Annotated in this window: 55 protein-coding genes; 22 read left to right on the top strand and 33 right to left on the bottom strand. The window is 43.2% G+C overall.

Features of this window, described 5'->3' with window-relative positions:
* The first annotated feature begins 127 nt into the window (after positions 1-127).
* A complete protein-coding gene (gene rpsU, locus FTV13_RS11500) occupies positions 128-343 on the top strand; it encodes a 30S ribosomal protein S21 (protein WP_001136722.1) in 216 nt (71 codons plus the stop codon).
* Between the two features lie 33 nt (positions 344-376).
* Positions 377-823 (top strand): GatB/YqeY domain-containing protein, encoded by a 447-nt coding sequence (locus FTV13_RS11495; RefSeq protein ID WP_004782432.1) that lies wholly within the window; start codon positions 377-379, stop codon positions 821-823.
* Between the two features lie 80 nt (positions 824-903).
* Here the strand turns inward: FTV13_RS11495 and FTV13_RS11490 are convergent, their stop codons facing one another.
* The 13 genes from FTV13_RS11490 to FTV13_RS11430 form a co-directional block, all read right to left on the bottom strand.
* Entirely contained in the window at positions 904-1,263 is a 360-nt protein-coding gene (locus FTV13_RS11490; RefSeq protein WP_004782434.1) for a hypothetical protein, read from the bottom strand.
* Positions 1,264-1,364: 101 nt separating this feature from the next.
* On the bottom strand, positions 1,365-2,807 hold the full coding sequence (locus FTV13_RS11485; protein ID WP_171521883.1) for a M48 family metalloprotease: 1,443 nt from the start codon (positions 2,805-2,807) through the stop codon (positions 1,365-1,367).
* An 85-nt stretch (positions 2,808-2,892) separates the two neighbouring features.
* The gene (locus FTV13_RS11480) at positions 2,893-3,873 is read right to left on the bottom strand and encodes a D-glycerate dehydrogenase (protein ID WP_004782439.1); all 981 of its coding nucleotides are present in this window, start codon (positions 3,871-3,873) and stop codon (positions 2,893-2,895) included.
* Between the two features lie 22 nt (positions 3,874-3,895).
* Positions 3,896-4,543, bottom strand: coding sequence for a hypothetical protein (locus tag FTV13_RS11475; protein ID WP_179992287.1), 648 nt, complete (start codon positions 4,541-4,543; stop codon positions 3,896-3,898).
* Positions 4,544-4,751: 208 nt separating this feature from the next.
* Positions 4,752-6,641, bottom strand: coding sequence for a M48 family metalloprotease (locus tag FTV13_RS11470; RefSeq protein ID WP_171431267.1), 1,890 nt, complete (start codon positions 6,639-6,641; stop codon positions 4,752-4,754).
* 91 nt (positions 6,642-6,732) lie between these two features.
* Entirely contained in the window at positions 6,733-8,268 is a 1,536-nt protein-coding gene (gene purF / locus FTV13_RS11465) for an amidophosphoribosyltransferase (RefSeq protein WP_179992286.1), read from the bottom strand.
* 24 nt (positions 8,269-8,292) lie between these two features.
* Positions 8,293-8,874 (bottom strand): CvpA family protein, encoded by a 582-nt coding sequence (locus tag FTV13_RS11460; RefSeq protein ID WP_005235088.1) that lies wholly within the window; start codon positions 8,872-8,874, stop codon positions 8,293-8,295.
* 5 nt (positions 8,875-8,879) lie between these two features.
* The gene (locus FTV13_RS11455) at positions 8,880-9,881 is read right to left on the bottom strand and encodes a quinone-dependent dihydroorotate dehydrogenase (RefSeq protein WP_005235085.1); all 1,002 of its coding nucleotides are present in this window, start codon (positions 9,879-9,881) and stop codon (positions 8,880-8,882) included.
* Positions 9,882-9,971: 90 nt separating this feature from the next.
* Positions 9,972-10,451, bottom strand: a complete 480-nt coding sequence (gene gspM / locus FTV13_RS11450; protein ID WP_180012095.1) for a type II secretion system protein GspM — start codon at positions 10,449-10,451, stop codon at positions 9,972-9,974.
* Positions 10,451-11,593 carry a type II secretion system protein GspL gene (gspL, locus tag FTV13_RS11445; RefSeq protein ID WP_166138419.1) on the bottom strand — a complete coding sequence of 381 codons (1,143 nt, stop codon included), beginning with the start codon at positions 11,591-11,593 and terminating at the stop codon, positions 10,451-10,453. The genes gspM and gspL overlap by 1 nt, the downstream gene beginning before the upstream one ends.
* A gap of 29 nt (positions 11,594-11,622) precedes the next feature.
* Positions 11,623-12,078, bottom strand: coding sequence for a phosphohistidine phosphatase SixA (sixA, locus tag FTV13_RS11440; protein WP_180012093.1), 456 nt, complete (start codon positions 12,076-12,078; stop codon positions 11,623-11,625).
* Positions 12,079-12,151: 73 nt separating this feature from the next.
* Positions 12,152-13,225, bottom strand: coding sequence for an NAD(P)H-dependent glycerol-3-phosphate dehydrogenase (locus FTV13_RS11435; RefSeq protein WP_180012091.1), 1,074 nt, complete (start codon positions 13,223-13,225; stop codon positions 12,152-12,154).
* A gap of 33 nt (positions 13,226-13,258) precedes the next feature.
* Positions 13,259-13,837, bottom strand: a complete 579-nt coding sequence (locus FTV13_RS11430; RefSeq protein ID WP_180012089.1) for a nitroreductase family protein — start codon at positions 13,835-13,837, stop codon at positions 13,259-13,261.
* A gap of 265 nt (positions 13,838-14,102) precedes the next feature.
* On the opposite strand from FTV13_RS11430, the gene FTV13_RS11425 reads away from it, so the two are divergent.
* Positions 14,103-14,480 carry a hypothetical protein gene (locus FTV13_RS11425; protein WP_171505595.1) on the top strand — a complete coding sequence of 126 codons (378 nt, stop codon included), beginning with the start codon at positions 14,103-14,105 and terminating at the stop codon, positions 14,478-14,480.
* 60 nt (positions 14,481-14,540) lie between these two features.
* On the opposite strand, the gene rhlB is transcribed toward FTV13_RS11425, so the two are convergent.
* Complete coding sequence (gene rhlB / locus FTV13_RS11420; RefSeq protein ID WP_004782458.1) at positions 14,541-15,692, bottom strand: ATP-dependent RNA helicase RhlB; 1,152 nt, start codon at positions 15,690-15,692, stop codon at positions 14,541-14,543.
* Positions 15,693-15,788: 96 nt separating this feature from the next.
* Positions 15,789-16,004, bottom strand: coding sequence for a cold-shock protein (locus tag FTV13_RS11415; RefSeq protein ID WP_004782461.1), 216 nt, complete (start codon positions 16,002-16,004; stop codon positions 15,789-15,791).
* Between the two features lie 383 nt (positions 16,005-16,387).
* On the opposite strand from FTV13_RS11415, the gene FTV13_RS11410 reads away from it, so the two are divergent.
* From FTV13_RS11410 to FTV13_RS11385, 6 genes are all read left to right on the top strand, one after another.
* Positions 16,388-16,621: a sulfurtransferase TusA family protein gene (locus tag FTV13_RS11410; RefSeq protein WP_180012087.1), complete on the top strand. Its 234-nt coding sequence runs from the start codon at positions 16,388-16,390 to the stop codon at positions 16,619-16,621.
* A gap of 141 nt (positions 16,622-16,762) precedes the next feature.
* Positions 16,763-17,632, top strand: a complete 870-nt coding sequence (rpoH, locus tag FTV13_RS11405; RefSeq protein ID WP_004782464.1) for an RNA polymerase sigma factor RpoH — start codon at positions 16,763-16,765, stop codon at positions 17,630-17,632.
* A gap of 134 nt (positions 17,633-17,766) precedes the next feature.
* On the top strand, positions 17,767-18,132 hold the full coding sequence (locus FTV13_RS11400; RefSeq protein WP_180012085.1) for a DUF423 domain-containing protein: 366 nt from the start codon (positions 17,767-17,769) through the stop codon (positions 18,130-18,132).
* Positions 18,133-18,171: 39 nt separating this feature from the next.
* Positions 18,172-18,369, top strand: a complete 198-nt coding sequence (gene thiS, locus FTV13_RS11395; protein WP_005235073.1) for a sulfur carrier protein ThiS — start codon at positions 18,172-18,174, stop codon at positions 18,367-18,369.
* Between the two features lie 17 nt (positions 18,370-18,386).
* Positions 18,387-19,169: a thiazole synthase gene (locus FTV13_RS11390; RefSeq protein WP_034702140.1), complete on the top strand. Its 783-nt coding sequence runs from the start codon at positions 18,387-18,389 to the stop codon at positions 19,167-19,169.
* Positions 19,170-19,476: 307 nt separating this feature from the next.
* Positions 19,477-20,202 (top strand): hypothetical protein, encoded by a 726-nt coding sequence (locus FTV13_RS11385; RefSeq protein ID WP_180012083.1) that lies wholly within the window; start codon positions 19,477-19,479, stop codon positions 20,200-20,202.
* Between the two features lie 40 nt (positions 20,203-20,242).
* Here FTV13_RS11385 and FTV13_RS11380 read toward each other — a convergent pair whose 3' ends face one another.
* The 3 genes from FTV13_RS11380 to FTV13_RS11370 all read right to left on the bottom strand — a co-directional run bounded on the left by FTV13_RS11380 (position 20,243) and on the right by FTV13_RS11370 (position 21,920).
* Positions 20,243-20,554: a putative quinol monooxygenase gene (locus FTV13_RS11380; RefSeq protein WP_180012082.1), complete on the bottom strand. Its 312-nt coding sequence runs from the start codon at positions 20,552-20,554 to the stop codon at positions 20,243-20,245.
* A 15-nt stretch (positions 20,555-20,569) separates the two neighbouring features.
* Complete coding sequence (locus FTV13_RS11375) at positions 20,570-21,151, bottom strand: NAD(P)H-dependent oxidoreductase (RefSeq protein WP_179992280.1); 582 nt, start codon at positions 21,149-21,151, stop codon at positions 20,570-20,572.
* 157 nt (positions 21,152-21,308) lie between these two features.
* Complete coding sequence (locus FTV13_RS11370; protein WP_180012080.1) at positions 21,309-21,920, bottom strand: glutathione binding-like protein; 612 nt, start codon at positions 21,918-21,920, stop codon at positions 21,309-21,311.
* A 216-nt stretch (positions 21,921-22,136) separates the two neighbouring features.
* Here FTV13_RS11370 and FTV13_RS11365 point away from each other — a divergent pair, with 216 nt between their 5' ends.
* Positions 22,137-23,582 (top strand): SulP family inorganic anion transporter, encoded by a 1,446-nt coding sequence (locus tag FTV13_RS11365; protein ID WP_179992279.1) that lies wholly within the window; start codon positions 22,137-22,139, stop codon positions 23,580-23,582.
* Positions 23,583-23,732: 150 nt separating this feature from the next.
* Positions 23,733-24,449 (top strand): tRNA (guanosine(46)-N7)-methyltransferase TrmB, encoded by a 717-nt coding sequence (trmB, locus tag FTV13_RS11360; protein WP_004782474.1) that lies wholly within the window; start codon positions 23,733-23,735, stop codon positions 24,447-24,449.
* A gap of 43 nt (positions 24,450-24,492) precedes the next feature.
* Here the strand turns inward: trmB and FTV13_RS11355 are convergent, their stop codons facing one another.
* From FTV13_RS11355 to FTV13_RS11335, 5 genes are all read right to left on the bottom strand, one after another.
* Positions 24,493-25,269 carry a Rossmann-like and DUF2520 domain-containing protein gene (locus FTV13_RS11355; protein WP_179992278.1) on the bottom strand — a complete coding sequence of 259 codons (777 nt, stop codon included), beginning with the start codon at positions 25,267-25,269 and terminating at the stop codon, positions 24,493-24,495.
* 83 nt (positions 25,270-25,352) lie between these two features.
* The gene (locus FTV13_RS11350; protein ID WP_179992277.1) at positions 25,353-26,150 is read right to left on the bottom strand and encodes a thioesterase family protein; all 798 of its coding nucleotides are present in this window, start codon (positions 26,148-26,150) and stop codon (positions 25,353-25,355) included.
* A 62-nt stretch (positions 26,151-26,212) separates the two neighbouring features.
* Complete coding sequence (locus FTV13_RS11345) at positions 26,213-26,884, bottom strand: class I SAM-dependent methyltransferase (RefSeq protein ID WP_034702126.1); 672 nt, start codon at positions 26,882-26,884, stop codon at positions 26,213-26,215.
* A gap of 242 nt (positions 26,885-27,126) precedes the next feature.
* Positions 27,127-28,815, bottom strand: a complete 1,689-nt coding sequence (locus tag FTV13_RS11340) for an AMP-binding protein (protein WP_004782479.1) — start codon at positions 28,813-28,815, stop codon at positions 27,127-27,129.
* Positions 28,816-28,912: 97 nt separating this feature from the next.
* Positions 28,913-29,548, bottom strand: a complete 636-nt coding sequence (locus FTV13_RS11335; protein ID WP_004782481.1) for a TetR/AcrR family transcriptional regulator — start codon at positions 29,546-29,548, stop codon at positions 28,913-28,915.
* Between the two features lie 146 nt (positions 29,549-29,694).
* Between FTV13_RS11335 and FTV13_RS11330 the strand changes: the two genes are divergently transcribed.
* The 8 genes from FTV13_RS11330 to FTV13_RS11295 all read left to right on the top strand — a co-directional run bounded on the left by FTV13_RS11330 (position 29,695) and on the right by FTV13_RS11295 (position 39,180).
* Complete coding sequence (locus FTV13_RS11330) at positions 29,695-30,867, top strand: isovaleryl-CoA dehydrogenase (RefSeq protein WP_004782484.1); 1,173 nt, start codon at positions 29,695-29,697, stop codon at positions 30,865-30,867.
* Between the two features lie 35 nt (positions 30,868-30,902).
* On the top strand, positions 30,903-32,504 hold the full coding sequence (locus tag FTV13_RS11325) for a carboxyl transferase domain-containing protein (RefSeq protein ID WP_004782485.1): 1,602 nt from the start codon (positions 30,903-30,905) through the stop codon (positions 32,502-32,504).
* A 12-nt stretch (positions 32,505-32,516) separates the two neighbouring features.
* Positions 32,517-33,311 carry an enoyl-CoA hydratase/isomerase family protein gene (locus FTV13_RS11320; RefSeq protein WP_004782487.1) on the top strand — a complete coding sequence of 265 codons (795 nt, stop codon included), beginning with the start codon at positions 32,517-32,519 and terminating at the stop codon, positions 33,309-33,311.
* A gap of 19 nt (positions 33,312-33,330) precedes the next feature.
* A complete protein-coding gene (locus tag FTV13_RS11315; protein WP_179992276.1) occupies positions 33,331-35,325 on the top strand; it encodes an acetyl/propionyl/methylcrotonyl-CoA carboxylase subunit alpha in 1,995 nt (664 codons plus the stop codon).
* Positions 35,322-36,224, top strand: a complete 903-nt coding sequence (locus FTV13_RS11310) for a hydroxymethylglutaryl-CoA lyase (protein WP_004782490.1) — start codon at positions 35,322-35,324, stop codon at positions 36,222-36,224. Before FTV13_RS11315 ends, FTV13_RS11310 begins: the two co-directional genes overlap by 4 nt.
* Positions 36,225-36,324: 100 nt before the next feature.
* Positions 36,325-37,029, top strand: coding sequence for a CoA transferase subunit A (locus FTV13_RS11305; protein WP_159123878.1), 705 nt, complete (start codon positions 36,325-36,327; stop codon positions 37,027-37,029).
* Positions 37,030-37,031: 2 nt separating this feature from the next.
* On the top strand, positions 37,032-37,670 hold the full coding sequence (locus FTV13_RS11300) for a CoA transferase subunit B (protein ID WP_004782495.1): 639 nt from the start codon (positions 37,032-37,034) through the stop codon (positions 37,668-37,670).
* A gap of 97 nt (positions 37,671-37,767) precedes the next feature.
* The gene (locus FTV13_RS11295; RefSeq protein ID WP_004782496.1) at positions 37,768-39,180 is read left to right on the top strand and encodes a short-chain fatty acid transporter; all 1,413 of its coding nucleotides are present in this window, start codon (positions 37,768-37,770) and stop codon (positions 39,178-39,180) included.
* A 58-nt stretch (positions 39,181-39,238) separates the two neighbouring features.
* Here FTV13_RS11295 and FTV13_RS11290 read toward each other — a convergent pair whose 3' ends face one another.
* The 4 genes from FTV13_RS11290 to FTV13_RS11275 all read right to left on the bottom strand — a co-directional run bounded on the left by FTV13_RS11290 (position 39,239) and on the right by FTV13_RS11275 (position 43,747).
* On the bottom strand, positions 39,239-40,732 hold the full coding sequence (locus FTV13_RS11290) for an OmpA family protein (protein ID WP_257218512.1): 1,494 nt from the start codon (positions 40,730-40,732) through the stop codon (positions 39,239-39,241).
* 193 nt (positions 40,733-40,925) lie between these two features.
* Positions 40,926-42,164: a dihydroorotase gene (locus tag FTV13_RS11285; protein WP_159123875.1), complete on the bottom strand. Its 1,239-nt coding sequence runs from the start codon at positions 42,162-42,164 to the stop codon at positions 40,926-40,928.
* Between the two features lie 10 nt (positions 42,165-42,174).
* The gene (locus FTV13_RS11280) at positions 42,175-43,191 is read right to left on the bottom strand and encodes an aspartate carbamoyltransferase catalytic subunit (RefSeq protein WP_004782500.1); all 1,017 of its coding nucleotides are present in this window, start codon (positions 43,189-43,191) and stop codon (positions 42,175-42,177) included.
* A 223-nt stretch (positions 43,192-43,414) separates the two neighbouring features.
* The gene (locus tag FTV13_RS11275) at positions 43,415-43,747 is read right to left on the bottom strand and encodes a hypothetical protein (RefSeq protein ID WP_034170006.1); all 333 of its coding nucleotides are present in this window, start codon (positions 43,745-43,747) and stop codon (positions 43,415-43,417) included.
* Positions 43,748-44,401: 654 nt separating this feature from the next.
* On the opposite strand from FTV13_RS11275, the gene rlmKL reads away from it, so the two are divergent.
* Complete coding sequence (rlmKL, locus tag FTV13_RS11270; RefSeq protein WP_179992273.1) at positions 44,402-46,606, top strand: bifunctional 23S rRNA (guanine(2069)-N(7))-methyltransferase RlmK/23S rRNA (guanine(2445)-N(2))-methyltransferase RlmL; 2,205 nt, start codon at positions 44,402-44,404, stop codon at positions 46,604-46,606.
* A 67-nt stretch (positions 46,607-46,673) separates the two neighbouring features.
* Here the strand turns inward: rlmKL and clpB are convergent, their stop codons facing one another.
* From clpB to crp, 4 genes are all read right to left on the bottom strand, one after another.
* The gene (clpB, locus tag FTV13_RS11265; protein WP_180012075.1) at positions 46,674-49,253 is read right to left on the bottom strand and encodes an ATP-dependent chaperone ClpB; all 2,580 of its coding nucleotides are present in this window, start codon (positions 49,251-49,253) and stop codon (positions 46,674-46,676) included.
* A gap of 253 nt (positions 49,254-49,506) precedes the next feature.
* Positions 49,507-49,872 carry an antitoxin Xre/MbcA/ParS toxin-binding domain-containing protein gene (locus tag FTV13_RS11260; RefSeq protein ID WP_180012072.1) on the bottom strand — a complete coding sequence of 122 codons (366 nt, stop codon included), beginning with the start codon at positions 49,870-49,872 and terminating at the stop codon, positions 49,507-49,509.
* A 140-nt stretch (positions 49,873-50,012) separates the two neighbouring features.
* On the bottom strand, positions 50,013-51,062 hold the full coding sequence (locus FTV13_RS11255; RefSeq protein WP_159123982.1) for an NADP(H)-dependent aldo-keto reductase: 1,050 nt from the start codon (positions 51,060-51,062) through the stop codon (positions 50,013-50,015).
* 193 nt (positions 51,063-51,255) lie between these two features.
* Positions 51,256-51,963 carry a cAMP-activated global transcriptional regulator CRP gene (gene crp / locus FTV13_RS11250; protein WP_004782527.1) on the bottom strand — a complete coding sequence of 236 codons (708 nt, stop codon included), beginning with the start codon at positions 51,961-51,963 and terminating at the stop codon, positions 51,256-51,258.
* 147 nt (positions 51,964-52,110) lie between these two features.
* On the opposite strand from crp, the gene FTV13_RS11245 reads away from it, so the two are divergent.
* The gene (locus FTV13_RS11245; protein WP_004782528.1) at positions 52,111-52,533 is read left to right on the top strand and encodes an OsmC family protein; all 423 of its coding nucleotides are present in this window, start codon (positions 52,111-52,113) and stop codon (positions 52,531-52,533) included.
* Between the two features lie 43 nt (positions 52,534-52,576).
* Here FTV13_RS11245 and FTV13_RS11240 read toward each other — a convergent pair whose 3' ends face one another.
* Positions 52,577-53,620 carry a metallophosphoesterase gene (locus tag FTV13_RS11240; RefSeq protein WP_180012070.1) on the bottom strand — a complete coding sequence of 348 codons (1,044 nt, stop codon included), beginning with the start codon at positions 53,618-53,620 and terminating at the stop codon, positions 52,577-52,579.
* 248 nt (positions 53,621-53,868) lie between these two features.
* The gene (locus tag FTV13_RS11235; protein ID WP_034170011.1) at positions 53,869-56,106 is read right to left on the bottom strand and encodes an NADP-dependent isocitrate dehydrogenase; all 2,238 of its coding nucleotides are present in this window, start codon (positions 56,104-56,106) and stop codon (positions 53,869-53,871) included.
* 773 nt (positions 56,107-56,879) lie between these two features.
* Between FTV13_RS11235 and FTV13_RS11230 the strand changes: the two genes are divergently transcribed.
* Positions 56,880-57,410 carry a hypothetical protein gene (locus tag FTV13_RS11230; protein WP_179992268.1) on the top strand — a complete coding sequence of 177 codons (531 nt, stop codon included), beginning with the start codon at positions 56,880-56,882 and terminating at the stop codon, positions 57,408-57,410.
* Positions 57,411-57,671: the final 261 nt, after the last annotated feature.

Here is a 57,671-nt window from a genome sequence, read left to right as displayed (position 1 = left end):
ATCAAATCTATTGCAGCAACTATTATAGACTTGTGATATGAGATGTAAATGAGTAAAATACTGACCTTCACTTGTGATCGAGGGCAATTCGGCCCTGATCTTATCCATAACTTAATGAGGATTCTTCATGCCACAAGTTAAATTGAAAGAAGGCGAACCAGTAGACGTAGCTATCCGTCGTTTCAAACGCTCATGCGAAAAAGCGGGTGTTCTTGCTGACGTTCGTAAACGTGAATTCTACGAAAAACCAACTCAAGAACGTAAACGTAAAAAAGCTGCTGCTGTTAAACGCTACCAAAAGAAATTGGCGCGTGAATCAGTACGTACTACTCGCCTTTACTAAGATTAATTTGTGATTGACTGCTTGGAATAAATAATGACTACTTTAAAAAACCAGATTACTGACGTATTGAAAGCCACCATGCGTGCCAAAGATATGTCAAAGTTGACGGTCATTCGTAGTCTGCAAGCAGCAATTAAGCAAATCGAAGTCGATGAGCGTAAAGAACTTGACGATGCTCAAGTTCTTGCGGTCATTGAAAAGCAAATTAAACAACGTAAAGAATCGATCAAAGCCTTTGAAGGCGCTGGTCGAGATGATTTAGCTAGTAAGGAACAAGCCGAAGTTGAGGTTCTCTCTCAATTTCTACCAGAAGCTATGACTGAGGAAGAACTTGATTCCCTGATTGCGCAAATAATTGAAGCGCAACAAGCTACTAGCATGAAAGATATGGGTAAGGTGATGAATTCTCTGCGTCCGCTCATAGCCGGGCGCGCCGATCCTGCACAAGTTTCAGCAAAAATTAAAGCAAAACTTGCTTAATTCCCCCATTCTATTTCAAATCTAAATCTGCGTTGAACTGCCTCCATTCCGGACAGTTCTCAGCATTTTCTTATTTATTCTTACTGTAAATTACAATCCACATTATAACGTTTCAGCAACTGCATCTCTTTTGAAGATTTTACCTGCAGTATGACATCCTGCTTGCCTACATTTTGATACTGACGATCCAGATAAGCCCGGTTCTGGTCTGCCGCTTTATATAAACGATCCACATAGCGCTGCACAATCGCGCAAAACTGCTGATTCTGCGATGCGCTAAAACCCTGCTGCTGTGGATTTAAACCTTTTAAAAACTGGCGTGATTCTTTTTGATAATCAGCATTAATCTGCTCAACGGACTGTACGTATTCTGCTGCACTAGCCGCCAATACATTACCGCCGTACCCCAATATCAATAAACCCAATAATATTTTTTTCATAAAATAATTAAAATAGACAACTTAGCTTTGCCCGGATTGTAGCGTGATTTAGTGAACTTCGGCTATATCTACTGAAGCTAAAAATCATTAGAAAAATAGACTTAAATTTTAAACTGTCGCGTTTGCTGCATCTGTTTTAAACGCTGGCCAATCGTTGCCGATAAAGACTGATTGCCTTTGCTGATGCGTTGAGCATGTATTAAGGACTTAATCGCAGTTTCTTCATAGCCTGACCAGTACTCCACTTCAGCCCGATAACGCAAGACATTCGCGGCTTTTATCGATGAATCAGGTGCTGCATTCGCTGCCAGTTGCATTAATCTCCAGCCACTAACATCACGGGTATTGCTATTTAAAAAGCGCTGCACAATCGTTCTGGCCTGATCAGGCTGTTTAGCACGAATCAGGGTTTCAGCATATTTATAATTTAAAGCACGGTTCTCCGGCATGATCCGTGCGGCTGAACTAATGCTTTTTAGCGCATTATCCAGCTGATTTTGTCCCAGATAAATATCAGTTTGAAATAACACCTGCAAAGGATGCATGTTATTGTGCTTTTTGGCTTGATCCAGTGCGACTTGTGCCGCCTGAAAGTCTCCCTGCTGAAGCTGATAAGCCGTTAAAGCCAGCTGGCCAGGAAAATCATTGCGTTGCACCATCAAGTTGAGCTGTTGTTCAGTGGTCTGACGTGACAGTACCCGTGTATACCATTTAATGATTTCAAAATCCTGATCATTTAAATTACGCTTAACCGCAGGCAACTGATTGGCACGCAAACGCGCTTCACTCATACGCTCAGTAGTTAAAGGATGCGTCAGCCAGAAATCTGGCATAAAGCTTAAACGGCTAGTGGACCGATGCATCACTTCAAAGAAATCCGCCATACTGTGCGGACTGTATCCGGCAGCATACATATATTGCATTCCGATCCGGTCCGCCTCACGTTCCTGATTACGGCTATAAGTTAATTGCTGATCAAGTAGTGCTGCCTGAGAACCCATCATCACTGCTGCACCGGCATCACCATCTGCCTGTGAAGCGACTAATGCACCCACCAGAATCCCTGCTAGGGCCAACAGTCCTTGTCCTTTAAAGGTTTCTTGCGAACGACTGTAATGACGTTGTGTAACATGTGCAATTTCATGTGCCATCACCCCTGCCACTTCATCCGTATTTCGAGCAGAATTAATCAAACCCGCATTTAGGGCAAATAACCCACCGGGTACTGCAAAAGCATTAATTTGCGGATCATTGATTAGCATTAAACCAATCGGTTGCTGTAATTTGGTCTGACTGAGAATGTGGGAAAATACGGAAAGCAACTGATCTTCAAGCCATGGATTCTGAATCACAGGCATTTGTTTCTGGACTTGACGATAGACCTTTTCGCCGATCATTTGTTCTTTTTGCTGATCGATCAATCCGACGCCCGCACCAATATCCGGTACAGAAAATTGTGCAGCAGGCTGATTAAAATAATTATTATCACTATGTCCTGCCGTTGCACACAGACCTAACCCGCACGCCAATACCAAACGTTTCAATGAAAAATCTCTAAAATTCAGTTTCAACCTGTCTCGAATATAGCATCGAAAAATGAGCATTGATGCAGGAAAATGTTATTTAATATTACTTAGATGAACCAATCACTTGCGGATTCACCACATAGCGTGGCACCCGCCCTTCAAGTACATCAACCAGATTCTGATAAGCCAGCTCAGCCATTTTTCGACGTGTCGCCACTGTGGCCGAACCGACATGGGGCAAGGTAATGACATTATCCAGTTCAAATAATTCTGATTCTTTTAAAGGCTCTTTCTCATAAACATCCAGACCCGCAGCAAAGATTTGGTTGGCTTTTAAAGCTTCGATCAAAGCCTGCTCATCAATCACAGGCCCACGGGAGATATTTACCAGCACCGCATGTGGCTGCATCTGTGCCAGTTGTTCTGCTCCAATCAGTGCTTTTGACTCAGCATTTAAATCCACGGTAACCACCACGAAATCTGAGCGCTGCAAAAGCTCATTCAGAGAACAATACTGTGCACTGAGCCCTTGAGCCAATTCCGGTTTTTCATGGCGATTATGGTACAAGATATTCATATTGAAACCGTAAAATCCACGGCGTGCAACTGCTGCCCCAATATGCCCTAGCCCGATTATCCCCAGCGTTTTTCCGAAAATATCCATACCAAACTGTGCTTCACGTGTCGTGCGGTGCCATTGTCCCTGTTTGGTCCAGTGATCCAGATAAGCCACTTTGCGTGCAGCTGCCATTAACAGCGTAAATCCCAGATCTGCCGTGGTTTCAGTCAGGACATGGGGGGTATTGGTCAGATAGATATTTTTTTCATTCAGATAATCAACTTCATAGTTGTCATACCCTACACTGACACTAGAAATGATTTTAAGTCGGGTTGCTGGTGCCAGATTATCGCGATTGAGCAACCTTCCTGCCCCGATCATGCCATCGGCATCCCGCACATGTTCCAGCAACTGCTCATGCACATTGCCCAGTTTCGGCTGTAAAGTTACTACATTAAAATTTTGTTCGAGTTTTTTTTGGACATCCTGATCGATCTGGCTAAATACAATCACTTTTTGCTTCATATGTCCCTATTCCACATCAATATTATTCTGAGTTCGCTGGCCTGTTTTGCATAAATTGCCATAAGCGTTTTTTAAGTATGGGCTGATCCAGCATTTCCTGTAAAGATGCCAGTTGAATCATTTTATTATGTGTCACATGCGGAATAGAGCCAAGGGAAATGATATTTTTTTCCAGGCTCATCATGTCCAGAAAACCCTGAATATAAGATTCAACACCTCGGCCATCTTGTAGATTCATCCATGGAAATGGCCAGTTTAATTCATAAAATTCACTTTGCAGAGCACACTGGATATTGCTCCATAAATGCTGGGTTTGCTCGGTCATTTCTGTGGCATCGATGACAATCGTGCAATGTTCCAAGCTTAAAGCCTGCAAGTTGAATGGCGGAATATGCAGAATTTCCCGCTGTTCCTGAATTGATGCAACAATTACTGGTACTTCACTTTTAACTTCAGCTTTTGCTTCAACTGTAACAGGCTCAGGCGCAATTAAAGGAGCTTTTTCTACCGGAGCAATCTGAGTCGGTTGTGGCAGGATGATTTCGCTATGTAATTCTGCTGGGGCCTGATCACGCCAGATCGAAACCTGATGCTGCTGACATACGTCGCCCTTGGGAATCCAGATATCGATTCCTAATGTTGCCAGTATGTCACGCTGATGCCCAATCATCTTTTCTTCATCACCTATTTCAGGTTGAACATTTTAACGGGATTCGCTTTTCTTTGCCGAACTATTTCCAGCTTTTCACTCTCTTTCTTGAGTCATTTTAACTCAGAATAGAAATCAATTTATAAGATTACTTTTTTCTACTGCAAGTTGGCTTATAGATCAGTTCTTGAAAAACTGGAGTTAAATACATCTTATTAATTTAAAAATACTAGATAATCATCAAGCTGTTTTTCTTAAGCATTTGCTGGGTAATTTCATTGGATTCAAAACCCAAGCGCCAGTACAGAAGTTCCATTACATCCAGCTCATCCTGGGTCATGATCCGGTCGCTCCACAGGCAAACTTCTGCAATACCCAACATGCTCAAACGATCACGTAATAACAATCCTGCAATATCATTTAAAATCTCAGCCAAATCAATCGGCTCATCTGAGATTTCACTATACAGATCAAGTTCTCTTGGGCTAAGAATACGATTTAAAATCTTTTCCCGAACCTCTAGCTGATTATCGCTGTTAATCTGCTGCACATGCAGCAAGGCATCAATCAGACGTACAATCTGTGGTTTGACTTCATCTAAAGACGTCGGTGTATGCATCGGCAGCAAATTCAGTTCATACTTCACCCGTTCTAGCAATAAGGCATCCAGCAAACCGATTTCACCATCTTCCTGAATAATCCTTGCCAGCTTCATTAAAAACTGCCGTGCCACCGTGGTAGGCATTCCACCAATATTTTTACAGGCCTGCTGGAAAATCGAGATATGTACCCGTCCATCCAGATTTAATAATGAATCAATAATCGCACGACTGACCTCTGCCTCGGTTGGAATAAACTCACGATATTGCCGGATCATCAGAATCGCGACCATCACCTCACGTGAACCGGTCGAAGTTTGCAAAGCACGCTCAATCAGTTCCGGACGCGGCATATTGGCACGTAGTTCAGGATTCAATGGCTTGATGGCATCTTTAATGGCGAAGCTAATTGGAGACAAGCGTAACAAAGGCAAAGGCTGTGGGGATTCCCAGACTGCTGTGCTTTCAGGTACGACATCTTCCAATGAGCGGAACAGACTAAACAAAGGCTGGTTTTTTAATTTCTTCAGATTTTCAAGCTGCAGATCCTGAATCAAGGCAGGATTTAATTCATAAATACGCTGATTAATATTCGGATGAATATTCAACCAGTTCTGTGGACTTAAAGAATTGGCAAAACACATATGTGAAATGGATTCGGCATATTCACTATAGATCTGTGATCCTGAATGATGCACATGAATGCGCAATAAAGTCTGAATATTGGCATCATTCTGAATCAGGCGTCGGGTTTTCTGGTCATTTTTATAGGTACGTCCGCCCAATGAAATATATTTAATAAAACGTGTAATCAAAATACCCAAGCTGCCAATCAACCAGATGACTGCTCCGATTGAGACATAGAAGGTTTCAAACTTGTTTTCCCGAGGTACATCATTTCGATAAAACCCCAACTTCGCAATCTTGCTGCCCCACTGGCTAAAAGTGGTCAGACTGCTATATAGAATTTTCAGGCGGGTATTTTCAGCTGTTTCACCAGATAGAATCTTGTTAAATTCATGACTGAGCAAGCCATAAAGTTCAATTTCATCAAGAGTTTGTAATGCACCCCAAGTCAGAATAATAGCAGTATCACGTGGACTAAAACCCGCTGTTAATGCATTGACCCCCACTTCATTCGGCAGGACATACATAGCTGGCGGTTCAATCAGGAACGTATCTGCCAGTTGAGTATTGATCCGTAGTGCAGCACTTTCTTCCGGAATACTTTCCATTTGGTTCAGTCGACGCGCGCCCATTTGCTGGGCTAAAGAATAGCCGCCGGCACGAAACGTATAAAATTCATAGATGACCGAAATAATCATCAAGAACAAAACCAGTGCTACCAGATAAGGACTAAGGACATGCCACCATATCGACTGGCCAGGATCAGCATAGAAAACAAACAGGCCAACCACTGTATTGATAATCAGAACTGTTAATAGTATCGCAATCAGACAAAAGCTGGCTAGCAATAGCATATTCTTGTTTTTGACCAAAGCATATCCTACGCTTTTCAATCTACCACCCTAACTGATCTGGTCTTTCCTTGGGCTCATCATAAAACAAAAAAGCGGGAAATTCCCGCTTTTTCATCATGATTTTAATTGCTTAGACTTCGCGTACACCGGTCAGGTCAACTGATGCTGCATCAATATTCACATCAATAAAATTGTCGCCTTTTTTGGCGCCATCACTGCGTTTTTGCTCTAATTGATCGAGGTATTCAGCATTGATTCCACCTGCGACATACACACCATCAAATACAGAACAGTCAAATTCACGCAAATGAGGAACTTTTTTGGTACGTACTGCATCTTTCAGGTCTTCCAGATCTTGGAAAATCAGACGGTCAGCACCAATGATTTCACGGATTTCTTCTACACTGCGTTCAGAAGCGATCAGTTCAGATTTCGCCGGCATATCAATACCGTATACGTTTGGATATTTCACCATAGGTGCCGCAGAAGCGAAGAATACTTTTTTCGCACCCGCATCACGTGCCATCTGAATAATTTCATTACAAGTCGTACCACGCACAATCGAGTCATCGACCAGTAGAACGTTTTTGCCCTGGAACTCGAGCTCAACCGGGTTCAGTTTTTGACGTACTGATTTTTTACGCAGTTGCTGACCTGGCATAATGAAGGTACGACCGATATAACGGTTTTTCATGAAACCTTCACGGAATTTCACGCCTAGCATATTGGCTAATTCTAATGCCGAAGTACGCGAAGTATCCGGAATTGGAATCACCACATCGATGTCATGCTCATCGCCCCACTCGCGCAGGATTTTTTGTGCCAGTTTCTCACCCATTTTCAAACGGGCTTTATACACAGAGATCCCATCAATAGTTGCATCTGGACGAGCAAAGTACACATATTCAAAAATACATGGACGATATTCTGGATTCGCTGCACATTGCTGGGTAAAGAAGTTACCGTCAGAATCAATGAAAACTGCTTCACCTGGTTCGATATCACGTTCAACCTTAAAGCCTAGTGCCGTAATCGCTACAGATTCAGAAGCAATGATATATTCCATACCACTTTCTGTTTCGCGCGAACCGTAAATTAATGGACGGATACCGTTTGGATCACGGAAGCCTACCAGACCTTGACCGGTAATCATCGCAACAACGGCATATCCACCTTTACAACGCTCATGTACACGCGTTACAGCCTGAAAAATATCTTCAGAGGTAGGTACCAGCTTGCCACGTTTTTGTAATTCGTGCGCCAGTACGTTTAGTAGCACTTCTGAATCTGAATCAGTATTCATGTGACGCAGATCAGTTTTAAACAGGTCATCATGAATTTCTTCAGCATTGGTCAGGTTACCGTTATGCGCCAGCGTAATCCCATAAGGTGAGTTTACGTAGAATGGTTGCGCTTCGGCACTGCTTGAAGTACCCGCCGTTGGGTAACGCACATGACCAATACCATAATTACCCTGTAAAGCACGCATATGACGGGTATGGAATACATCACGGACCATACCGACATCTTTACGCAGGAACAGGCGGCCTTCCTGACAAGTCACAATCCCAGCTGCATCTTGTCCACGATGTTGTAACATCGTTAATGCATCAAACAACATTTGGTTAACAGGTGATTTACCAGCTATACCAACTACTCCACACATAGCAACCTCGCAGACAAGCTAGGATTAATAAAAAGGATTATTCGTTGACGCATCTGAACTCTTGGCCTTGGATGCCGGTTCAGATGAGGAATCTGAAGGTTTCTGTGCCCCTTCAGACTTGATATGTTGCAGGGCGCCATTTGCGGCTTCTTTGGAGAGCTCTGTTGCCCAAGGCGCATATGGCAATAAGACCTGTATAAATTTAGACTGCTTCCAGTGCGGCGAACTTTCGACCCACGGACCAATGCCCTGCATGGTAATCAGGACAATCAGCAAACCTTTCAGGCTGCCGAAAACACCCCCCGCAAGACGATTCAGCGGACCAAGTTTCAGGGTTTTTAAAATGCGGTTGAGCAGAAAGGTGACAATCCAGGTGAGTACCACAATCATCAGAACGATAAAGGCAAAGGCTGCAATCTTCTGTACCACTGGATCTGTACTGAGAGCAACCATTGAGGGCGCAAGTAGTGTTGAATATTTCGCCGCAATAATCAAGGCAAAAATCCATCCCACTAAGTTCGCAAAGGCTTTAATAAATCCTTGGCGCAAACCGTTGAGCCCTCCAATGAGCAAGATAATCAGTAGAAAGATATCAATGGCATTCATAGGACTTAAAGCGCGGCTACACAGTCTTTAACCAGTTCCGGCCCAGTATATATGAGGCCACTATAGACTTGTACAAGGCTTGCACCAGCTTTTTTCTTGGCCAGCGCATCCGCACCTGAAAGAATACCACCCACACCAATCAATGGAATTTGTCCCTTTAATTCCTCTGCAAATGCAGCCAGACATGCCGTGCTTTTCTCAAAGACTGGCGCGCCTGATAAACCGCCCGCTTCTTCTGCATGCTCCAGACCTTCCACACCTTCACGTGACAATGTGGTATTGGTCACGATCAGACCATCAATCTTGTATTGCAATAACTGCTTGGCAATAAAGGCAATATCTTCAGCTTCAAGATCCGGTGCAACTTTTAATACCAGAGGAACGTAATGCTGATGTTCCTGAGCCAGTTCCAGCTGACGATTCTTCAGCGTTTCCAGCAATTCAGTCAGTGCATCGCCACTTTGTAAACTGCGCAGGTTCTTGGTATTTGGAGAAGAAATATTAACGGTGATATAGGAAGCATAATTATAGACTTTTTCTAAACAAATAAGGTAATCATCTACTGCTTTTTCTACCGGAGTATCAGCGTTTTTACCGATATTGATTCCCAGTACACCTTTAAATTTTGCAGCTTTAACGTTTTCAATCAGTTTGTCCACACCATCATTATTAAAACCCATACGGTTAATAATCGCTTTGGCTTTCGGAAGACGGAATAAACGTGGATGAGGATTACCAGGTTGCGGGCGTGGAGTAATGGTACCAATTTCAATAAAACCAAAGCCTTGACTGGCCAAGGCATCAATATAGGCACCATTTTTATCTAACCCTGCTGCAAGACCGACCGGATTAGGAAATTCGATTCCCATACAGGTCACAGGTTTCACAGCAACATTTTGACGCATCATGCCCATTTTATGGGATGATTTTAATAGTGATAGTGTCAGCTCATGTGCACGCTCTGGTGCTAAAGAAAACAACAAAGGGCGGGCTAGAGAATACAACATATCTAGAAAAGTCTACTGCTTTTTAAGTCGGCATATTATAGGCATAGGCTGACAAAAAAACCATGCTTTGCAAATCTTTATTTTTACCAGTTATTGCACAGTCGCTGTTAATTTAATCTGCCCTGCTTCATTATTTAGTTCCATTTTCTCGATACTTAGCCCCATCTGCGCCAGCTGCGTCAGGAAGTTGGCCAGCACAGAATAATTTTCGTGAGACAGCATCAACTGAATTTTTCCATCCATTTGCTGTGATGCAACCGACAGCCCTTGTTGCTGGGCAATGCGTTGCACTTTTTCTGCTGCATCTAATTGCAAGTCTCCTGCCGGCTTCATGGTGACCGCATTGCTTTGCATCCAGACCAGCGTATCTTTTAGATCATTTAAACGTTTCTGCTGGGTATCTGCTGCCTGATGCATCGCCCAGAGTGCACTTGTAACAGCGGTCACCAACACAAAGATCGTGGTAAAGATCACCAGAATGCGTTCACGTGCTGACAAACGATCCAGATAATCGGTCAGTTTTTCAATTTGCAGATCCATGCGGTTCTGTAAGGTTTCAATAGCTTTCATTATTGTATTTTCACCAGTCCTACGGCGCCTGTTCCATTCGCCTGTATATTCCCCAATTCTACTTTAAAGCCCTGCTGCCCCAGTTGCTTGGTCAAAGTATTTAAACTTTCAGATGAATTGGACTGTAACTGCAGACTCAATCCAGACGGATCATAATTGACACGCTGTGCCACAATCTGGTTTTGCATCAACACCGGCCCGACTCGGCTAATGAGCTGCAAAGCCTGAGTATCCGCAGTCTGACTTTGACGAAGCTGGGCTTCAAACTGACTTTTAATATTCTGCTCAGTGACCGGATAATTTTGTCCGAACCAATATTTAAACTGGTCAATCGCCTGCATCGCAGTGGTATTGGCGACTTTTTTATATTGATACCAGCGCACCGCATCATAAGTAAACTGTAGTACTAAAATCCCAAGAAAAACCGCCGCACAGGCTTTCCAGTAACCGGAAACAGTATGATCCGATTTACCCTTTGGCAGGATATTAAATGGATGCTGTTTCGGTTTTTTTAGCATTGGCAACGTATATTGGAACGAGTTTAATTGTTCACGTGTTGCTACCGCTTCTAAACTGCTCATTTGTTCAGGGCTGAGATTGCTAACCTGATATTCCAGATCTTTAGACTGAAAATCCAGATAAAGGCTCAGATCATCCACTGACTGGCCGATATATTCAGCTTCACGTACCAGCAAATGCCCACCAATTTGTGCAATAACGCGCTGCTGCGCATGTTCAGGCACTGGCAAAACCAGAAAGTCTGGCAATAATGCAGCGAGTTTAACAGGAATCAAATTCAGGGCATGCTGCAAAGTTTCAACTGTAGAATTTGCAATCCCCAGAATACTGATCTGGTCAGGCTGCTGAAAATGATGCAGCACTTTCATGGTATCGACAGGCAGTACTACATATTCTTCTAACAGATATTTAATGCCATCATTGCCCATTTTTTTATATTGGCTCTTTGGCAAAGTCTGCTGCAAAATTTGCACATGACGACTTGGAAAAAAGACCGTCGCCTCTTCACCATGATAAGCCTGAATATCCTGAATCAGCTGCTCAAGTGTTGCAGCAGTGTTCCAGAACTCCCCCTTTGACCATTGCCAAACCCCATTGGCTTCCGGCATCCATAAATACAACATCGATTGTGTTCTACCGTTTTAATTGGTTTTTATACTGTTGGAATAAAGCTTTTAACTTGTGTTGATAAGCCTGGTGCAATCACGGCCTGATCATAAATACGTGCTTCTGATAAATGAAATGGATGAAAAGACTCAGTCACGAGAATGGAGGCAATATGCGCCACAACATTCATATGACAAACCACCGCAATGGACTCATACGGCAACTGCGATAACCATTCAACTGCAACTTTAGCATCATCATCAGGCTTGATGGTATTACAGATCACCACGGGCACATCTTTAAAATAGTGCTGTAAATGCGCCAGAGTTTCTTGCGCACGCAATAAAGGACTGACCACAAATACTTCCGGTTCGATGATGTCCTTTAAATACTGCGCTGTCTGTTCCGCCTGTTGATGCCCGCGCTCCGTTAAGGGACGTTTGCTATCATTCCCACTCACTGGTGGCGCGGCTTCGCCATGTCGCACTAAAGTCAGTTGCATCTTATTTCCCTATTTATTTGGTCGCCACGATCATCAGTCAGCATCATAATCATCGCTCTTCCTGTGTTATAGATCAGACTTGATGATGTGGCAAGACAAATTCGACATCACTGCGATGACCATTTTTCATCAAGGATAAAGCGATCGTCAGCGGCGGCGCTCCTTCAAAGATCACTTCATACAAAGCAGTTGTAATCGGCATATACACATCCAGCTCCTCTGAACGTGCTTTTACCTGCACAATCGTGTTAATCCCTTCCGCAGTTTGACCCAGTTCAGTCGTCGCCTGCTCTAAGGTTTTACCCTTACCTAATGCATAACCAACCTGATAGTTACGACTCAGCGGACTGTTACAGGTGGCAAAAAGATCACCTACACCTGAAAGCCCCAAGAAAGTTAGCGGATTTGCACCCAGCTTGACTGCAAACCGACTCATTTCCGCTAGAGCACGGGTCAGAATCATACTCTTGGTATTCTCACCAACATTATAGGCAGCCGCCATCCCCATCGCGACCGCATAAATATTTTTCAGCGCACCGCCCAGTTCTACGCCATGTACATCATCACTGGCAAAAACACGGAATAATGCACTATGGAGTGCCTGTTGCACTGCATAACGTACCAGTTCAGATTCACTGGCAATCACCGTACCTGCCGGCTGACCTGCGACAATTTCCTTGGCCAGGTTTGGACCAGACAACACACCATAAGGCACTTCCGGTAATTCTTCACGAATGATGTCACTCATAAAGCTGAAGGTATTGGCCTCAATCCCTTTTGTCAGGGAAATCACGGCTTGAGATGTGATAAAGGGCTTGATCTGCCGCAACACATCACGGAAAGAATGGCTTGGAATCGCGACTAGAATAATATCGCGATCACGAACAGCCTTCTCCAGATCGGACACAGCAAGCAGATTTTCTTCCAGCTTAAAATCCGGTAGATAGCGTTTATTGATATGTGTTGCATTAATATCTTCAGCTACTTCCGGATCACGAATCCAGATCATGGTATCGCAGCCATTTCGAACCGCGGTATTGGCCATTGCAGTACCAAAACTACCACCGCCTAAAACTGTAATTCTTAAAGCCGTATTCTGGTTGACCACTACCGGTTCAATCAAATCGGTAAAATTTAATTCTGACATCTTGTTTTCTAATATCCTGTGTCTTGAAATGCCTTAGTTTTGATTCCAATAACTTACATAATTCTGGGTCTGGATTTCAGCACGTGGTGCAATCGCTTTTGCCGCCGTACCGATATAGATAATGCCAGAAACCAGATCATCCTTACCAATGCCGAGCGACTGCTTGAAAAATTTTGATTCTACTACTGCGCCACTACGCCACATAGTTGAAAAACCTTGAGCCTGCAAAGACAGCAAGAAGTTTTGAATAGCGGCACCTGAACTCAAAATCTGCTCAAAATGTGGCACTTTCGGATGATCCTGCAAACGGGTTAATGCCAGTACCAGCAAAGGTGCACGAAAAGGATGATTCTTGACCCGTTCAATCTGAGCTGATTCAGTTTGACCCAGATCTATCAGTGCTCGCGATAACAGTTCACCAAATGCTTCACGTTGCGCATCCGGGATGATCACAAAAGTGGTAGGTTTTAACCGGTGATGATCCGGTGCTGTCAAAGCAGCTTTAAATGCCATTTCTAACTGTTCTGCATTCGGCGCAGGTGCCAGCAAATGTCCTATTGATTGACGTTGGTGAATATTTTGATGAACGATGTCGACCACAGATTCCGTCATTGCTTTATAGATCTATAACTTAAAAACTACGGTCAAGATTAGCATATTACACTAACAATACTCTAGAAACTTGCAAATACCTCTACCTTGAAAATATTTAAGGAAGATTACAATATTTTCCGTGGAATCAATAAAATGTCTCTTTCATTCACTTTTCTCTCATAGAGCAACATCAAAAATTGCCAAACTTATACAACAGCTCCTAATTCTGTGCTTTTTACTGTGTTTCAATATTCCCAGTTCTGTTTTCAAGCGAGATTTTATGATGAAAAAAACAATTGCGATCAGCGGATTAGCAGCTTCAGCTCTACTTTTAACTGCCTGTGCATCTAACCCGACTTCAGTAGCGGTTCAAAAGGAAAATAATCAGTTTGAAGTAACAGGATTAGGTAAAAACCAGTTAACCTCTAAAAATAATGCAGTGAATGCAGCCAGCAAAACATGTGGCTCTAAAGCAACTGCGATTATTCTGGATGAAAAAACTTCTTATAATGGTGCACTAAAAGGTGTAGTCGATGAACAGACCGGACAAATGATTCAGGCTGCTGCGACTGTATTAGGCAATATTGCCGGCACCAACACCGGATTGAACCAGAATGATGATTATCAGACTGTTTTAACGTTCCGCTGTGAAGCCAAATAAGCTTCAACATATGCAGTAATAAAAAACCGCTCTTAAAGAGCGGTTTTTTTGCAGTTTAGATTAGCAATAGCCTTCCAAACGGGTCAGCGGTAATTTTTGTCCAATCGCTTTTTCAATCTCTGGCAAATAGAACGCATCATCTTCCGCCAGGAAACTGATACTTACACCACGCGTTCCCGCACGACCAGTACGACCAATACGGTGTACGTAATCATCGGACTGTTCAGGTAAAGTGAAGTTAATCACATGAGATACGCCATCCACATGAATACCACGACCGGCAACGTCTGTCGCAATCATGATGTTATGTTTACCATTTTTGAACTGGTCTAACATTTTTAAGCGTTTGTCTTGGGCAATTTCACCTGACAGCATTACCACCTTATAACCATCACGTTTTAAATGATCATATAGCTTACGTACCTGATCACGACGGTTAGCGAAAATCATGACCTTTTCAATCGGCTCATCACGCAGAATGTCTTGCAGCAACTTATATTTGTCTGCTTTCGCCACCATATACACACGCTGTTCTACGTCGGCATTGGTTTTTTTCTCTGGCTCAATTTCGACAGTGACCGGTTCAAATAACCATTGCTGTGCCAGATTCAAGACATCATAGCTAAAAGTTGCAGAGAACATCAGCGTCTGACGCTGCTCTTTGCGTGGCGAGAAACGCACAATACGTTTTACTGATGGAATAAAACCCATATCCAGTAGACGGTCAGCTTCATCAATCACCAGGAATTCAATCTGATCCAGCCAGACTTCTTTTTGCTCGACAAAATCAATCAGACGCCCTGGAGTAGCAACCATGATATCGACTGGCGCTTTATCCAATTGAGCTTTCTGCTTGTCAAAATCTACACCACCCAGAAGTGTTACGACACTTAGATCCGTAAATTTAGTCAGCTCATGCGCGTCGCTTTCAATCTGTAATGCCAGCTCACGAGTCGGTGCCAGAATCAAAGCACGCGGTTCACCACGATAACGCTGTTCTTTTACCGGATTATTCAGCAAATCATTAATCACGCTAATCAGGAATGCGGCAGTTTTACCCGTACCCGTTTGTGCACGACCAATAGCATCATGTCCTGCCAAGGTGAATTTTAAAACCTTCTGCTGAATCGGCGTCATGGAAGTAAAGCCTAAAGCATCAATTGCCTTTTTCAGTTGGGGATGTAAATTTAAGGTTTCAAAACCAGATGACATAAAGCACTGCTCTAATTTGATAATCACTAAGATGGAATAGTATAAACAAAAAACGCCCCAATTTATATTGGGGCGTTTATTAGCTTAATCCGAAGATTAGTCTAATGGTTGAACTTCTTCAGCTTGGAAGCCTTTTTGGCCTTTAACTACACTGAATTCAACACGTTGGCCGTCACGAAGTGAACGGTGGCCTTCGCCTTGAATAGCACGGAAATGAACGAATACGTCATCACCGCCGTTGCGTTGAATAAAGCCGAAGCCTTTAGTGTCGTTGAACCATTTAACTACGCCTTGTTCACGAGCAGCTGTCATAAGTTAATCCTCATTGATACTAAAAAAAGGACCACCCGGTGTTGCAAACAGCAGAGCAAACAAGTTTGAAAATATTATTTTTAAGCTTGTAATCATTCTGTAAAACTATTAACAAAATCCCGGTTACATCCATTGTGTATAGGGCGAAAAACAATCAATTTGTTTATCTGAAATCCTAAATACGCAACGAGCTTAACATGGGTTTATGACAATTAATAGATATTTTTTAGCTTTGTTCCTTTTGATTTAGTTATTTTTTTTCACAATATATATCAGAAAAATTATATATATTATTTCATGTAACTTTTTAGCTAAATAGTTGGGTTTTGGCATCCTATTTGCTAATATTTATAGCCTTTTTTTGCGATATGAATAAAACGGAAATGAGTGATAACCACGGTCAAGCGCATATTATTGATGCCATGGGTAAACCCTGTCCGATGCCGCTCCTGATGTTAAAGCGTGCATTAAAAGCAGATCAGGGCAAAACATTCTTGTTAAAGTCATCAGATCCATATAGTCAAACTGATGTTACACGGTATTGCCAAATGCATCAGTTAAAATGCGAATCTCAACAGATTTCTGCAACCGAGTATCACTACCTGATTGAATCTTAAAAATTTTCAATTAAACTGGATGCTCTCCATACTCGTATAAAAGTTTACATTTCTCTACCCAAATATCCATTATTTGAGGAGAGTTTGGATTAAGATAGAACCTAGTTAAGGGTTAAATCCCCCGCACTTCAAGGAGAACACATGAGTGACAGCCGCAATCAATTGATGCCCCTGTCATTATCGGCGCCAGGTGTCAATCTTGGTGCTTATATTAGCACTGTCAATCAAATTCCTATTTTAACGGCCGAACAAGAAAAAGAGTTGGCCGAACGCTATTACTACGACCAAGACCTGGACGCAGCAAAAATGCTGGTCATGTCCCATTTGCGTTTCGTAGTCCATATTGCACGTAGTTATGCGGGTTATGGCCTGCCTCAAGGCGACCTGATTCAGGAAGGCAACCTTGGCCTGATGAAAGCCGTTAAGCGTTTTGACCCTAGTATGGGCGTACGTCTGGTGTCATTTGCGGTGCACTGGATCAAAGCTGAAATTCATGAATATGTAATTCGTAACTGGCGTATTGTCAAAATTGCGACCACTAAAGCGCAACGTAAACTGTTCTTCAATTTACGTAGCCTGAAAAAGTCTTCTAAAAAGTTAACGCTTGAAGAAGCTCAGTCGATTGCCAATGACCTGAATGTAACACCAGAACAGGTACTGGAAATGGAAGGCCGATTGACGGCTTATGATGCAGCATTTGAAGCATCAGGTGACGATGATGATGAAAATTCAACTCACGTTGCTCCAGCACTATATCTGGAAGACAACCGTTATGACCCGGCACGTCTGATTGAAAATGAGGACTATGAGGAACAAAGCACCTCTGCCCTGCATGAAGCGATGGAACAGCTAGATGACCGTTCCCGTAATATCTTGCAGCGTCGCTGGCTGGATGATGAAAAGTCAACCTTGCATGAACTGGCAGCTGAATATAATGTTTCCGCCGAACGTATCCGTCAGCTTGAAAAGAATGCAATGGAAAAAATCAAAGTGGCAATGTCTTCAAACTGACGTGTTGAATTAATAAGCTACTAATCTTAGAAAAGCCTTCATATATGAAGGCTTTTTTGTCTTTTAATGCCGTGTTTCAGCCTTGGCTTTTATGCTAAGGTTAAGCGCAAACTTTATTGGGAAGATCAATTCAAATGTGGATTGCGATTTCAGCACTTAATCTTGCGCTTGCAGTCATGCTCGGTGCATTTGGTGCCCATGGTTTAAAGACTCGAGCGACTGAAGCACAGTTGGCCTGGTGGCAAACGGCCACAGATTATTTCTTCTACCATGCTCTTGGCTTACTTATTCTGGCAGTGATCAGCCGAGTGATTTCTGAATTGCCAATCAAATGGAGTTTTCTCCTGATTCAGGCGGGAATTTTCCTGTTCTGTGGCTCACTCTATATCATGGCACTGGGTCTGCCGCGCGGTTTAGGTGCAATTACGCCAATTGGTGGTGCCTTAATGATTGCTGGCTGGTTAATTCTGGCCTGGAATGCCGTAAAATACCTCAAATAGGTCTGATGCTTTAATCAATAATCATGGAGGGTTGCCAAGATGCTGGTGTATATCAATGGCGAACAACAAGAAACTCAATGCAAGAACCTGCTGGAACTGGTTCAAAGTCTGGCGCTTGAGGGTAAGCGCTTTGCAGTTGAGGTCAATGAAATGATTATTTCTAAAAGCAGATTGGGTGAAACGCCCATTTGCGAAGCGGACAAAATAGAAATTATTCACGCAGTCGGTGGCGGCTAATAACACTTGGAACAATTATGCAAGATTTATTACAGATCGGTTCACGCCAATTCCAGTCTCGTCTTTTAGTAGGCACAGGCAAATATAAAGATTTAAATGAAACAGATCAGGCCATTCAGGCCAGCGGTGCAGAAATTGTAACGGTTGCTATTCGCCGGGTGAATATTGGCCAGCATCCGGACCAACCAAACCTGCTTTCAGTGGTTCCACCAGAAAAATACACCATTTTGCCAAATACTGCGGGCTGTTTTGATGCCAATAGCGCAGTACGTACCTGTATGCTGGCACGTGAACTACTGGATGGTCATAACCTGGTAAAACTTGAAGTACTGGGCGATGAAAAGACCCTTTATCCAAATATTACCGAGACCTTGAAAGCAGCGCGTACCCTGATTGATGACGGTTTTGAAATCATGGTCTATACCTCAGATGATCCGATTGTGGCACAAGAACTGGAAAGTATGGGCTGCGTAGCAATCATGCCTTTGGGTAGCCTGATCGGTTCTGGCCTTGGGATTCTGAATCCGCATACCATTTCAATCATTAAAGAAAATGCCAAAGTCCCTGTGCTGGTCGATGCGGGTGTCGGTACAGCCAGTGATGCAGCGATTGCCATGGAACTGGGCTGTGACGGCGTACTGATGAATACGGCGATTGCAGCAGCACAAAATCCGGTCTTGATGGCCTCTGCGATGCGTAAGGCAGTTGAAGCAGGTCGTGAAGCATTTCTTGCCGGACGTATGCCACGCAAACGCATGGCCAATGCCAGCTCACCTGAAACCGGTTATTTCTTTAAATAATAATCGAGGCTAGAGGCCCAAAAAATTATTTAAATCATGTCGATCTGTTCAGGAGTTTCTAGCAAACTCCTGAACTTTTAAATTTAGATACCCAGGTCAACTTTGAAAATTAAATATTAAAAATTCACGTCTTGATTTGGATTATTTCAAATAGAAAGTTAATATCTAATAGTTGAATTTATAAAAAGCTTTACAGTTCACCATAAATACCTATTCATTATTCAAAGAGATGACTTAACCTTGTTGGTTAAACTTATCACTCAGCTTTGACCATCAATAAAATTATAAATAAAAGGAATTTAAACCGATGCTTCATCAAATCAAACTGCCTTTCCTATTTAGCACCCTGCTGTGTATAGCATTTACACAAAGTGCATGTGCAACACCTCAGATAGGCAGTTCTCTAAATTCAAACTATCAATCTTTTGTTCCGAAAAACTGGAAAATTTTAGAAAAAGCGCAAGGTGATTTAAATCAGGACGGTCAAGCGGACCTCGCACTGATTATTGAAGATACTAATCCCGAAAACTTTGTTGCAAATGCAGGTGTAGGTAATGATGTTCTGAATATAAACAAACGAAAACTTTTGATTTTATTCAAGCAGGCAAATGGTTATCAGCTTGCAGCTAGCAATACTACTTTGCCAACCGAAGGTGATGTAGAGTCGCCTTGCCTCACTGATCCACTTGGTGAATCCGAAGCTTTAAGCATTCAAAAAGGTGTACTTCGGGTTCATTTACATTACTGGCTAAGTTGTGGTTCATGGTATGTCACCAATCATACTTATACATTCCGATACCAAAATAATGCTTTTAAGCTGATCGGCTATGATGTAGATGATTTTCACCGTGCTTCGGGTGAGAGTACAGCACGAAGCATTAACTTTTTAACAGGCAAGGTAAAAACTACAACAGATGAAAATGAATTTGCAGAACAGCCTCAACCTGCCAAAGTTCAATGGTCCACCTTAAAACACCGCTACGCACTGAAACTTGAACAGGTTCAATTTAATCAGCCACAAGAGTTCGAATAAAATTAAATATTACAAACTCTTTCAAACTGAGAATTACAGCTTAAAGTGCTTCTAAAATTCGAATCTTTACACTCGCAACCGCACCTTTAGTGGCTTTAGCATGTTGCTGCATATTTACACTATGCATGTGGGTTTCCAGATGCTGAATACTTTCCCATTTTTCAAACATCATGATTGAAAAAGGCACTTTGGTCTGTAATCGGCTCTCAATCTCTAGATGATCAATATAGACATCATAAAGATGACAGCCTGGCTCTTGTAATACCTGTGCGCGGATGTTGTTAAATGAATCCAGCACTGTTTTCATATCTTGTTCCGAATGACAGATGATTTCAGCAATAACGGTTAGCATGGTCATATCTCCTGATTAAGCAAAAATTTGAGTTAAATGTTCACGATACTGTGCGATATACGCTTCAACTTCAGGGGCTTTAATTACATCATTCACAATAAATGTCGGTAAAGCTTGCATCCCCAGGAATTGGTTGGCTTTATGAAAAGGTAGGTAAACGCCATCTACACCCACGCCATGAAAAAACTGCTCGGTATCTGTAAACGCATCCATCGGTGCATTCCAGGTAAGAGATAACATATAGTTTTTATCGTGAATCAGGCCACCTGAGCCATATTTTTTTGAAGCATCTGAACGTGAGCGACCATCATTTGCATACAGGCTGCCATGCCCTTCGGTAAAAACATCATCAATATACTTTTTCACTGGCCACGGCGCACCCATCCACCAGCCTGGCATTTGGTAAATGACCGTATCTGCCCAAAGGTATTTTTCTACTTCTGCTTTTGCATCATATTCATTGTCAGCACGAGTTACCTGAACCTGATGCCCCAGCTTTGTTAATACTTCTTGAGCCAGTTCGGCCAAAGTATCATTTAACTGACCATTTGAGTGGGCAAAAGCTTTTGCGCCATTAATTAATAAAATATTTTTCATGGAAAGAACCTGAAACCAAAAATTTATGCAGACACTATATGGACTCTGCTTATTGCTAAAAAGCAGTGATTTTGCAAATCATTATTGACTAAATATCAACAATTACTTTGGAAGCAATAAAAAAAGCGCCTTATGACGCTTTTTCAAAATTTTAGTATTAAGGAATCAAACCTTCATCACGCATTGCAATCTGTACAGACTGACGTTCTGCAACCTTATTACGGATATGAATAATATTTTTATATGGACTCAGATTATGTTCAATCTGGTTCGACCAGTTGGTCAGAACAAACAGGTAAGCATCTGCCGGACCGAAATTATCGTCGACCAGATAATCATTGTCCGATTCACCAATCGCCTTATCGATATAACTCAATAAACGGTCAATTTCTGCATAGGCTTTTTCTTTGGCTTCATCTGATAATTTTCCAGTGAAGAATACAGCATAAGCATCATGCAACTCTGAGTTGAGATAACCTAACCACTCCAGCACTTTGGCACGTCCCATGCCAGAAGGTGGAATCAGATCTTGTTTTGGATCGTGTTGAGCAAGAAACGGTAAAATTGCAACATTTTCTGTAAGAATTAAACCCGGATTAATTTCTAATGCTGGTACATAACCCTTCGGGTTAATTTCGTAATAATCTGCACCTTTTTCTGTTTTATGGGTTTTTAAGTCAACACGTTCCAAATCAAAATCGACATTAATTTCATTTAAAATAATATGAGCTGCCAAAGAGCACGCGCCTGGCGAATAGTAAAGCTTCATTTCTGATCCTTGTTATACACTTCTCAATGTTTTAAATCGCTTCTGACAAACTTTCAAGTGATCAAACCTGTAAATTGCAAAAAAGCGTAACTGTGATTCAGCACAGTTACATATTCAATATTGAGGAATTTACAGGTTTTTGCAAGTCAATCTTGTGTAGATTTTTATCTGTATCTGTTTAAGATACGCAGGTTCTCAAAATTTAGATGATATTTCGTGATTAACCTGAAAAAAGAAGAATGGTTTTCCAATATCCGGACTGATGTACTGGCAGGTTTGGTGGTTGGACTCGCCCTGATTCCTGAATCTATTGCCTTTTCTGCGATTGCCGGTGTCGATCCGCAAGTCGGCTTATATGCCTCTTTCTGTATTGCCGTGTCCATTGCCTTTTTCGGTGGTCGTCCTGCCATGATTTCTGCGGCTACAGGTGCAATGGCACTATTGATGATTACGCTGGTCAAGGATCATGGCTTGCAATACCTGCTTGCAGCCACGATTCTGACCGGAATCATTCAGGTGATTGCGGGCTTTTTTAAAGTTGCCAAGCTGATGCGTTTTGTGTCGCAGGCTGTGGTATATGGTTTCTTGAATGCCCTCGCGATCCTGATTTTTGTGGCACAAATCCCGGAAATTCACCGGATGGACAGTACGGCTTATCTGTTCATTTTAGTAGGTTTGGCAATTATCTATCTGTTTCCTTATATCCCGAAAATCGGTAAAGCGATTCCATCGCCTCTGATCTGTATCGTCGTACTGAGCGCACTTGCGTTATTGCTTGGTGCAGATATGCGTACTGTGAGCGATCTGGGACAGTTTCCAGATACCTTGCCAGTCTTTCTTCTTCCAGAAATTCCACTGAATCTGGAAACTTTGCAGATTATCCTGCCTTATTCCTTTACTCTAGCCACTGTAGGTCTGCTTGAAAGTATGATGACGACTACAGTGATTGATGAAGTGACTGGAACTGAAGGTGACCGACATCAGGAATGTCGTGGTCAGGGTATGGCCAATATTGTCAGCGGTTTTATGGGCGGAATGGCCGGTTGTGCCATGATTGGCCAGTCGATTATCAATGTCTCATCAGGTGCTCGTACACGTTTATCGACATTAGTTGCTGGCGTATTTTTACTGTGTCTGGTGGTCTTCCTGAAAGACTGGCTGGCTTATATTCCTATGGCAGCACTGGTAGCTATTATGATTATGGTATCATTTACCACCTTCCAGTGGGGTGCAATCAAACAGTTTGGCAAGCATCCGCTAGAATTTAATACCGTGATGATTGCAGTGATAATTGTCGTGCTTGCTACTCATAATCTGGCGCTCGGTGTATTTGTCGGTGTATTGCTCTCTGCTCTGTTCTTTATTAATAAGCTGGAAAGAACTGTACATGTCTCGACTTATTTGCATAAGCCTAATTCACGTAGCTATATAATTTCTGGTCAGATTTTTTTCAGTAGTACAGAAAAGTTCTACCAGTTTTTTGATTTTAAGGAAAAGCTAGATCATGTTGAGCTAGATCTGACGCATGCACATATCTGGGATGTAACTTCAGTAAATATGCTCAATAACGTCATCCAGAAGTTTAAAGCCCAAGGCATAGACGTGACTGTAATTGGTTTAAATGAAGCCAGTAGCACTTTGATCGATCGTTTTAGTACCTGATCAAGCTTGATCTATAAAAGAGCCAACTGGCTCTTTTATTTTGTCTGAGATCTCTGGCTCGATTTTTATGGAGAAATACCGAGAAAAGTTTGACTTGCACCGCTCAGGACTTAAAATACCGCATTCTGAATTTTTAGATTTGCCAAAATTATGTCGAACGATCAATTAGACCAGCAAGTCGTGGAGCTGGACAATTTAAGCGAGCACCGTGAAATTGTGACGTTTATGCGCCGCTCAGCGCCATTAAATACCTCTCAACGTACTGCGCTTGAACAATATGGTCACTTAATTTTGGAATATCCGGTAGGTGATTTGCGTCAGCATTTTGAACACCCTGAACGTCCGCTGACTGTCGAAATCGGTTTTGGTATGGGCCGCTCTCTGGTTCTCATGGCGAAAGCGAATCCAGAGCGTAACTTTGTCGGAATCGAAGTGCATGTACCGGGTATTGCGCAGTGCGTGTATGAAGCAGGTATGGCTGGCGTGACGAACTTACGTGTACTGGATGCTGATGCGATTCAGGTACTTCGTGAAATGCCAGACAATAGCATCAACACCGTTCAGCTGTATTTCCCTGATCCATGGCAGAAAAAACGTCACTTTAAACGCCGTTTTGTATCTCATGACCGCATGCCATTGGTTGAGCAAAAACTGGAACTTGGCGGTACTTTCCATGCTGCAACAGACTGGGAACCGTATGCTGAGTGGATGCTGGAAGTTCTGGAAGAACGTCCACGTTTAGAAAACCTGGCGGGTAAAGGAAACAGCTACCCTCGTCCTGAATGGCGCCCACAGACCAAATTTGAACGTCGCGGGATCGAAGCTGGCCACAAGATTAATGACTTTATCTTTAAGAAAATTTCTTAATATCTATAAGTCTAAAAAGCGCTGATTATTCAGCGCTTTTTTATTAGCTCTGATGGCGTTCTAAAATCTGCTGGCTGAGTAATCTATATACATCTGCCAAGTCTTGTCGCTGAGACTGCTCTAGCATCTGCTGATGCATATTCAGAATATTCTGATCACCACGCATCGCAGGTCCAGTCTGCCCCGGGCGTGGATCATTTTGCGTCGCTTTATGGGCTGTTTCCAGAATCAATGGATAAAGCAGGCTAAAGTCTACCTGCTGTGCATCTACTACCTGCTTGGCCATGTCATAACAGTAGTTGCTAAAATTGCAGGCAAACACTGCAGCCAGATGCAAGCTCAAACGTTGGTCCGAACTATATTGATAAACTCGTTTGCTTAGGCTATTTGCTAAATGAGTTAAGATTTCTTGATCTTCTGGCTCAGACGCTTCAATAAATAAAGGCGTATTTTCCCAGTCAATTTCACGTTCCAGACTAAAGGTTTGCAATGGATAAAAGACGCCAGACTTTGCATGTACATCTGCTAGAACATTCAGGTGAGAACTGCCTGAAGTATGGACAATCAGCACATCTTGCAAGTAAAAATAGACTTGTCTGATGACCTCAGCAATTGATTGATCACTCACGGCAATGATCATCAAGTCTATATCCTGATTCAGATTTTCAGGTTGAGCGATGGCTTGCGCTTTAAATTGATCAGCCAGTTGCTGTGCTTTATCCAGAGTCCGGCTGTAGATCTGTACAATTTCATGTTGTGCTGACAATGCATGGGCAAGATGATAAGCCACTCGCCCTGCCCCAATAATACTAATCCGCATTCATCAATATTCCTGAACCATTGCGCACAGCATGCCAATAAAAAAAGGATGAATCAATTCATCCTTTTGCTTTTAAATCAGTTTTAGAATTTTCGTAAGGTCAGAATCTGTTCACTGCGACCGAAAGGCCCGTGAATATCATGCAGCACACCGCTGGTGAGACCAATCCCATCTTCACCATACTGTTGCACCACTTCCAGCCCCAGCCATTCACCTTGCGGCAGACGGTGCATATGAATCTGCAAATCCAGATTCGGGAATCCCCAGCCCGCATTTGGATCCTGACGTGGCACAATGCCATTCGCGGTATCGACCATACCGAGTAAACGACTAAAATCTGTAGTCGGTTGTCCTTCTACCATATCCAATGAATTTCTGAGCCAGACAATGCCTTTGCCTGCACGATGATCAGGATGTGCACGGGTTTCAATACTTTGAATATAACCGCCCGGCCAGCAACTCATACCCTCCCAAACCGGTAAAAACTCAGGGCTTTCAATCGGAAAATCTTCGATACCTGCAATGGCCCGGCTATCCGAAGTCAGCATCCTCCAGGCACGAGCAACGATACAGGTTTTTCCATTGGCACACATTTCCGCCTCAATCAGTTCAATAGTTTTGCCAGGACGGATCATGCGTGTAGTAATAGAAAATTCACCAAATGCAATCAACCCAAAAATATCCAGTCCAACCCGGCCAATGCGCATTTCTGATCTAGGCTGAAACTGTTCTAGTTCAACACATAGAATACCGGTTGCTGGCGCCATGTGCTGTTCATGAGGATTCCACGCACCTTGAGCATGAATATTGGAACGATAATAGGCAGTATTACTGCCATCTGTATGCTGCTCGCGCTGGATCAAACTATAATATGCTGACATTATTCTTAAACTTCCTTGATTATTCTCTTAAACTTTAAAATTCATATAAAGTTTCATGATCTTTATTTTCTGAGTAAAAAACCATAATAATTCATGATTTGACTATAAATTTTGCGCTGTTTAAATCCGACTTTTGTTAAAAGTTCATTTGAATCTTCTACTGAAATCAGGAAAAAGTCCTGCTGCAATCTGGCCAGCATATTTTCGCTTTGCTGCACACTAAGTCCGGTTTGCTGTGCCATTTTTTGCATTACCTTTAATTCATTCTCATCTTCTGGTTGCATCAGATCATAGGTCAATCCGATCCCGCCAGCTTTAAGGCTCTGATAGATAGCCTGAAAAAAATCAGATTTCTGAGGTTCAGGAATAAAATGGACGACTAAAATAGCGAGTGCAGCATCGAATGAATTTTGTTGATCCAGTTCCTGAGTGGTGCACTGTATAAACTGAACTCGTTGTTCAGCGCCAATAGAAGCCAGCTGCTTCCTTGCCTGCTCAAGCATTGCAGCGGAAGGATCAATCGCAGTAAATGTCCAGTTTGGATGCTGTTGCAATAAATAAGATAGTTCATAACCAGTTCCGCAACCCACAATCAGGATATGTGCATTTTCTGGAAGCTCAGTACTGAGTATTGCTTCAATCTGTTGATGCACCAGTTCATAGCCAGGAATCAGTTTACGGATATGATCATCATAACTGGCGACCACCACTTCACTGTGAAAGTTTTTTGCCATCTGTTTACTCTGATTTATATAGAAATAGATTTTTATCTATTAAAAGAAATTGCTAAATACATGACCTCAATTTGCAAGATGGATTCTTCTTCCATTGTGCAGGTGCTTCGTTACTTTGACTGGGCAAAGTAACCAAACCCCTCTGTTTCATTGATATGGCATCCTTGCCATACAATGAAACGGCGGCATCCATGCCGCCAGGTCATCTGATCAAATACTATTTAAACTTAGCTTTAATTAATTTAAGCAATCTCTTTTAAATTTAATTCTTCACGCATAAATTCACGCAACTTGAACTTCTGTGCCTTACCTGAAGCCGTCATTGGAAATTCATGGAAGAAACGCACATAACGCGGCACTTTATTGTGAGAAATATGCTCGGCACAATACTGGCGGATGGCTTCTTCGGTACATGGATCATTCTCATGCAGGATAATGCAGGCACAAAGCTCTTCACCATATTTATGGTCTGGCACGCCAATCACCTGCACATCCGACACCGCTGGATGGGTATAAAGGAAATCTTCAATTTCTTTCGGGAACAGGTTTTCACCGCCACGAATGACCACATCCTTGATACGTCCCTTAATTTTGACAAAACCTTCATCATCCATTTCAGCAATATCACCGGTATGCATCCAGCGTGCTGCATCAATCACTTCCTGCGTCTTGTCCTGGTCCTCCCAATAACCGAGCATCACGGAATAACCACGCACACACAGTTCACCCAATTGACCGCGCGGCACCACCTTACCATTTTCATCGACAATTTTCACTTCCAGATGCGGATGGACACGGCCAACTGTACTGACACGACGTTCAACACTGTCTTCAGTAGAACTCTGGGCACTTACCGGAGCAGTTTCAGTCATGCCATAACAGATGGTAATTTCGGACATATGCATCCGCTCAATCACGCGCTGCATAATTTCCTGCGGACACGGGCTACCCGCCATAATGCCGGTACGCAGACTGGATAGATCAAATTCGTCAAACTGCTCATGTTCCAGTACGGCAATAAACATGGTCGGTACGCCATAAGCTGCCGTACATTTTTCCTGCTGAATGGCTTTTAAGGTTTCCAGCGGATTAAATACGGCAGATGGATAAATCATGGCTGAACCATGGGTAATACAGGCCAGATTGCCCATTACCATGCCAAAGCAGTGGAATAGTGGAACAGAAATACAGACACGGTCTTCTGGACTTAAGTGAATCGCCTCACCGACAAAGTAACCATTATTTAAAATATTGTTATGGGTCAGCATTGTACCCTTAGGGTTACCTGTAGTTCCCGAAGTAAACTGGATATTGATAGTTTCATCGAACTGCAAATCAGTGGAGATCTGTTGCAGCTGTTCCAGCTCTTGAGCACTTGGTGTAGGCATTAAATCCTGAAAACGATGAATGCCAGTATGCTGCTGCTCATCAATTTTAATGACATGCTTTAAATGTGGGAGACGCTCTGCATTCAGTAATTTATTTTCAGCCTGTTTTAATTCAGGCGCAATTTTGGTCAGGATTTCCTGATAGTCCGTGGTTTTAAACTGCGATGCAATGACCAGTCCCTTACAGGACACTTTATTCAGGACATATTCCAGCTCATTGCTTTTATAGGCCGGATTCAGGTTAACCAGAATAATGCCTGCCTTGAAAGCTGCGAACTGGGTAATAGTCCATTCCACACAGTTCGGCGACCAGATCGCCAGACGGTCACCTTTTTGCATACCCAATTTCAGCAGCTGACAGGCAAAGGCATTGACCTGATCCTGTAGCTGCCGATAACTCAGGCGTATGTTCTGATGCATACTGACAACTGCATCGCGATCTGCATATTGTTCGCAAGCCTGATCAAATTTTTCACCAATCGTCATACCCAATAAAGGCTGGCTGCTGGTTCCATAGGCATAGCTTAACCGTACTTGTGTCATTGAATCGATCTCCTTGATTCTTTGTAATTCTGATTTTCAACTTTACTAATTGTTTTATGACCACGACGACCTTGTCTATGTGCCTGTTTTTGTGCGTCTATGCTGCTGAATTTCCCTCCTGTCGATGTACTGCGTTAACACAAAAATCGGCAATCTGTTTGACAAAGTGATCCTTGTAGTTCTGATCAAACATTACATTACGGGACGGATTTAAAGGTTCAATCACGACAAAGGTCATGGCACCGACCACACCCAAAGCTGCCGTATTTAAATCTTCAAACTCGAACTCTCCATTCACCTTTCCTTCGGCCAGGATTTCCTTAATGCTTTGTTTAAGCAGCTGTTTACTGCGAAAACGCTCATGTTCCATTTCCGGATCAACCGGTTCAAACATAAGTGAATACGCCAACTGGGGGCTATTCATGGCACGTTTCACAAAAGTTGTAACAGATTTTTGCAATTTCAGTTTTGGCGACAAATCCGACCCGGCAATGGAAACAAGAATTCCAACTTCGTGCTGAATCGCTGCCGACAAAACCTCAATCAAAATCTGGCTTTTGTTTTCAAAATATCGATATACCAGCCCTGTAGAAACGCCTGCGCGTTCTGCAATCGCCTGAATCGACGCCTCTTTAAAGCCCCCTTGAGTAATCAGTTCACGAGCAGACTGTAAAATCGACAAACGATTTTGTTCCATTCGTTCCTGCATCAGTGATGATCTTTTATAACTCATAATCTTATTCTCAACCAGATAAAATGAATTGTAAATCATTTTGTGAATATAGGTTCACTTTTTTAATTTTTCGTTGTATGTTAAAAAAACAAGCACAACAAAAATGCTTTTGGACACAACAAATATAATCTCAGGATGGATGAAGAATGAATTTACAAAGCTTAGATTTCGGTTTGGATGAAACTCTTATTGCGCTTCGTGATTCAGTGGCCGCTTTTTGCGCCAAGGAAATTGCCCCAATTGCCCAGCAAGTTGACCGTGACAATGAATTCCCGGCTCACCTCTGGAAAAAATTTGGTGATATGGGCCTACTTGGTTTAACGGTCAGTGAAGAATATGGCGGTACCAATCTGGGGTATCTGGCCCATATTATTGCCATGCAAGAAATTTCCCGTGCTTCAGCATCCATTGGTTTGTCCTATGGCGCCCATTCTAACCTATGTGTTAACCAAATTAAGCGAAATGGTAATGAAGAACAAAAACAGCGTTACCTGCCAAAACTGATTTCTGGCGAATATGTTGGTGCATTGGCAATGTCTGAGCCGAATGCCGGATCAGATGTAGTCAGCATGAAACTGAAAGCTGAAGATAAAGGCGATCATTATCTACTCAATGGTTCCAAGATGTGGATCACTAACGGTGGTGATGCCGATGTACTTGTCGTCTATGCCAAAACCGATTTACAAGCTGGTGCCAAAGGCATGACTGCTTTTCTGGTTGAGAAAAATATGCCAGGTTTTAGTCACGGCACTCATTTAGACAAATTGGGCATGCGTGGTTCGAATACTTATCCCCTGTTTTTTGACAATGTTGAAGTTCCGAAAGAAAACGTGCTTGGCGGTGTCGGCAATGGAACCAAAGTGCTGATGAGCGGTCTGGACTATGAACGTGCGGTTCTCAGTGCTGGTCCATTGGGCATTATGGATGCCTGCATGGATACCGTGATTCCTTATATTCATGACCGCAAGCAGTTTGGTCAGGCACTGGGTGAATTCCAGTTGATGCAAGGCAAAATTGCTGACATGTACTCTACCTGGCTGGCATGTAAGGCACTGGTTTATGCGGTCGGCGCTGAATGTGACAAGGCCGATCATAGCCGTAGCCTGCGTAAAGATGCTGCCAGTGCCATTTTATATGCCGCTGAAAAAGCCACCTGGATGGCGGGTGAAACCATTCAGACCCTAGGTGGGAACGGTTATATCAATGAATTTGCTGCAGGCCGTTTATGGCGCGATGCCAAACTCTATGAAATTGGCGCCGGAACTTCCGAAATCCGCCGCATGCTCATTGGCCGTGAGCTCTTCAACGAAACAGCCTAAACATTAACACTTAGAATAAAACAAGGATGTTCGTCATGAATCAGTTACAGAGCAAAATCAATATACGTAGTGAAGAGTTTAAGACCAACCAGGCTGCCATGCTGCAACTGGTGGATGACCTGAAACAGAAAGTAGAAAAAATTGCCTTGGGTGGCGGAGAAACTGCCCGTCAGAAACATCTGGATCGCGGCAAATTACTGCCGCGTGAACGGATTAATCATTTAATTGATCCAGGCACGGCTTTTCTGGAAATCGGTCAACTGGCTGCCTATCAGGTTTATCAGGATGATGTTCCTGCAGCAGGTGTAGTCGCTGGTGTGGGTCAGGTGAATGGCGTAACCTGCATGATCGTGGCCAATGATGCCACAGTCAAAGGCGGTACTTATTATCCACTTACGGTGAAAAAGCATTTACGAGCCCAGGAAATTGCCGAGCAGAATCATTTGCCATGTATTTATCTGGTCGATTCTGGTGGTGCTTATCTGCCTTTACAGGATGAAGTATTCCCGGATCGTGATCACTTCGGTCGTATCTTTTACAATCAGGCACGTATGTCGAGTCTGGGTATTGCCCAGATTGCAGTGGTAATGGGTAGCTGTACGGCAGGTGGTGCTTATGTGCCAGCGATGTCAGATGAAACCATTATTGTGCGTAATCAAGGCACGATTTTCCTCGGCGGCCCTCCTCTGGTGAAAGCGGCAACCGGTGAAGTGGTTTCTAGTGAAGACTTAGGTGGTGGTGATGTACATACCCGTTTATCTGGGGTTGCCGATCATCTGGCAGAAAATGATGAACACGCAATTGCCATTGCCCGCAACATTGTGGCGAACCTGAATAAAAAGCCAAATAAAACTGCAGATGAAATTGAAGCACCGCGTTTTGACAGTTCAGAGCTGTATGGCATTGTGCCAAGCGATGCACGTAAACCGTTTGATATCCGTGAAGTGATTGCGCGTATTGTCGACGGTTCACGCTTTGACGAATTCAAGGCACGCTTTGGGACTACCCTGGTCACTGGCTTTGCCAAGCTCTATGGAATGCCAGTTGGAATTATTGCCAACAATGGAATTTTATTCTCTGAGTCTGCGCAAAAAGGCGCGCATTTTATTGAACTATGTACCCAGCGCAATATTCCGCTGATCTTCCTGCAAAACATCACCGGCTTTATGGTGGGTCGTCAGTATGAAAATGAAGGTATTGCTAAAAATGGTGCCAAGCTGGTGATGGCCGTCGCGACAGCCAATGTGCCTAAACTGACTCTGGTGATTGGCGGTTCTTTTGGTGCCGGTAACTATGGCATGTGTGGCCGTGCTTACTCGCCACGCTTTATGTGGACCTGGCCAAACTCGCGTATTTCAGTGATGGGCGGTGAACAGGCCTCTAGCGTATTGTCGACTTTGAAACGCGATCAGATTGAGCAAAAAGGTGGAACCTGGTCAGCTGAAGAAGAAGACCAGTTTAAACAGCCAATTCGTGACCAATATGAACGCCAAGGCCATCCTTATTATGCTTCTGCGCGTTTATGGGATGACGGTGTCATTGATCCAGCGCAATCGCGTGAAGTCCTGGCCCTAAGTCTGGCTGCAGCGATGAATGCACCAATCCAGCCAACCAAATTCGGCGTGTTCCGCATGTAAGAGGTGACAAAAATGGACTATCAATTTTTACAGCTCGAACAGCAGAATCAGGTAGCAACGGTCTGGATTAATCGCGCTGAATTGCACAATGCATTTAATACCCAGGTCATTGAAGAGCTACATGCCTGTTTCCAGTCTTTAAATCAGCGTGATGACGTACGCGTGGTGATTCTGGCAGGCCGAGGCAAAAGCTTCTCTGCGGGTGCAGATCTGAACTGGATGAAACAGGCCGGTCAGGCCTCACAGGCAGACAATGAAGCCGATGCTCTCAAACTGGCAAAAATGTTGCAAAGTCTGGCGACATTAAAACAACCGACGATTGCCCGTGTCCATGGAATTGCTTTTGGCGGCGGTATGGGACTGGCATCCGCTTGTGATATCTGTATCGCCAGCACTGATGCCAAGTTTGCAACGTCTGAAGTACGTTTAGGATTAGCCCCTTCGACCATTAGTCCGTATGTGATTCGTGCGATTGGCGCCCGTCAGGCGTCACGTTATTTCCTGACTGCTGAGCGAATCTCAGCTGAACAGGCGAAAACCATTGGTCTGGCACATGAAGTGACTGCACCAGAACAGCTCGACAGCAAAATTGATGAGATTGTGGAAGCGCTCTTACTCGGTGGACCAGCAGCGCAAAACGCCTCAAAACAGCTGATTCAACTGGTCGATCAACAGGTCCTGACTGAAGATCTGCTGTTTAAAACCGCACAGCATATTGCCCATGTTCGCCAGGGAGATGAGGCGAAAAATGGACTGAATGCATTTTTAAACAAACAAAGCCCGGCCTGGATTAAGACCACGGCATAACAACAAGAAGGATCGTAGGATGTTTGAAAAGATTTTAATTGCCAATCGTGGTGAAATTGCCTGCCGTGTGATTCGTACAGCGAAAAAGTTAGGGATTGCCACCGTTGCCGTATATTCCGATGCCGATGCACAGGCACAGCATGTCAAACTGGCAGATGAAGCCATCCATATTGGTGAATCACCTGCTGCACAAAGTTATTTACAGATTGAACGTATTATTCAGGCAGCAAAAACTACCGGTGCTCAGGCCATTCATCCAGGTTATGGTTTCCTGTCTGAAAATGACCAGTTTGCCCTGGCCTGTCAGGATAACAACATTGTCTTTATTGGTCCGCCAGTGGATGCGATCTTAGCAATGGGTCTGAAAGCGACCTCTAAAGCCTTAATGGAAAAAGCTGGTGTACCTTTAACCCCCGGCTATCATGGTACCAATCAGGATGCCGATTTCTTGAAACAACAAGCTGACAGTATTGGCTATCCAGTACTGATCAAGGCTAGTGCTGGCGGTGGCGGTAAAGGCATGCGACTGGTCGAGCGTAGTGAAGATTTCCTGAGTTCACTCGCTTCCTGTAAAAGCGAAGCACGTTCCAGCTTCGGCAATGAAGATGTGCTGATTGAACGCTATGTCGTGCAGCCACGCCATATTGAAGTTCAGGTCTTTGGTGATACACATGGCAATTATGTGCATCTGTTTGAACGTGATTGCTCCGTGCAGCGTCGTCACCAGAAAGTTCTGGAAGAAGCACCTGCACCTAAAATGCCAGAAGACAAACTTGAGGCGATGCGCCAAGCCGCAATTGATGCTGCACGTGCTGTAAATTATGTCGGTGCCGGTACAGTCGAGTTCATCGTTGAGCAAGACGGTACTGCTTACTTCATGGAAATGAACACCCGTCTGCAGGTTGAGCATCCAGTCACTGAAATGATCACCGGTCAGGATCTGGTGGAATGGCAGTTACGTGTAGCGTTCGGTGAACCTTTACCGAAACAGCAGCATGAATTACAGATACACGGTCATGCACTGGAAGCCCGTGTTTATGCCGAAGAACCAGAAAAAGGTTTTATTCCTGCCATCGGTCAGATCAGCTATTTGCACTATCCAGAACAAAATGACAGCGTGCGTGTGGATAGTGGCATTGTCGAAGGTGATGAAATCAGCACCTATTATGATCCGATGATTGCCAAACTGATTGTTTGGGGCAAAAACCGTGAAGCTGCTTTAACCCAGATGCATCATGCCTTGGGTCAGTTTCATGTCGATGGTCTTGGCAATAACATCGCTTTTCTTGATCGCTTAGTATTATGTGATTCATTTAAAAATGCCCATCTCGATACTGGCCTGATTCAACGTGAAGAAGAGTTCCTACTCAAACCATCTGCTGATATCAGTGCAGAATTAGTGGTCACTGCAGCCTTGGTTGAACTGTTATCGCGTCTGGCTCAAAACCCGACTAGCAATAATCCCGTCTGGCAGCAAAAGGCATTTTGGCGTCTGAATCAGCAAAATAACTACACAATTAAATTACAATGTAATGACGTTTTACGTGTGGTGAGCTTTAAAGCGCTAGAAAATAGTTTCCTGGCAAATTATGAAGGCCAGACACTTACCATCCAGGGTGAGCTGCTTGATCAACACCTACTCCAGTTAAATCTTGCGGGTCAGCAGCAGAAACTGGCATTTAGCCAGACTGAGCATGGCATTACCCTGTTCCAGAATGGTCAAAGCTACAAGTTCAATTATTTGAAAAATGACTTTAATAACCAGGATGAACAAGGGACTGAAAATAACTTGACTGCGCCAATGCCTGGCGTGATTACTCAGGTTCTGGTCGCGGCAAATGACAAAGTGAAAAAAGACGATGTACTGCTGACCTTGGAAGCAATGAAGATCGAATATACCATTCGCGCTCCGCATGATGGCATTATCGCAAACTCATACTTCCAGAAAGGTGATCAGGTTAAAGCCGGTGATGAACTGGTTGAGTTTCAGCCTCTAGCGGAGGAAGTTGCATGACAGATTTCGTTAAAATCGTAGAAGTCGGGCCACGCGATGGCCTGCAAAACGAAAAAACACCTTTAACACTAGATGACCGTAAAAATCTGATTCTGGACCTGATGAAAACAGGTTTGCAGGCGATTGAGGTCGGCTCCTGTGTTTCAGCCAAATGGGTTCCACAGATGGCAGATAGCGATACGCTATTTGCCAGCTTGCCTAAAGATCCGAATATCCAGTTCAGTTTGCTGACGCCAAACATGAAAGGTTTTGAATCAGCGCTGGCTGTGGATTGTAAAGAAGTTGCGGTATTTACCGCAGCTTCTGAAAGCTTTACCCACAAGAATATCAACTGCTCGATTGATGAAAGCTTTGAGAAGTTTGCAGATGTGATGGCAGCTGCCAAAGCAAATGATGTCAAGGTGCGTGGCTATGTCTCTTGTATGGTGGACTGCCCTTATGAAGGTGCAATTGATCCGAAGCAGGTCGTCAAAGTTACACAGCGTCTACTAGACATGGGCTGCTATGAAGTGTCATTAGGTGAAACCATTGGTACGGCAACTCCGGATCGCGTGAAGAACGTCTGGGATGCCTGTCTTTCAGAAATTGATAGTAAAGTGCTAGCCGGTCATTTTCATAATACCTATGGCATGGCCATCGCTAATATTTACCAGTCATTGCTGCAAGGGATTCGGGTATTTGACTCCTCTATTGCCGGTCTCGGTGGCTGTCCTTATGCCAAAGGTGCTTCCGGCAATGTTTCAACTGAAGACCTGTATTACCTGCTCTCCAAGATGGGCTTTGAAACCGGTATTCAACTGGATGCTTTGATGCAGGCCAGCCGTAATATCAGCGAGGTATTACAACGCAATAATCCATCCAATTATGCCAATGCCTATTGGCAAAAAGCCTGTGCTTAAAAACTTGAAATAGCCGGACACTCTATAAGTCCTCATGGATAGAAATCAGCAGATCTTTAGATGAAAGAGATCTGCAAGAGAAGAATAAATCGAGGTAAAAATGTCAAATAAAGTGTATGACAGTGCAAAAGCCGCTTTAGACGGCGTGGTTCAGAATGGACATACCTTGGCGGTAGGCGGTTTTGGTCTATGTGGTATTCCAGAAGCCCTAATTGCAGCTTTAAAAGAAACCGGTGCCAAAAGTCTCACCTGTATTTCCAATAATGCCGGTGTCGATGGCTTTGGCTTGGGGCTATTGCTGGAAACCAAACAGATTAAAAAGATGATCTCTTCCTATGTGGGCGAGAATAAGGAATTTGAACGCCAATACTTAAGCGGTGAACTTGAAGTAGAATTGACTCCACAAGGCACGTTGGCGGAAAAATTACGTGCCGGTGGTGCAGGTATTCCCGCTTTCTATACCGCGACTGGTGTCGGTACCGTTATTGCTGAAGGTAAAGATGTCCGCGAATTCAATGGTAAGTCTTATATTCTGGAAGAATCCTTAACTGCGGATGTGGCTTTGGTGAAAGCTTATAAGGCCGATAAAGCCGGTAACCTGATTTTCCGTAAAACTGCCCAGAACTTCAATCCGGTCTGTGCCATGGCTGGCAAAGTGACCATTGCTGAAGTCGAAGAAATTGTCGAGATCGGTGCCCTTGATCCAGATGAAATTCATCTTCCCGGCATTTATGTGAACCGGATTGTACTGAATACCCAACCGGAAAAACGGATTGAACAGATGACTTTAAAGGCGGAGGCTTGATCATGGCTTGGACACGTAATGAAATGGCGCAGCGCGCCGCACAGGAACTTGAAGATGGTTTCTATGTGAATCTGGGTATTGGTCTGCCAACCTTAGTCGCAAATTATATTCCAGAGAATATTAATGTCTGGCTACAGTCTGAAAATGGCCTGCTGGGTATTGGAGAATTTCCAACGGCCGATACTGTGGATGCAGACCTGATCAATGCTGGCAAACAGACGGTAACTGCCCGCAAAGGTGCTTCTTTCTTTTCTAGTGCCGACTCCTTTGCCATGATCCGTGGCGGTCATGTCAATATCGCCATTCTGGGGGCTATGGAAGTCTCAGAAAATGGTGATCTAGCCAACTGGATGATTCCAGGCAAGAAAGTCAAAGGCATGGGTGGTGCCATGGATCTGGTCGCAGGTGTGCAAAAAGTTGTGGTGCTGATGGAACACTGCGCCAAAGATGGTACGCCTAAAATTGTCTCACAATGTAGTCTTCCGCTTACTGGTCAGGCCGTAGTGAACCGGATTATTACTGACTTAGGTGTATTGGATGTCACACCTGAAGGTATTCAACTTGTAGAACTGGCACCCGATGTCAGTTTTGATGAAATTCAGAAAGTCACCGGCGTACCTTTACTCCGTAAAGCAGCCTGATTTTTTCCAGCCCTTAAAATGAAAATTTTTAAGGGTTTCTTTTTGGCTGAAGAAAGCCACTTCTTAATAACAAATGCAGAATAAATGGATTTTAATCATGCAAACTCAACAAAATATCTTGCAGCGCTTTGCCATGCGCGTCAGCGACTGGTCTGAAAAATGGTTTCCGGACTCTTATATCTTTGCCCTACTCGGTGTCATCATCGTTGCGATTGCCGCGATTGGCATTGGTGCGCCGGCACAAGACGTCGCGATTTCATTTGGTGACGGATTCTGGAGTCTGATTCCCTTTACCTTACAGATGTGTATGCTGATCGTGGTGGGTTATGTAGTTTCGGTTTCCAAACCGATGCAATTACTGATTCAGAAAATGGCGCGCATTCCTCATTCTGGACGTGGAGCCATCGTTCTCGTCGCCACTGTTAGTCTACTGATTTCCCTGATTAACTGGGCGATGAGTACGGTTCTAACCGCACTTCTGGTGATTGCGCTAGCGCAGCGTAAAGAACTGAATATGGATTACCGTGCGGCTGCCGCAGCAGCGATTATCGGGATGGGCGCAACCTGGGCACTGGGTATCAGCTCTTCAGCAGCGCAATTACAAGCCAACAAATCCAGTCTACCAGAACCACTTTATAATCTGACTGGTGTGATTCCATTTACTGAAACGATTTTCCTGCCGCAATCCATGATCATGACAGCAGTCTTGATTATTGCTTCGATTGCCATTGCCTACTGGTCTGCGCCCAAAGGCAATCATATTAAAACTATTGATCACTTCCCGATCCAGATTGAAGAAGAAAAGACTGAAACCGTGACCCATAAACGGCCGGGTGACTGGCTGGAAAACTCGCCAATCTTAAGTATTCTGATTGTGGTTCTGGGTCTGGTCTGGATGTTTAACGAGTTTTCCAAAAGTAATCCTATTCTGGCAATCTCCAGCTTAAACACCTATAACTTTATCTTTCTGATTTTGGGTGTAGCTTTACATGGTACACCACGTAATTTTCTCAATGCTGTGTCCAAAGCTGTGCCGGCCATTTCAGGGGTGCTGATCCAGTTTCCGCTTTATGGCAGCATCGCCTTTATGATGACCAATGCCCTGAATTCTGCTGACCTGTCCCTATCGCACTATATCGCCGAGTTCTTCGTTTCGATTGCCTCGCAGGAAACCTTTGCAGTGGTGATGGGAATTTATTCAGCTATTCTAGGCTTCTTCATTCCTTCTGGTGGAGGAAAATGGATTATTGAAGCGCCTTATGTGATGCAGGCCGCACATGACCTGAAAGTGCATCTGGGCTGGTCTGTCCAGATTTACAATGCAGCCGAAGCCTTACCCAATCTGATTAATCCTTTCTTTATGCTCCCCATGCTGGGGATCCTAAAGTTAAAGGCTAAAGATGTGATCGGTTTTACAGTGACCCAACTGGTCTTTCATCTTCCGTTGGTACTGTTCTTACTCTGGTTCCTGGGAAGAACCCTGACTTATACCCCACCTGTCTTCTCTTAATTTATAACAAATAAAAAAGGACGAATCATTCGTCCTTTTTTTATGATGAAAGAATTATTTAGCTGGCTTTCTTTTCAACTACGCCTTCATTATCTACAGTATGGACACGGCCATCTTCGGTACTCATAACTTCAAAAGTTACACGACGGTTTTGATACTGACCGTTTGAAGTCGCATTCGGTTGAGCAGGCTGATTCGCCGCCATACCTACTGGTTGTAACTGCGCCGGGTTCACCCCTTTCTGCACCAGATAATTCACAATGGCTTGAGCACGTTTTAAAGACAGCTCCTGATTTTGAGTGCTGCTGCCTTCCGTATCAGTATGGCCTATTACGGTTAGACGTACATCTTTGGCATATTGCAATAAAGCTGCGGTCTGATCCAGCAAGCTTTTATTCACTTCAGGAATTTCTGTAGAACCTGTCGCAAAATGAATAATTTGCAGGTTTAAGGCAGTTGCAACATCCAGCGCCTCAATATTTTCCATCTGAAGTTCGTCTAAAGCTTTTTTAGCCTCGGTATTGGCTGTATTGATCGCCTCATCCATATCAACTGGTTTTTGGGTCACGACTTCTACATTTTTAGCCAGACCACGAATCTGACCTGCCAAACGCTGTGCATCCGCACTGTTTGCTGCCTGTACAGACACCTGATTACCCGCCCAAGTCAAAGTCACATTTGACATGCCTTGCAGCAGTTTCAATACAGATGGAATCGTATCCTGATCAATAAATTCTGAGTGGTAATTCTCATTGGCTACTGCACCACAGCCAATACTGTAATTAAAGATCTGTTTGATTTCATTTTGCAAAATCTGCATATATTTCGGATCATTCATCTGTACCTGACAGTTGACGATTTCACCCTGACTACCTGTGCTGATTTTTAAAATTGCAGGGTTCGTTGCAGCAGCTTCACTCACCGCTTGAGCATTTCGCAATTCATCCGGATCATCATCACGCAGGCATCCACGGAAGAAGAATAAGATAATTGCAGCAATAATCACGAGGAGAATAAATGGCCAGAACACTACTGCCTTTTTCTCTTCAGTCAGTACCGGCTCTGCCTCCGGTTCAGAAGCCAGACCCGGTGCGCGGTTCAGGTTTTGTCCCGCCAGCGGAGATACGCCTAGAGATGCCAGTATGGGGCCAGCCCAGACTGATAATGCCCGTTGAATCGAGTCTGCATGGGTATCTAACAAATGGCCTACTGCTTCAGCAGTGGGTGCACCCGCTTCTGCTTGCAAGAAGTTCATGGTTGGAACAATTGCCCGGTTCAGGGTCTGTTCAATTTCATCTTGAGGTGCAGTTGAATCTAACTGAGCCAGGAATTGTTGTTTTAGGGTCGGATTATTATTAAATAATTCATCAATCTTGGGATTAAATTGCTGACCGAAACTTTCAATCCAGGCCGGTCTTGCACGAAGAATACTTAACAATACAGGATAGAATTGGGCTAAGGCCTGATCCTTGGCAAATAGATGTTCAGTTTCACCTTGCAGCACAATGGCGGTCACATCACTCTTTAAACGTTCAATTAAATCTGTATTCATCAAGATCACCATTATTCTGATTTATAATGTTTAATATTTAATCAGTGTAGCGACCCACCCTCTTTGGAATGTTAATAATTGTACTGATATCATAAAGTTTCACTGTTTATATAGGGCTAACTTTTCTACTATTTTAATTAAGATATAAAAAAGTCAGCCGAAGCTGACTTTTTGTAAACGCGAAATGTAAGTGTTATGCAGCAATAAAAGTTTGCAGCACTTTACCTTTCACTTTTTGATTGAGCAGTGGTGTATTTTTACCTTGAGAAACGATCGTTTCTTTGCTTAATGTCCACTCCTGTTCTGGATCAACCAGTACCCAGCCTGCTTCCGCTTTCCAACGCTCAAACATACTGGCGACTTTCGCAGGAGCAACTGTGACTTTCTCCACCCATTCCAACGGCGTAAAGAAGCCTTCATTCACTAGTTGGATACCGAACGGTACGTAGGTATCAAACGCGGTAAAGCCAGGCTGTGTTTCCGCAAAGGGTGCCATTTTGGCAGAGCTGCTCAGGGGTTCATGATGGGTACAGATCGCATCAATCACACCAGATTTTACGCCCTGACGCAGTAATTCTTTGTCAGATTCAGAACGTAATGGTGGACGCACGTGTGCAAGAGAGTTAAAGCCATCAATCAGATGGTCAGTCAGATGCAATTGGTGCATAGCGACATCACAAGTTACTGGCAAGCCTTTTTCTTTAGCAATACGAATCAGTTCTACTGATGCACCACAAGATAACAAGCCAAAATGAGCACGTACTTTAGTTGCTTCAATCATGAGCAGGTATTTGGCAATGGCCACAGTTTCCGCTAGCGATGGAATCATTGGCAAGCCTTGGCGTGAAGCAATAAAGCCTTCATGCACACAACCATCTTTGGCAATTTGCGGCTCTTCTGCATAGAACACTACAGTCAGGTCCAAGCCCGCTGCATATTCAAGTGTACGCAATACCACATCATCATTGGCAAACGGCGCACTGGCATTAGAAACCGCAGTACAACCACCCTTTTTTAAACCTGCCATATTGGCTGGTTGCTGACCTTGCAAACCTTGAGTTTGCGCACCGATCACTTGCAAATAAATGCCACCATCCAGCATGGCTTTTTCAACCAGACCATGAATCAGCGCACCATTATCCTGCACAATCGGTTTGGAATCTGGCGGGGTAAAGACATGCAGAATACCGTTTTCACGTGCAGCCTTACCTTCAGACTTTAAAGTTCCGTGTTGCTGCTGGCCCGGTTCTCGTAAACGTGCACACAGATCCACCATGGTTGGCATCAGCCATTTGCCCTGCCCATCAATGGTTTCAGAGACGTGAGCAGTTTCTGCAATACGTTTACCATTTTCCAGATAAACCGTTTCGACTGAATCAGTGTTTTGGATTGGGTCAAGAACACGGACATTTTCAATTTTTACAATAGACATGACTTATTCCTTATACCGCAATCGCTTCAATCAAACCCTGTTCCTGTAACTGACCCTGCATCGCAAGAGCCAGTACCGCCATACGTACTGCAATCCCGTTAGTAACCTGTTTCAGAATCACGGATTGCGGACCGTCTGCAATACTGGAATCAATTTCCACACCACGGTTCATTGGTCCTGGATGCATCACGATACAATCCGGCTTGGCCATGGCGAGACGTTCTTTATTCAGGCCATACATTTTGTAGAATTCAGCCTGAGAAGACAGCGCTGGCGAATCAATACGCTCGTTTTGAATACGTAAGGTAATGATCACATCACAGTCTTTGATGCCATCTTCCATATTATTGAACAGGCGTACATCTTCACTGTAGTCATCAAAACCGTATGGCAATAACGTATTCGGTGCAATCACGCGAATATCTTTACAGCCTAAGGTTTGCAGTGCCGCCACATCTGAACGTGCTACACGCGAATGCTTGATATCGCCAATAATCGCAATCGACATATCTTCGAATTTTTTATTGGTCTCGCGGCGAATAGTCAGCATATCCAGCATCGCTTGAGTTGGATGGGCATGACGGCCATCCCCTGCATTAATAATAGCGACATTTGGACAGACATCTTTGGCAATAAAGTGTGCTGCACCTGAAGATGAATGACGTACCACGAAAATATCTGCCGCCATGGCTTCAAGATTCCACAAGGTATCACGTAAAGTTTCACCTTTAGAGGTACTTGAACGGGCAATATCGATATTCAGCACGTTGGCAGACAGACGTTTGGCCGCTGCCTCAAATGTAGTACGCGTTCGGGTAGAATTTTCAAAAAATAGGTTCATCACCGTTTTGCCTTCGAGCAAATTATTGGTGATCAGCTGATTTTGGTCATTAAAAAAGGACAACGCAGTGTCCAGTATTTTTGTAAGAGTTTCTTTAGAAAGACCTTCGATGGTCAGGAAATGTTTAAGATTACCTGCTTTGTTGAGTTGAATCTGGCTCGGTGTATGCAATGCCGCCAAGTGCATGAGAGATTCCTTATACGTTAAGTCAACGTATTATACAGAGATTAGCGAATCTTTATAGTTGATAAAGAGCTCGGTTGTACAAAAACCATCTCGGTAATAAGAATGGAAATTTAAATTCCCATGTATTTTTTCAATAAGATAATTTAACCTGTCTATCTATATGCTTGTTTTTTCATTTAAACATGAGTGCTTCAGTCTGGAGCATCCACACCCAATCCCCCAATTAGCGCAATGCGCCAATATAATGATGTGAAACCTGTGCGCGATAGATATCTTCTTCACTTGGTTCCACAGAAATCAGTTCCTTTTCCGCCTGTTCTTCAGCCTGCAGTTCTGAAAATGACGATAAATCCAGAGTGGTTTTTAAACGATTGACCAGATGTAATAACTCAGGATCTTCAGTCTGCTCTGCCAGCCCAATCACATGCTTTGCATAGTGGATATTTTCTGCAAGATACATGGCATCAATTACTCGCCCAGTCACTCGTCTTAAACGTGCATAGATCAAGGTAGCGATTGAAAATGCCTCATTCCTGCGTAATTGAAGATCCAACATCTAAGCCCCTCCGAAATAATAATTAAGAATAAAGATGAAGCTGTAATGATTCCCCTCAGCATTACAGCTTCATTGATATTAGATAGAGCAATAAACGTACCAAAATTAATAAATAAGTTATGTGAGTTATAAATTGATATGAATGAAAATTGTTCTACCTCGAGCAATCGTAGATCAGTGTCTTTTTTGTTTTAGATTCACTCCTCGTCTGGCTAATCAATTCTTAGTCTCGATCACTTGACATGAGTGACCAAATTTTAGCTTTTACTTTTAGAGTAATGTTGATGCCATATGGTGCATATAAACGATCCGGCATCAGATCCATCACATCAATAACCCGATTATTTATTTTTTAAATCACACATACAACATGGCTGCAATTGAAGATCTAGATTGCGAATTAGTTTAATACCCATTACATATCCATCTGTAAAATAAAAGTTTTATTCAAAATATTTTCATTCTTGGTATTTTGTAATTTTACATCTCTCGTCAATTTTTAGTTTGCTTTTTAAGTTAACATTTAGTGCTTTTTAGGAGGAGTAACACTAGGCTACATATGCTCGAATTTAAAAAATTTCCAAAGCTTTAACAGGCAAAATACGCTAAACTGAGCGCAGTTTTTTATTTATTCTTTTCCGGTCTCTCTATTTTATGAATACCTCTTCACGTTTAAGCAATTATTGGGTCACCTGTGCCGATGGTCTGGAAACCTTATTAGAAGAAGAAATCAAAGGTTTAGGTGTTCAGGATATTGAACGTTTCCCAGGTCGTCTGACCTTCAAAGGCACGCTTGAAAATGCATATCGCATTTGTATGTGGTCTCGTCTGGCTTCTCGTGTCCTGATGCCAATTCACACGCATGAAATCGAATTCTCCCACGATGCGCGTGATGTTGCAGAAGAGCTTTATGAAGGTGCGATGAGCTTCGACTGGTCACTGATTTTTGCACCACAAAGCACCTTTGCGATTCGTCTGCACGTTGAACGTGATATTAAGGTCAACACCCAGTTTGCAACTCTACGTGCCAAAGATGGTGTTGTCGATTCCTTTATGGAAGCTGTGGGCAAACGTCCAAGTATTGATACCAAACAGCCAGAAATTACCATGTACATTCTGGCCGGTAAAAAAGAACACACTTATTGTTTAGATTTATCTGGTGATTCCCTGCATAAACGTGGCTATCGCCGCTTTATGACTGAAGCACCAATTAAGGAAAATCTGGCGGCTGCGATCCTGCAAAAAGGCGGCCTGAAAGACATCAACCCGGATATTGTGGTTGATCCAATGTGTGGTTCAGGGACGTTTATCATTGAATCCCTGATGATTCTGACGGATCGTGCCCCAGGTCTGGTTCGTCGTTTCGGATTTAATGGCTGGAATGGTCATGATCATGAATTGTGGATGGGGATTAAAGCTGAAGCGGCTGAACGTCATAAAGCTGCGCTAGAAAACCCATTACCGAAATTCTATGCTTTTGATGCCGACTGGGAAGCAGTGAAAGCCACTAAACAGAACATTATTGCGGCAGGTTTTGAATCAGCCCTCGATCAGATCAAGATCGAAGAGCGTACTTTATCCGACTGGCCAGATTTCCAGGCTGAAGGCAAGAAAGTCTTCTTTGTGACGAATCCACCATATGGTGAGCGTCTGGGCGATAAGGCATCTAACCGTGCCTTGTATCTGGGCCTGTCTAATCTGCTGCAAAAGAATTTCCCGAATCAAAAAGCCGCAGTCATTGCTGCTCAGGTGGAACAGGCCGATGTCTTGGCGTTCAATGATCCACAAATTCTGCGTTTGATGAACGGTAAACTGCCAATCTATATCCGTTTCGGTACGGTAAAACCGGCAGCAGTCACACGTCCTTTCCTGGAAAGCTGGCAGCCGCAACAATTCGAGCCGATTGAAGGTGCGATGGAATTTGCTAACCGCCTGACCAAGAATATGCAAACCCTGAAAAAATGGGCGGTAAAAGAAAATATTCACTGCCTGCGTTTGTATGATGCCGACCTGCCGGACTTTAATGTAGCAGTTGATCTATACGGCGAACGTCTGCATGTTCAGGAATATGCACCACCGAAAAAAATCGATCCTGAAAAAGCAAAAAAACGTTTTAACCTGGCTCTACAGGCAATTCGTGCCGTGACCGGTTTGGGCCGTGATGCGATCTTTATCAAGACGCGTGCCCGTCAGGAAGGTAAAAACCAGTACACCAAACAAAGTACAGCGTCTAAACGTTTTATCGTCCAGGAAGGCCAAGCCAAGATTCTGGTCAACCTGACCGACTATCTGGATACCGGTTTGTTCCTGGATCACCGTCAGATACGTTTGCGTATTGCCAAAGAAGCCAAAGGCAAGCACTTCCTGAATCTGTACAGCTATACCTCTACCGCGAGCTTACATGCAGCTTTAGGCGGTGCAGCGAGTACCACCAGTGTCGATTTGTCTAATACTTATTTGAACTGGTCAAAAGAGAACTTTGTTCTAAACGGCCTGACTGTAGACCATGCCGATCAACAACATCAATTCTTTGCATCTGACTGTTTTGAATGGCTGAAAGAAGGTCATGAACAATATGACCTGATCTTTATCGATCCACCGACATTCTCTAACTCGAAAAAATTCTACGGGACTTTCGACGTTCAGCGTGACCACGTCTCTTTATTGAAACGTGCCATGAACCGTTTAACCACTGACGGTACGTTGTATTTCTCGAACAACTACCGTGGTTTCGAAATGGATGAAATGATTGAAGGTTTATATGACGTGGAAGAAATCACGCATGAAACCATTGGTCCAGACTTCAAGCGTAACCAGAAAATTCACCGTGCCTGGAAAATTACTCATCCAAAAATGTAAGGTGTGAATATAAGATAAAGAAAAACCCAGCCTAGGCTGGTTTTTTTTGTTGCGAGGAGAACTTCTATTAGCTGAGTTTCATTTTTTCAAAGACCAGCTCGCCACTTTCACCACGAACGACGATGGTATCACCAGGGCCAAACTCACCTGCCAGGATGCTTTGTGCCAAACCATTTTCAATACGTTGCTGGATCGCACGTTTTAATGGACGCGCACCATACAACGGATCGAAACCAGCTTCGATTAACTGATCGAAAGCACTGTCATCCACAGACAGACGCATATCGCGTTCTGCCAGACGTTGACGCAAGCGGTTCAACTGGATATCGGCAATACCACGGATCTGGTCTTTTTCCAGTGCATGGAACACCACTAGCTCATCAATACGGTTGATAAACTCTGGACGGAAATGTTCCGATACCGCATTCATCACCACTGTACGGACTTCTTCACGAGTTGCTTTATCGCCCAGTTCACGGACATCCTGTGAACCCAGGTTCGAAGTCATCACAATCACGGTATTTTTAAAGTCCACCACACGACCTTGCGAGTCAGTCAAACGACCATCATCTAGCACTTGCAGCAGAATGTTAAATACATCCGGATGCGCTTTTTCGACCTCATCGAATAACACCACGCTATATGGTTTACGGCGCACCGCTTCAGTCAGCACACCACCTTCTTCATAACCGACATAGCCCGGAGGTGCACCGACCAAGCGGCTCACCGAATGTTTTTCCATAAATTCGGACATGTCGATTCGGATCATGGCATCGTCACTGTCGAACAGGAAGTTCGCCAAAGCTTTAGTCAATTCTGTTTTACCCACACCTGTTGGGCCTAAGAACAGGAATGAACCACTTGGACGGTTAGGATCGGACAAGCCAGCACGTGAACGGCGCACAGCATTAGATACAGCCACTACGGCTTCTTCCTGACCAACAACACGGTTATGCAGGAATTCTTCCATATGCAGCAGTTTATCACGCTCACCTTGCAGCATTTTCGCCACAGGAATACCGGTCGCAGCACTGACTACTTCAGCGATCTCATTGTCAGTGACTTTGTCACGTAACAGTTTTGGTGCTTCACTTTCTTCAGCCGCTTCAATACGTTCCAGCTGTTTTTGCAGTTCAGGAATCACACCGTATTGATAACGTGCTGCTTCAGCCAGATCACCTTCACGCTGGGCTTTTTCCAGCGCAATGCGAGCCTGATCCAGTTTCACCTGAATATCTTTGTTGCCTGCTACCAGCGCTTTATCGGCACGCCAGATTTCTTCCAGCTCGCTGTACTCTTTCTCTACAGTGGCAATCTGCTCTTCCAGATGTTTCACTTCGCTTTGTGCACCAGAGTCTGCATCTTTTTTCACCGCTTCAAGCTGCATCTTCAGCTGAATCAGACGACGTTCGAGTTTATCCAGTGCTTCAGGTTTAGAATCCAGCTCCATTTTGATACGAGATGCTGCTTCATCAATCAGGTCAATGGCTTTATCCGGCAATTGACGATCTGTGATGTAACGATGCGACATTTTCGCCGCAGCAATGATTGCAGAATCCAGAATCTGCACACCATGGTGAGTTGCATAACGATCTTTCAGACCACGCAGAATCGCAATGGTATCTTCCACGCTTGGTTCATCCACCAGCACTTTCTGGAAACGACGCTCTAAAGCTGCATCTTTTTCAATGTACTGACGATATTCATCCAGAGTCGTTGCACCGACACAGCGTAGTTCACCGCGCGCTAATGCAGGTTTCAGCATGTTACCCGCATCCATGGCGCCATCGCCTTTACCGGCACCGACCAATGTATGCAGCTCGTCAATGAACAGGATGATTTCGCCTTCATGTTTAGCCAGATCTTTCAGAACGGCTTTCAGACGTTCTTCGAACTCACCACGATATTTGGCACCTGCCAGCAATGAACCTAAGTCCAGTGATAATACACGTTTGCCTTTCAAGCCTTCAGGAACTTCACCGTTAACAATACGTTGTGCCAGACCTTCGACAATCGCAGTTTTACCGACACCTGGCTCACCGATCAGTACCGGGTTGTTTTTGGTACGGCGTGACAGCACCTGGATCGTACGACGGATTTCATCATCACGACCAATCACCGGGTCAAGTTTGCCAGCCATGGCACGTTCAGTTAAATCAATCGTATATTTATTCAGTGAGTCCCGTTGATCTTCATGATTATTGCTCATGACTTTTTCATCGCCTCGAATTTGATTAATGACCTGTCGTAAAGTTTCAGTTTTTACGCCAACACTATTTAATAAGGTTTTGGTGGCACCCGTTTCTGCAAGTGCCAGTAATACCCAGTCAGTGGACAGGAACTCATCTCCTGCTTTTTGTGCATAACTGTCCGCTAGATGCAGGGCTTTGGCTGCTTCCTGACTGATATTGATATCGGCAGAGGGATTACCGAGCGTAGCTACATTGTTCAGCGCAGTTTGTACTTTGCTTTGCAGGTCACGCAGGTTCGCTCCTGCCTGTTGCAGCAAGCTCACATTCGATGCTTCTTCCATCAAGGTGGACAAGATGTGAATCCCTTCAATGGCAGCATGATCCTTGCTCATTGCCAGAGATTGCGCATCGGAAAGGGTTTGCTGTAAGCGATTGGTAAATTTCTCAAAACGCATTCTTGTTATTCCTCACAACAAATTTTCTACTTGATGGATATATGGGTGCTGGAAATAAAATTTCAAATAATTTTTTATATATTTTTCAAAAATTTAATTAAATAAAAGACAGAGTTATCAGTATTAATATTGGTATTCAATGAAAATATTTCAAGTGAGCGAAAGTAGAATTTTTAAGGTGAAGATCAATAATGAATATTTGATTTAATTGACTCTGCTATTTTTCGGATGGGTAGAAAATAGAGAAAGACCTTTAGTGCGGTTGCAAGCGTCCTAGTAATCGCAATACTGCACTCAAACCATATTCTGTTTGCATCAAGGATCTTGGTATTTGCTGATCCAAAAGCTTGTTAGGTGAATTGATAAACTGGCGCATCCAGCTCAAATCCCCACCATTCAGGCTAAATAATGCCTGATAGATATTGATTAAAGTTATTGCTCTTTTACCTGCGGTAGTATCTGGTTCTAATTCTTTTTGATTTATGATTGACGATAATTCTGCTTTAGATAGATCCAGAACTAATGCAAGCTCAGATTCTTGCAATTGCAACTGTTCAGCGAGATTGAATATTGCTATAGCTAGTACTTGGGATTTAGAAATATCCGTTTCATTATTCATTTTTATTAAATCCTATTGATGAATCTTGTTTTGATTATGCTGCCTTTATCCTTTTCTTGCTATGTTGTTTATCATCAAATTTACTCATCAAATTAAAAGCACCCTCGCTTAGAGGGTGTTTTAGAATGGTAATATCGTGATTATGGTGCCGGATTGGGCTGCTGACGGTGAATGGCTTCAATGCCCTGCAAGACTTCTTCAGACAGATTCACGTCAAACGCCTGAATGTTTTCTTTGAGCTGATCCAAGTTGGTCGCACCAATAATAGTACTGGTCACGAAGAACTGCTGTTTAATGAAAGCCAGTGACAACTGGGTTAAGGTCAGGCCATGCTGCTCAGCCAGTTGTGCATACTGCTCGACGGCCCACTCGCTTTCCGGATTGCTATAACGGCTAAAACGTGAAAATAAAGTCACACGTGCATTGGCTGGACGTGCACCATTGCGGAATTTACCAGTCAGATAACCGAATGCCAGTGGAGAATAAGCCAGCAAACCTACACCTTCGTATTTGGCAATTTCCGACATACCAATTTCATAAGTCCGATTCAGCAAGCTATACGGATTTTGCACGCTAACAAATTTAGAAAGTCCCAATTTCTCTGCCAGATGCAGGAACTTCATGGTGCCCCAAGGTGTTTCATTGGACAGGCCAATATAACGGATACGACCTTTCTTAATTTCGTCATGCAAAGCAGTCAGGGTTTCTTCCAGATTCGTTACGGCACGATCATCTGCAGCTTCTGCATTGCCATAACCCAGCTTGCCAAAGAAATTGGTTGCGCGCTGAGGCCAGTGCAATTGGTACAGGTCGATATAATCAGTTTGCAAACGCGACAATGAATTATCAATTGCTGATGCAATCTCATCTGCCACAAACCGGGTCTGACCATCACGGATATGGCTCCCACCTTGTGACGGACCCGCAATTTTCGAAGCTAAAAACAGTTTGTCACGACCACCCCGTGAAGCAATCCAGTTACCAATGATGCGTTCAGTTGCCCCTTGCGTTTCAGGCTTGGGTGGCACCGGATACATTTCTGCGGTATCCCAGAAATATAAACCTTGATCCAAGGCATAGTCTAATTGCTGAAAAGCCTCTTCCTGAGTATTTTGCTCACCAAAAGTCATGGTGCCCAAACAGATTTCTGGCAATAAAATCCCAGTATCCGCCAATGGTCTGAATTGCATAAAAATATCCTTTAAGTTTATCTGTTATTTATCAAGAGCAAGTGTGCTATAGCCTATCGGAATTATAAGACGGACTTAAATCATCTTTTCTAACAAGCTTGTGCCAATTTGTTATGTTCTGAATCAGGCTGAAATTTTTAAACAGGAATAAAAAAAGCAAACCCGAAGATTTGCTTTTTATCGTGCTTTTGGCTTATTCGTCTTCGAACTCGCCAGCACCCACTGCTTCAGGTTCTTCCAGCGATGCATCAAAAATCAGAATCGCCTTACCATCGGTTTCAATCATGCCCTGTTCTTCTAGAGTTTTTAGAACACGACCGACCATTTCACGTGAACACCCAACAATACGGCCAATTTCCTGACGGGTAATACGGATCTGACGACCATTTGGCAAGATCATCGCTTCTGGCTGAGATGACAGGTCAATCAGACAACGTGCAATACGACCAGACACATCGATAAATGCCAGGTCAGTCACTTTACGTGTGGTATTTTTCAGACGGCGAACCAGCTGAGCAAAAACTGCATAGCTTAGATCTGGATATTGTTTGCTAATTTCATGAAAGTTTTCATAGGTAATTTCAGCAATTTCACAGACATCACGAGTACGCACTTCTGCAGTACGCTGTGGATTTGCTTCGAAAAGACCCATTTCCCCAAAGAAGTCTCCCGCATTTAAATAAGCTACCACAATCTCACGTTCATCATCTTCACGAAGAATGATAGATACAGACCCCTTCAGAATTAAATACAGCGATTTAGATTCTGATCCTGCATCCACGATCGTGGTACGTTTTGGATAGCGATTGATATATGCACGTTTTAATAACGCTTTCACTGATTCAGGTAGTTGCCCCGGCGAAAGTGCGTCTGTGCTTAATTGTGAAAAGTTTGAAGTCATGCTTACAGTTCCGAATATGGATAATTTATAGATCGCACAAGACCTAATGTGAACTTGTCACACAGTGGGATTGAAATTCCTTATCAACCCAATTTATGTTAGTGTACAGTTACTTCGTAAATTTATAGCTTTTTTTAGGTAGTTGCAATGCAAACGAGTGTTCATTGGCTAGAGAATGTTGCTTTTGAAGCAAAAACTCAAAGTGGTCACAGTATCATCATGGATGGTTCACCTGAATATGGCGGTGAAAACCGTGGTCCTCGCCCAATGGAACTGATTTTGACCGGTCTGGGTGGTTGTGCTTCTTTTGACATTGTGACAATTTTAAAGAAAGCACGTCAGGAGATTACTGATGTTCGCTGTGAATTAAAAGCAGAACGTGCCGATACAATTCCTGCGGTATTTACCAAAATCCATCTACACTTTGTGGTCAGCGGTAAAGGCATCAAAGAGAAACAGGTCGCTAAAGCCGTAGAACTTTCTGCTGAGAAATACTGTTCTGCCAGTAAAATGCTATCTGACGGTGGGGTCGAAATTACTCACGATTTTGAAATTGTAGAAGTGGAATAATCCGCTAATTTCAATAAAAAAGCAGTCTTCGTGGCTGCTTTTTTTACGTCATTTTTTGAGTGAAATACTGCTGGCCATCTTCAAAAATCACCAGATTTTCAGGCAGTCTTAAAGCCCCGAGATGATGGGCAAACTCAGCCTGTTGCTGTCGGTCACGATAACGCCTGCCCACTGAATAGTCGACACAGAATACATTCTGCTGCTGTCCAAACCATTGCAGGGCATCAATATGCTTAAACAGACCGGATTTTTCTTCGGTGGTTTTAAAGTTTCGCCAATAATGGCCAATCACGACAGGTATCGTATCTGTATAACACTCCCACCATGGCAAACGATCAATCATGCGCCAGCGTCCCCCTGCATAGACTGGACGTTGCGCAATTTTCTCTGCGCCTGAGCTTAAGGTACGAATCGGATTTTGCATCTGGTCGCGTAACTCTTTCTCAGCGATATATTTTAATAAGGGAATGCTAGCTGCTGGATCCTTGAATTGTCCTTGGTATTGCTGCTGTTCACTCTGGATATATTCATCAAAGCCTAACGTCTGCAACTCAAGCTCATTTTTCAGGACAAAATAATCATAAGCCTGTCTGATTGAATTAAAAGGAACAGATTTCAATTGTTGAATTGCCTGCGTATCCCAGCAAGCATGCACAATTCTTAAATGGGGTGCATCTAGAGCCAAAGGCAGGCTGTTTAGAAATTCTAGAATCCATGCACGATCCTGAATTGAAGCCTGAACTGAATCAAAAGTTTTGAGATCATCCTGATGCGGTGAACCAAAAAACCAGCCATTGCCTTCCCGTAGCGTATCGGTTAACAAGTTGATTTCATGATTACCCAGAATGCATTGCGCATTGCCATTTTCTATTAAGGTTTTAATCTGTCTGATGACAGCGATACTGTCTGGTCCACGATCACACAGATCCCCGACAAAAATCAGTTTACGCTGTTCAGAATGACGACCTTGCAGATCGTAGCCCAATACTTTTAATAATTGTTGTAGCGCGTCGATCTCACCATGAATATCGCCAACAATATCCACCGGACCATCGAAAGTCTGCTGTATGAATATCTGATTACTCATGGCTCTACCCTACCCAGTTCAATAAAACCTTTTTTTAATATAGCGCTTATACTTTAAATCAATATAACAAGTTCAGAATTATTTTTTAATCATCTCGATCATTTAATCAAATGATGATAGATCAGAAACTTAACTCGTATCCTATTTCCTTCATTTATTATTTAAATGTATATCTAAAAACAATAAAAAACCGGCGCCTAAGCACCGGTTTTATTCACTTTACGAGCTTTAAAGCTAGTACAGCCTGATTAAGCGTTTAGTGACTCAATGATTTGGTTCAATGTAGCACTTGGACGCATTACAGCATTTACTTTCGCAGGATCAACCGCATAGTAACCACCGATATCTACAGATTGGCCTTGAACTGCATTCAATTCACTTACGATCTTCTCTTCATTTTCAGCAAGAGACTGAGCGATCGGTGCAAATTTCGCTTTCAATTCTGCATCTTCGTCTTGCGCTACAAGTTCTTCAGCCCAGAATTTAGCCAGGTAGAAGTGGCTGCCACGGTTGTCTAGCTCGCCAGTACGACGTGATGGAGACTTGTCATTGTCAAGCAATTTACCAGTCGCAGCATCCAGTGTTTTCGCGAGCAGTTTCGCACGTGCATTGTTTTCTTTAATGCCCATTTCTTCCAGAGAAACAGCCAATGCCAAGAACTCACCTAGAGAATCCCAACGTAAGTGGTTTTCTTCTACCAATTGTTGTACGTGTTTAGGCGCAGAACCACCAGCACCAGTTTCGTACATACCGCCACCTGCCATTAGAGGCACGATAGACAGCATTTTCGCAGAAGTACCAAGCTCCATGATTGGGAACAGGTCAGTCAGGTAGTCACGCAGGATGTTACCAGTCACAGAAATCGTATCCAGACCGCGAGCAACACGTTCAAGTGTATAACGCATCGCACGTACTTGAGACATGATTTGGATGTCTAAACCTTCTGTATCGTGGTCTTTCAGGTATGTTTGAACTTTTTTGATCAGTTCGTTTTCGTGTGGACGGTACGGGTCAAGCCAGAAGATTGCTGGCATGCCAGAGTTACGTGCACGAGTTACAGCCAGTTTCACCCAGTCGCGGATCGGTGCGTCTTTCACCTGGCACATACGCCAGATATCACCTTCTTCCACGTTTTGAGACATCAACACTTCACCAGTTTCAAGGTCAGTGATGTTCGCAACACCCGCTTCTGGAATTTCGAAAGTCTTGTCGTGAGAACCGTATTCTTCAGCTTTTTGAGCCATCAGACCAACGTTAGGAACTGTACCCATAGTACGTGGGTCGAAGTTACCATTCCATTTACAGAAGTTGATCATTTCCTGATAAATACGTGCGAATGTAGATTCAGGCATAACTGCTTTACAGTCGTAAGGTTTACCGTCAGCACCCCACATTTTACCGCCAGTACGGATCATTGCAGGCATAGAAGCATCTACAATCACGTCGTTTGGAGAATGGAAGTTGGTAATACCTTTTGCAGAATCAACCATCGCAAGTGCTGGACGGTGTTCTTGACATGCATGAAGATCTTCAATGATTTCTTCACGTAAAGAAGTCGGTAAAGATTCGATTTTTTCGTAAAGACCAGCCATACCGTTGTTTACGTTAATGCCGAGCTCGTCGAATAATTTACCGTGTTTCTCAAACGCATCTTTGTAGTAAATACGCACACAGTGACCGAATACGATCGGGTGTGATACTTTCATCATGGTCGCTTTAACGTGTAAAGAGAACAGGATGCCAGCTTCTTTACAATCTTCTAATTCTTTTTCATAGAAGTCGCAAAGGGCTTTTTTGCTCATGAACATTGAGTCGATGATTTCGCCGTCTTGAAGCGCAACTTTTGGCTTAAGAACGATAGTTTCACCAGACTTGGTGATCAGTTCCATTTTCACATTACGTGCACGGTCTAAAGTCATAGACTTTTCGCCATGGTAGAAGTCGCCTTCTTGCATGTGAGAAACGTGAGTTTGTGACCAAGGTTTCCATTCACCCATAGAATGTGGGTGTTTTTTCGCGTAGTTTTTCACTGCTGTCGGCGCACGACGGTCAGAGTTACCTTCACGAAGTACTGGGTTCACTGCTGAACCTAGGCACTTGCTATAACGCGCTTTAATTGCTTTTTCTTCTTCAGTAGTCGGGTTTTCCGGATAATCAGGCAGTGCATAGCCCTTAGACTGAAGTTCTTTAATGCATGACGTCAACTGAGCAACAGACGCACTAATATTAGGGAGTTTAATGATATTAGTATCTGGGTCCTGAGTAAGACGACCTAATTCTGCCAGGTTATCTGAAACTTTCTGCTCATCGCTTAGATAGTCTGCGAATTCTGCAAGTACGCGTGCGGCTACAGAGATGTCTGTCTTAACAATCTCAACGCCCGCCGGCTTAGTAAAGGTCTCAATGATCGGCAGTAGAGAGTAAGTCGCCAATAATGGCGCCTCGTCGGTCAGTGTGTAAATGATTGTTGACTTTCCACCAGCCATATATAGCCCCTTGCTTTGGATTGAGTTTCTGATCATCAGGCTTTTGGCCTAATTTCAGCGAACCGGTTACTTAAATAAACTTTGAAAGTAGTGGTGCTGGTTGCACCTCAGTCAAAGGAATATCAATACATATTCAACTTTGCCTGAAAAATTCGTAAAAATTGTCAGCGTGATTCACCGACAGCAGTATTCTACGTGAAAATGAACCTTTTTTCGAATCGGCACATTGCCAAACCATGCGATTTGTGCATTAGAAGGTTAATTTGCAGATTTTGCTTAATTTTACCAAAAATTATAATTTAATCATTATGATTCAATTACTTAAATTAAAAATCAGACAAATTCACCTATAAACTTAATGTGTGCTTAATTCGGTTTTTTGCCATCAATTTTTATCTACATGTTGGGTATCATGAAAATAAATTATCAATGGCCGTAATTTCCATAAGTATGGGTTAAAAAGCGAATTGAAACAGATCTGCTATTCCCTATCGAAATCTATGATCTGCACCTGATAAATTGATAGTTAATCCTAAAGACTTAAGACAACCTAAATAATAGTCACCTTTCTACTCTTTGTTCAGTTTAAATTATGTGCATTTTTTTAATTACCTTTACAAACACTGGAAATGTATCGACCGTAATTCAAATAAAAAAATGGTTCTATTGGTTTAATAGGCTTTAGATAATGCCAGTATGTTGGTTTAATTAATAAGAATCTTCTAATTAAATTTGGGTAGAATGCTGATTAATTTACAATAAGGACTTATTTTATGCTGAATTATTTAGTTAGTTTTTCGACATGGGCTGAGAGCAATTCAGGACAGATTCAGATTCTGATAGGCATATTAGCGCTAAGTCTTGCAATTTTTGGTTATAGACAAATAATTGAACAGATAAAAATTGCAAAAAAACATGAAGATCGTGCAGATGAACAAAGAAAATTTGAATTAAAGATACAATCCCTTAATATGTCACTCATAGCTTTAGATAAAAACGCATTAAAAATAAATAATTTTAAAAAAATATTGAAATTGTCGGAAGGGTCTATCAAATCACTCGATCAGAATAGCGAAGTAATAGAAGGTGATATTCGAAAGTTAATTACACTCACTAAAGAAAAAGTTAACCATGCTGAAGAAGTCCAAGAAGATATTTTTGATATGTGTAAGCGTATAAACAGAAAGAGCGCTTTCCATAGTCTAGATGAGCTAACTGCTATATATGATGTATTAATTTCTATAATAAATGATGCAAATAATACTGACTTAATGAGACATCACTTTACGATAACTGAAGATTAACAATCTCATATCACACAAAAATCCTCAGCCTCACTACTCACCCTACCCCATTAACTGAATAAGGCTTTTCGTATGCAGCCTCTAACATGACAGCAATATCTTCGATCCCGGGTGTAGTAAGTATTTGCCAGCACTTGGTAGTGTTCAAAAAACTGTGTCATTTCCTTAAACTGTTAAAAACAGGAATGATGCATTATGGCAACTACATTTGATTTTGAAACAGCCTTAAAACAACTCCAGTCAGGACAAGCACTGACTGGA

The organism is Acinetobacter sp. YH12235 (assembly GCF_013417705.1).
GTDB lineage: Bacteria > Pseudomonadota > Gammaproteobacteria > Pseudomonadales > Moraxellaceae > Acinetobacter.
This window is presented reverse-complemented; position numbering and strand designations above follow the sequence as displayed.

What these genes read in the sequence shown, in the direction of transcription:
- FTV13_RS11320 (WP_004782487.1), top strand. Translation starts at nt 32,517, where the DNA reads ATGGACTATCAATTTTTACAGCTCGAACAGCAGAATCAGGTAGCAACG.
- FTV13_RS11260 (WP_180012072.1), bottom strand. Translation starts at nt 49,872, where the DNA reads ATGAATAATGAAACGGATATTTCTAAATCCCAAGTACTAGCTATAGCA.
- FTV13_RS11430 (WP_180012089.1), bottom strand. Translation starts at nt 13,837, where the DNA reads ATGACGGAATCTGTGGTCGACATCGTTCATCAAAATATTCACCAACGT.
- FTV13_RS11245 (WP_004782528.1), top strand. Translation starts at nt 52,111, where the DNA reads ATGCAAACGAGTGTTCATTGGCTAGAGAATGTTGCTTTTGAAGCAAAA.
- gspL (WP_166138419.1), bottom strand. Translation starts at nt 11,593, where the DNA reads ATGTTGTATTTATGGATGCCGGAAGCCAATGGGGTTTGGCAATGGTCA.
- FTV13_RS11340 (WP_004782479.1), bottom strand. Translation starts at nt 28,815, where the DNA reads ATGACACAAGTACGGTTAAGCTATGCCTATGGAACCAGCAGCCAGCCT.
- trmB (WP_004782474.1), top strand. Translation starts at nt 23,733, where the DNA reads ATGTCGAACGATCAATTAGACCAGCAAGTCGTGGAGCTGGACAATTTA.
- gspM (WP_180012095.1), bottom strand. Translation starts at nt 10,451, where the DNA reads ATGAAAGCTATTGAAACCTTACAGAACCGCATGGATCTGCAAATTGAA.
- FTV13_RS11490 (WP_004782434.1), bottom strand. Translation starts at nt 1,263, where the DNA reads ATGAAAAAAATATTATTGGGTTTATTGATATTGGGGTACGGCGGTAAT.
- FTV13_RS11240 (WP_180012070.1), bottom strand. Translation starts at nt 53,620, where the DNA reads ATGAGTAATCAGATATTCATACAGCAGACTTTCGATGGTCCGGTGGAT.
- FTV13_RS11345 (WP_034702126.1), bottom strand. Translation starts at nt 26,884, where the DNA reads ATGGCAAAAAACTTTCACAGTGAAGTGGTGGTCGCCAGTTATGATGAT.
- FTV13_RS11255 (WP_159123982.1), bottom strand. Translation starts at nt 51,062, where the DNA reads ATGCAATTCAGACCATTGGCGGATACTGGGATTTTATTGCCAGAAATC.
- FTV13_RS11330 (WP_004782484.1), top strand. Translation starts at nt 29,695, where the DNA reads ATGAATTTACAAAGCTTAGATTTCGGTTTGGATGAAACTCTTATTGCG.
- FTV13_RS11435 (WP_180012091.1), bottom strand. Translation starts at nt 13,225, where the DNA reads ATGTCAGAATTAAATTTTACCGATTTGATTGAACCGGTAGTGGTCAAC.
- rhlB (WP_004782458.1), bottom strand. Translation starts at nt 15,692, where the DNA reads ATGTCATCTGGTTTTGAAACCTTAAATTTACATCCCCAACTGAAAAAG.
- thiS (WP_005235073.1), top strand. Translation starts at nt 18,172, where the DNA reads ATGCTGGTGTATATCAATGGCGAACAACAAGAAACTCAATGCAAGAAC.
- rlmKL (WP_179992273.1), top strand. Translation starts at nt 44,402, where the DNA reads ATGAATACCTCTTCACGTTTAAGCAATTATTGGGTCACCTGTGCCGAT.
- purF (WP_179992286.1), bottom strand. Translation starts at nt 8,268, where the DNA reads ATGTGTGGAGTAGTTGGTATAGCTGGTAAATCACCTGTTAACCAAATG.
- crp (WP_004782527.1), bottom strand. Translation starts at nt 51,963, where the DNA reads ATGACTTCAAACTTTTCACAATTAAGCACAGACGCACTTTCGCCGGGG.
- FTV13_RS11230 (WP_179992268.1), top strand. Translation starts at nt 56,880, where the DNA reads ATGCTGAATTATTTAGTTAGTTTTTCGACATGGGCTGAGAGCAATTCA.
- FTV13_RS11295 (WP_004782496.1), top strand. Translation starts at nt 37,768, where the DNA reads ATGCAAACTCAACAAAATATCTTGCAGCGCTTTGCCATGCGCGTCAGC.
- FTV13_RS11375 (WP_179992280.1), bottom strand. Translation starts at nt 21,151, where the DNA reads ATGAAAAATATTTTATTAATTAATGGCGCAAAAGCTTTTGCCCACTCA.
- FTV13_RS11280 (WP_004782500.1), bottom strand. Translation starts at nt 43,191, where the DNA reads ATGCACTTGGCGGCATTGCATACACCGAGCCAGATTCAACTCAACAAA.
- FTV13_RS11410 (WP_180012087.1), top strand. Translation starts at nt 16,388, where the DNA reads ATGAGTGATAACCACGGTCAAGCGCATATTATTGATGCCATGGGTAAA.
- FTV13_RS11385 (WP_180012083.1), top strand. Translation starts at nt 19,477, where the DNA reads ATGCTTCATCAAATCAAACTGCCTTTCCTATTTAGCACCCTGCTGTGT.
- FTV13_RS11350 (WP_179992277.1), bottom strand. Translation starts at nt 26,150, where the DNA reads ATGTCAGCATATTATAGTTTGATCCAGCGCGAGCAGCATACAGATGGC.
- FTV13_RS11335 (WP_004782481.1), bottom strand. Translation starts at nt 29,548, where the DNA reads ATGAGTTATAAAAGATCATCACTGATGCAGGAACGAATGGAACAAAAT.
- FTV13_RS11425 (WP_171505595.1), top strand. Translation starts at nt 14,103, where the DNA reads ATGAAAAAAACAATTGCGATCAGCGGATTAGCAGCTTCAGCTCTACTT.
- FTV13_RS11305 (WP_159123878.1), top strand. Translation starts at nt 36,325, where the DNA reads ATGTCAAATAAAGTGTATGACAGTGCAAAAGCCGCTTTAGACGGCGTG.
- clpB (WP_180012075.1), bottom strand. Translation starts at nt 49,253, where the DNA reads ATGCGTTTTGAGAAATTTACCAATCGCTTACAGCAAACCCTTTCCGAT.
- FTV13_RS11300 (WP_004782495.1), top strand. Translation starts at nt 37,032, where the DNA reads ATGGCTTGGACACGTAATGAAATGGCGCAGCGCGCCGCACAGGAACTT.
- FTV13_RS11315 (WP_179992276.1), top strand. Translation starts at nt 33,331, where the DNA reads ATGTTTGAAAAGATTTTAATTGCCAATCGTGGTGAAATTGCCTGCCGT.
- FTV13_RS11285 (WP_159123875.1), bottom strand. Translation starts at nt 42,164, where the DNA reads ATGTCTATTGTAAAAATTGAAAATGTCCGTGTTCTTGACCCAATCCAA.
- FTV13_RS11290 (WP_257218512.1), bottom strand. Translation starts at nt 40,732, where the DNA reads ATGAATACAGATTTAATTGAACGTTTAAAGAGTGATGTGACCGCCATT.
- rpoH (WP_004782464.1), top strand. Translation starts at nt 16,763, where the DNA reads ATGAGTGACAGCCGCAATCAATTGATGCCCCTGTCATTATCGGCGCCA.
- FTV13_RS11355 (WP_179992278.1), bottom strand. Translation starts at nt 25,269, where the DNA reads ATGCGGATTAGTATTATTGGGGCAGGGCGAGTGGCTTATCATCTTGCC.
- FTV13_RS11325 (WP_004782485.1), top strand. Translation starts at nt 30,903, where the DNA reads ATGAATCAGTTACAGAGCAAAATCAATATACGTAGTGAAGAGTTTAAG.
- FTV13_RS11460 (WP_005235088.1), bottom strand. Translation starts at nt 8,874, where the DNA reads ATGAATGCCATTGATATCTTTCTACTGATTATCTTGCTCATTGGAGGG.
- FTV13_RS11310 (WP_004782490.1), top strand. Translation starts at nt 35,322, where the DNA reads ATGACAGATTTCGTTAAAATCGTAGAAGTCGGGCCACGCGATGGCCTG.
- sixA (WP_180012093.1), bottom strand. Translation starts at nt 12,078, where the DNA reads ATGCAACTGACTTTAGTGCGACATGGCGAAGCCGCGCCACCAGTGAGT.
- FTV13_RS11495 (WP_004782432.1), top strand. Translation starts at nt 377, where the DNA reads ATGACTACTTTAAAAAACCAGATTACTGACGTATTGAAAGCCACCATG.
- FTV13_RS11370 (WP_180012080.1), bottom strand. Translation starts at nt 21,920, where the DNA reads ATGAAGCTTTACTATTCGCCAGGCGCGTGCTCTTTGGCAGCTCATATT.
- FTV13_RS11235 (WP_034170011.1), bottom strand. Translation starts at nt 56,106, where the DNA reads ATGGCTGGTGGAAAGTCAACAATCATTTACACACTGACCGACGAGGCG.
- FTV13_RS11480 (WP_004782439.1), bottom strand. Translation starts at nt 3,873, where the DNA reads ATGAAGCAAAAAGTGATTGTATTTAGCCAGATCGATCAGGATGTCCAA.
- FTV13_RS11455 (WP_005235085.1), bottom strand. Translation starts at nt 9,881, where the DNA reads ATGTTGTATTCTCTAGCCCGCCCTTTGTTGTTTTCTTTAGCACCAGAG.
- rpsU (WP_001136722.1), top strand. Translation starts at nt 128, where the DNA reads ATGCCACAAGTTAAATTGAAAGAAGGCGAACCAGTAGACGTAGCTATC.
- FTV13_RS11275 (WP_034170006.1), bottom strand. Translation starts at nt 43,747, where the DNA reads ATGTTGGATCTTCAATTACGCAGGAATGAGGCATTTTCAATCGCTACC.
- FTV13_RS11415 (WP_004782461.1), bottom strand. Translation starts at nt 16,004, where the DNA reads ATGACAGCTGCTCGTGAACAAGGCGTAGTTAAATGGTTCAACGACACT.
- FTV13_RS11400 (WP_180012085.1), top strand. Translation starts at nt 17,767, where the DNA reads ATGTGGATTGCGATTTCAGCACTTAATCTTGCGCTTGCAGTCATGCTC.
- FTV13_RS11475 (WP_179992287.1), bottom strand. Translation starts at nt 4,543, where the DNA reads ATGATTGGGCATCAGCGTGACATACTGGCAACATTAGGAATCGATATC.
- FTV13_RS11390 (WP_034702140.1), top strand. Translation starts at nt 18,387, where the DNA reads ATGCAAGATTTATTACAGATCGGTTCACGCCAATTCCAGTCTCGTCTT.
- FTV13_RS11380 (WP_180012082.1), bottom strand. Translation starts at nt 20,554, where the DNA reads ATGCTAACCGTTATTGCTGAAATCATCTGTCATTCGGAACAAGATATG.